The 57,671-nt window shown below is 70.9% G+C and carries 42 protein-coding genes and 5 tRNA genes (2 of these 47 cut by a window edge); 23 read left to right on the forward strand and 24 right to left on the reverse strand.

Annotation, left to right across the window (positions count from 1 at the left end; translation table 11 throughout):
• The 5 genes from WMF34_RS02100 to WMF34_RS02120 form a co-directional block, all read right to left on the reverse strand.
• On the reverse strand, positions 1–952 hold the 5' portion of the coding sequence (locus WMF34_RS02100) for an ATP-binding protein (protein WP_437992259.1). It extends 653 nt beyond the left edge of the window; the window shows 952 of its 1,605 coding nt (coding positions 1–952); it begins with the start codon at positions 950–952; the stop codon falls past the left edge of the window.
• Positions 949–1,677, reverse strand: a complete 729-nt coding sequence (locus WMF34_RS02105) for a GTP-binding protein (RefSeq protein WP_012233021.1) — start codon at positions 1,675–1,677, stop codon at positions 949–951. Before WMF34_RS02105 ends, WMF34_RS02100 begins: the two co-directional genes overlap by 4 nt.
• A gap of 118 nt (positions 1,678–1,795) precedes the next feature.
• A complete protein-coding gene (locus WMF34_RS02110; RefSeq protein WP_012233022.1) occupies positions 1,796–3,613 on the reverse strand; it encodes a dynamin family protein in 1,818 nt (605 codons plus the stop codon).
• 44 nt (positions 3,614–3,657) lie between these two features.
• Positions 3,658–4,551: a M48 family metallopeptidase gene (locus WMF34_RS02115; RefSeq protein WP_012233023.1), complete on the reverse strand. Its 894-nt coding sequence runs from the start codon at positions 4,549–4,551 to the stop codon at positions 3,658–3,660.
• A 242-nt stretch (positions 4,552–4,793) separates the two neighbouring features.
• The gene (locus WMF34_RS02120) at positions 4,794–5,831 is read right to left on the reverse strand and encodes a homoserine kinase (RefSeq protein ID WP_044963734.1); all 1,038 of its coding nucleotides are present in this window, start codon (positions 5,829–5,831) and stop codon (positions 4,794–4,796) included.
• 220 nt (positions 5,832–6,051) lie between these two features.
• Here WMF34_RS02120 and hflX point away from each other — a divergent pair, with 220 nt between their 5' ends.
• A complete protein-coding gene (gene hflX / locus WMF34_RS02125; protein ID WP_437992260.1) occupies positions 6,052–7,920 on the forward strand; it encodes a GTPase HflX in 1,869 nt (622 codons plus the stop codon).
• A gap of 45 nt (positions 7,921–7,965) precedes the next feature.
• On the opposite strand, the gene WMF34_RS02130 is transcribed toward hflX, so the two are convergent.
• The 8 genes from WMF34_RS02130 to WMF34_RS02165 all read right to left on the reverse strand — a co-directional run bounded on the left by WMF34_RS02130 (position 7,966) and on the right by WMF34_RS02165 (position 16,975).
• On the reverse strand, positions 7,966–8,916 hold the full coding sequence (locus tag WMF34_RS02130) for a hypothetical protein (protein ID WP_012233026.1): 951 nt from the start codon (positions 8,914–8,916) through the stop codon (positions 7,966–7,968).
• Positions 8,917–8,926: 10 nt separating this feature from the next.
• On the reverse strand, positions 8,927–10,201 hold the full coding sequence (locus WMF34_RS02135; protein ID WP_437992261.1) for a PEGA domain-containing protein: 1,275 nt from the start codon (positions 10,199–10,201) through the stop codon (positions 8,927–8,929).
• A 186-nt stretch (positions 10,202–10,387) separates the two neighbouring features.
• Positions 10,388–10,996 carry a precorrin-2 dehydrogenase/sirohydrochlorin ferrochelatase family protein gene (locus WMF34_RS02140; RefSeq protein ID WP_012233028.1) on the reverse strand — a complete coding sequence of 203 codons (609 nt, stop codon included), beginning with the start codon at positions 10,994–10,996 and terminating at the stop codon, positions 10,388–10,390.
• Positions 10,997–11,099: 103 nt separating this feature from the next.
• Positions 11,100–11,861: a hypothetical protein gene (locus tag WMF34_RS02145; protein ID WP_437992262.1), complete on the reverse strand. Its 762-nt coding sequence runs from the start codon at positions 11,859–11,861 to the stop codon at positions 11,100–11,102.
• A gap of 119 nt (positions 11,862–11,980) precedes the next feature.
• A complete protein-coding gene (locus WMF34_RS02150; protein WP_012233030.1) occupies positions 11,981–13,600 on the reverse strand; it encodes a BamA/TamA family outer membrane protein in 1,620 nt (539 codons plus the stop codon).
• A gap of 51 nt (positions 13,601–13,651) precedes the next feature.
• The gene (locus WMF34_RS02155; protein WP_437992263.1) at positions 13,652–14,554 is read right to left on the reverse strand and encodes a hypothetical protein; all 903 of its coding nucleotides are present in this window, start codon (positions 14,552–14,554) and stop codon (positions 13,652–13,654) included.
• A 267-nt stretch (positions 14,555–14,821) separates the two neighbouring features.
• Positions 14,822–15,511 carry a bifunctional phosphoribosyl-AMP cyclohydrolase/phosphoribosyl-ATP diphosphatase HisIE gene (gene hisIE / locus WMF34_RS02160; RefSeq protein ID WP_012233032.1) on the reverse strand — a complete coding sequence of 230 codons (690 nt, stop codon included), beginning with the start codon at positions 15,509–15,511 and terminating at the stop codon, positions 14,822–14,824.
• 3 nt (positions 15,512–15,514) lie between these two features.
• Positions 15,515–16,975, reverse strand: a complete 1,461-nt coding sequence (locus WMF34_RS02165) for a prolipoprotein diacylglyceryl transferase (RefSeq protein WP_437992264.1) — start codon at positions 16,973–16,975, stop codon at positions 15,515–15,517.
• A gap of 53 nt (positions 16,976–17,028) precedes the next feature.
• Here WMF34_RS02165 and WMF34_RS02170 point away from each other — a divergent pair, with 53 nt between their 5' ends.
• Both WMF34_RS02170 and WMF34_RS02175 read left to right on the forward strand, forming a co-directional pair.
• Positions 17,029–17,943: a hypothetical protein gene (locus WMF34_RS02170; RefSeq protein WP_231864656.1), complete on the forward strand. Its 915-nt coding sequence runs from the start codon at positions 17,029–17,031 to the stop codon at positions 17,941–17,943.
• Between the two features lie 5 nt (positions 17,944–17,948).
• Positions 17,949–19,499, forward strand: a complete 1,551-nt coding sequence (locus WMF34_RS02175; protein WP_012233035.1) for an MXAN_5187 C-terminal domain-containing protein — start codon at positions 17,949–17,951, stop codon at positions 19,497–19,499.
• Between the two features lie 313 nt (positions 19,500–19,812).
• Here the strand turns inward: WMF34_RS02175 and WMF34_RS02180 are convergent, their stop codons facing one another.
• Together WMF34_RS02180 and WMF34_RS02185 are read right to left on the reverse strand one after the other, a co-directional pair.
• Positions 19,813–20,106 (reverse strand): hypothetical protein, encoded by a 294-nt coding sequence (locus tag WMF34_RS02180; RefSeq protein ID WP_157906390.1) that lies wholly within the window; start codon positions 20,104–20,106, stop codon positions 19,813–19,815.
• Between the two features lie 187 nt (positions 20,107–20,293).
• Positions 20,294–22,105, reverse strand: a complete 1,812-nt coding sequence (locus WMF34_RS02185) for a serine/threonine-protein kinase (protein WP_437992265.1) — start codon at positions 22,103–22,105, stop codon at positions 20,294–20,296.
• Positions 22,106–22,870: 765 nt separating this feature from the next.
• Here WMF34_RS02185 and WMF34_RS02190 point away from each other — a divergent pair.
• The 18 genes from WMF34_RS02190 (at position 22,871) to panB (ending at position 42,007) form a co-directional block, all read left to right on the forward strand.
• Positions 22,871–22,943, forward strand: a tRNA-Thr gene (locus WMF34_RS02190).
• Between the two features lie 91 nt (positions 22,944–23,034).
• Positions 23,035–23,116: transfer RNA gene (locus tag WMF34_RS02195), tRNA-Tyr, on the forward strand.
• 74 nt (positions 23,117–23,190) lie between these two features.
• Positions 23,191–23,263 (forward strand) — tRNA-Gly (locus tag WMF34_RS02200).
• A 16-nt stretch (positions 23,264–23,279) separates the two neighbouring features.
• Positions 23,280–23,355 (forward strand) — tRNA-Thr (locus WMF34_RS02205).
• Positions 23,356–23,407: 52 nt separating this feature from the next.
• Positions 23,408–24,598 (forward strand): elongation factor Tu, encoded by a 1,191-nt coding sequence (tuf, locus tag WMF34_RS02210; RefSeq protein ID WP_012233037.1) that lies wholly within the window; start codon positions 23,408–23,410, stop codon positions 24,596–24,598.
• A gap of 9 nt (positions 24,599–24,607) precedes the next feature.
• The gene (rpmG, locus tag WMF34_RS02215) at positions 24,608–24,778 is read left to right on the forward strand and encodes a 50S ribosomal protein L33 (protein WP_012233038.1); all 171 of its coding nucleotides are present in this window, start codon (positions 24,608–24,610) and stop codon (positions 24,776–24,778) included.
• A gap of 29 nt (positions 24,779–24,807) precedes the next feature.
• Positions 24,808–24,880 (forward strand) — tRNA-Trp (locus WMF34_RS02220).
• Between the two features lie 87 nt (positions 24,881–24,967).
• Positions 24,968–25,597, forward strand: coding sequence for a preprotein translocase subunit SecE (gene secE / locus WMF34_RS02225; protein WP_231864657.1), 630 nt, complete (start codon positions 24,968–24,970; stop codon positions 25,595–25,597).
• 30 nt (positions 25,598–25,627) lie between these two features.
• Complete coding sequence (gene nusG / locus WMF34_RS02230; RefSeq protein ID WP_012233040.1) at positions 25,628–26,158, forward strand: transcription termination/antitermination protein NusG; 531 nt, start codon at positions 25,628–25,630, stop codon at positions 26,156–26,158.
• Positions 26,159–26,275: 117 nt separating this feature from the next.
• Complete coding sequence (gene rplK, locus WMF34_RS02235) at positions 26,276–26,719, forward strand: 50S ribosomal protein L11 (protein WP_012233041.1); 444 nt, start codon at positions 26,276–26,278, stop codon at positions 26,717–26,719.
• Between the two features lie 145 nt (positions 26,720–26,864).
• On the forward strand, positions 26,865–27,575 hold the full coding sequence (gene rplA, locus WMF34_RS02240; RefSeq protein WP_012233042.1) for a 50S ribosomal protein L1: 711 nt from the start codon (positions 26,865–26,867) through the stop codon (positions 27,573–27,575).
• A 3-nt stretch (positions 27,576–27,578) separates the two neighbouring features.
• Entirely contained in the window at positions 27,579–28,109 is a 531-nt protein-coding gene (gene rplJ / locus WMF34_RS02245; RefSeq protein WP_012233043.1) for a 50S ribosomal protein L10, read from the forward strand.
• Positions 28,110–28,207: 98 nt separating this feature from the next.
• Entirely contained in the window at positions 28,208–28,594 is a 387-nt protein-coding gene (rplL, locus tag WMF34_RS02250) for a 50S ribosomal protein L7/L12 (RefSeq protein ID WP_012233044.1), read from the forward strand.
• Positions 28,595–28,960: 366 nt separating this feature from the next.
• Positions 28,961–33,097, forward strand: a complete 4,137-nt coding sequence (rpoB, locus tag WMF34_RS02255; RefSeq protein WP_012233045.1) for a DNA-directed RNA polymerase subunit beta — start codon at positions 28,961–28,963, stop codon at positions 33,095–33,097.
• Positions 33,098–33,238: 141 nt separating this feature from the next.
• Complete coding sequence (rpoC, locus tag WMF34_RS02260) at positions 33,239–37,522, forward strand: DNA-directed RNA polymerase subunit beta' (RefSeq protein ID WP_012233046.1); 4,284 nt, start codon at positions 33,239–33,241, stop codon at positions 37,520–37,522.
• Between the two features lie 396 nt (positions 37,523–37,918).
• A complete protein-coding gene (locus tag WMF34_RS02265) occupies positions 37,919–40,201 on the forward strand; it encodes an HD domain-containing phosphohydrolase (RefSeq protein ID WP_437992266.1) in 2,283 nt (760 codons plus the stop codon).
• A 21-nt stretch (positions 40,202–40,222) separates the two neighbouring features.
• Positions 40,223–40,852 (forward strand): GNAT family N-acetyltransferase, encoded by a 630-nt coding sequence (locus tag WMF34_RS02270; RefSeq protein WP_012233048.1) that lies wholly within the window; start codon positions 40,223–40,225, stop codon positions 40,850–40,852.
• A gap of 207 nt (positions 40,853–41,059) precedes the next feature.
• A complete protein-coding gene (gene panB / locus WMF34_RS02275) occupies positions 41,060–42,007 on the forward strand; it encodes a 3-methyl-2-oxobutanoate hydroxymethyltransferase (RefSeq protein ID WP_012233049.1) in 948 nt (315 codons plus the stop codon).
• A gap of 112 nt (positions 42,008–42,119) precedes the next feature.
• Here the strand turns inward: panB and WMF34_RS02280 are convergent, their stop codons facing one another.
• Positions 42,120–44,249 carry a vWA domain-containing protein gene (locus WMF34_RS02280; protein ID WP_012233050.1) on the reverse strand — a complete coding sequence of 710 codons (2,130 nt, stop codon included), beginning with the start codon at positions 44,247–44,249 and terminating at the stop codon, positions 42,120–42,122.
• Positions 44,246–45,205, reverse strand: coding sequence for a DUF58 domain-containing protein (locus WMF34_RS02285; protein ID WP_012233051.1), 960 nt, complete (start codon positions 45,203–45,205; stop codon positions 44,246–44,248). Before WMF34_RS02285 ends, WMF34_RS02280 begins: the two co-directional genes overlap by 4 nt.
• A 255-nt stretch (positions 45,206–45,460) precedes the next feature.
• Between WMF34_RS02285 and ftsH the strand changes: the two genes are divergently transcribed.
• A complete protein-coding gene (gene ftsH, locus WMF34_RS02290; RefSeq protein WP_012233052.1) occupies positions 45,461–47,320 on the forward strand; it encodes an ATP-dependent zinc metalloprotease FtsH in 1,860 nt (619 codons plus the stop codon).
• Positions 47,321–47,323: 3 nt separating this feature from the next.
• Here the strand turns inward: ftsH and WMF34_RS02295 are convergent, their stop codons facing one another.
• The 3 genes from WMF34_RS02295 to WMF34_RS02305 form a co-directional block, all read right to left on the reverse strand.
• Positions 47,324–48,769: a choice-of-anchor D domain-containing protein gene (locus WMF34_RS02295; protein WP_437992267.1), complete on the reverse strand. Its 1,446-nt coding sequence runs from the start codon at positions 48,767–48,769 to the stop codon at positions 47,324–47,326.
• A 105-nt stretch (positions 48,770–48,874) separates the two neighbouring features.
• Positions 48,875–50,131, reverse strand: coding sequence for a serine/threonine-protein kinase (locus tag WMF34_RS02300; protein WP_437992268.1), 1,257 nt, complete (start codon positions 50,129–50,131; stop codon positions 48,875–48,877).
• Entirely contained in the window at positions 50,128–51,081 is a 954-nt protein-coding gene (locus WMF34_RS02305) for a LysM peptidoglycan-binding domain-containing protein (RefSeq protein WP_437992269.1), read from the reverse strand. Before WMF34_RS02305 ends, WMF34_RS02300 begins: the two co-directional genes overlap by 4 nt.
• Positions 51,082–51,234: 153 nt before the next feature.
• Between WMF34_RS02305 and WMF34_RS02310 the strand changes: the two genes are divergently transcribed.
• Positions 51,235–52,269 carry an OmpA family protein gene (locus WMF34_RS02310; RefSeq protein ID WP_437992270.1) on the forward strand — a complete coding sequence of 345 codons (1,035 nt, stop codon included), beginning with the start codon at positions 51,235–51,237 and terminating at the stop codon, positions 52,267–52,269.
• Between the two features lie 42 nt (positions 52,270–52,311).
• On the opposite strand, the gene WMF34_RS02315 is transcribed toward WMF34_RS02310, so the two are convergent.
• From WMF34_RS02315 to WMF34_RS02330, 4 genes are all read right to left on the reverse strand, one after another.
• On the reverse strand, positions 52,312–53,049 hold the full coding sequence (locus tag WMF34_RS02315; protein ID WP_437992271.1) for a hypothetical protein: 738 nt from the start codon (positions 53,047–53,049) through the stop codon (positions 52,312–52,314).
• Between the two features lie 506 nt (positions 53,050–53,555).
• The gene (locus tag WMF34_RS02320; RefSeq protein WP_437992272.1) at positions 53,556–55,016 is read right to left on the reverse strand and encodes an ArnT family glycosyltransferase; all 1,461 of its coding nucleotides are present in this window, start codon (positions 55,014–55,016) and stop codon (positions 53,556–53,558) included.
• Between the two features lie 76 nt (positions 55,017–55,092).
• Positions 55,093–56,751: a helix-turn-helix domain-containing protein gene (locus WMF34_RS02325; RefSeq protein ID WP_012233059.1), complete on the reverse strand. Its 1,659-nt coding sequence runs from the start codon at positions 56,749–56,751 to the stop codon at positions 55,093–55,095.
• A gap of 202 nt (positions 56,752–56,953) precedes the next feature.
• Positions 56,954–57,671: the 3' portion of a hypothetical protein gene (locus WMF34_RS02330; protein ID WP_437992273.1), read on the reverse strand. The gene runs 65 nt beyond the window's last position; only the last 718 of its 783 coding nucleotides appear in the window; its start codon lies off the right edge, out of view; its stop codon occupies positions 56,954–56,956.

Genomic DNA, 57,671 nt, shown 5'->3' on the forward strand with positions numbered 1-57,671 from the left:
GCTGCTCATCGGTCAGAGGCCCGCCGATGCCCTCGGCGAGCATCTCGCTGTAGCCCATGATCGACGTGAGCGGGGTCCGGAGCTCGTGCGACACCGTGGCCAGGAAGTTCGACTTGAGCCGGTCGAGCTCCTTCAGCCGCTCGTACGCCTGCTCCAGCTCCGCGTTCTTCTGCGACAGCTCACGGAAGCTCTCGCGGATCGACGCGACGTGCATCGTCGAGGTGAGGAGCGATTTGTGCCCGCTGAACAGGATCAGATCGAGGACCGAGCGGAGGTGGTCCACGATCGCGCCGAGCCGCTCCGGCCGGAGCCGCGGCATCCGCAGCCGCCCCTCCGCCGCAGGCGCGAGATCGAGCTGGGACGCCGCCTCGGTCGGCGCGGCAGGGGTATCGTCGAGGCCGTCGGGGAGGTAGGGGCCCAGGATCGACCGGCCGATCGCACGCCCGTCGTACTCGATCGGGAACACCTGGTAGAGCGCGCCCTCGAAGCAGGGATCCGCGACCTCGCTGCCGGCCGGCGCGCCTTGTCTTGCCGCCCGATCCGCCGGCGCCACGCTCGCCCGCCGGCCTTCCTGCTCGCCGGTCAGGCCGCCGAGCGGCGGGAGCGGCGCGAGCGTGCCCGACTCCGCGAGCGTGGCGCCGTTGATCGACTGGATCCGGATCGGCAAGCCGAACAGCTTGTGGAATGACGCCGCCATCTCCCCGAGGGCCTGGCGATCCACGAGATCCTCGAGCGAGAGGGGGCCGATGCCGACCAGGTCGACCACCGGCGCCGCCGCGGGGGGAGGCAGCGTCGAGGGCTCGGGCGCGCTGGACGCGCCGTCGCGCTTCGAGGAGCTGGGCCCGTCCGCGACGCGCGCCGACGGCATCGGCGCGGAGCCCGGCATGCTGAGGAGATCCTCGTCGTCGAGACCGAAATCCGCCGGCGTCCCCTTGTGGGCGTCGGGCCTCATGGAACGATCCGGGAGCTCTTCTCGAGGCTGCCGCCCATTCGTCTCGCCAGGAGGTCATTCACCGAGCTCGTCACCCCGAGCTGGCGCGCCGCGCTGTTCAGGAGCTCCTCGCCGCTGATCGACAGCCGCTTCGAGAGCTGATGCGTCTGATCGAGCGTCTCCCACGTGAGGTGGAGCAGACCCATGAGCGTCTCCACCGTGCCCACCCCGCGGGTCGCGACGGCCTTGTACACCGGCTCCTTGCCCCGCGCGGCGAGCCGCGCCAGCTCCTCGTCGCTCCGGATGTCGGGCAGGTCGCGCTTGTTGAACTGGATGACCAGCGGCATCCTCGCGAGATCGAGGCCGTTCTCCCGCAGGTTCTGGCGGAGGTCGAAGAACGCCTCGGCGTTGCGCTGCGTCTCGGAGATCTGCGAGTCGGCGATCAGCGCGACCCCGTCCGCGCCCTGGAGCACGAGCCGCCGCGTGGCGGCGTGCATCGGCTGGCCGGGCACGGTGAACAGCTTGATGCGGAGCGAGACGTCGCCGTCCTTCGCGCGGAAGGTGAGCGGCAGGAGATCGAAGAACAGCGTGCGATCGTCCTGCGTCTCGAGCGTCATCAGCCGTCCGCGAGCGTCTGACCCGGCGAGGCCGTGCAGCGAGACGAGGTTCGTCGTCTTGCCGCTGAGCGCCGGGCCGTAATAGACGAGCTTGATCGTCACTTCACGGGCTGCGAAGTCGAGCTGCACGGCCGCATTCTCGCATGAGCGCCCGACGATTGGATATGGCCACGGCGCATGGCGGAGGAGGCCGGGCTGGGCCGGGTCTCCTCCCTTGTCAGGAGGCGTGCGCTCGCTGAAGCCGAGTTCAGGCCGAGCCGCCCGGCGCGTTGGGCACGCTGGACACGGGCGGGGGGATCGGCCTGCTCTCGCCGTTCTCGACGGTCCAGAGCGCGCTCCGCAGCCCCTCCAGGCGCGACGTCAGCGCCTGGAGCGCCTCGGCCTGGGCGTCGCACGCCTTGAGCTGGCTCTCGCTGCTCGGCTCGGCCTGGACCCGCTCCTCGCGCGCCGCCTTGAGGACCTCGATGACCTCCCGGTGCAGCTCCTGGCCGGCCGTGACCACCCACGCGTCGAGCCGGCTCGCGAACTCCTGGATCATCTCGTCGAGCTTCGGCCCGATCCGGGTGGCGGCCTCGCGCAGCGCGATCGGCGCCATCTCCTTCGCCTTCTTGCGGGTCTCGGCCTCGACCTTCTCCTTCACGTACACGGCCAGGACGGGCGCCGCGAGCGCCAGGATCCCGCCGAGCAGGGCGTTCGTGAACATCACGCCGAGGCCGATGGTGAAGAGCGCGAAGACGCCGACGTCGTAGCCGAACGTGTCGACCTCGACGTTCGGCGTCTTCACGTCGCCGCCGAGCGCCTCGCTGACCCGCTTCGCCACGTCGTGCGCGTCCTCGCGCACGAGCGCGATCGTCTTCTCGGCGAGCGCCTCGAGCGCCGTGGCGATCTCCTTCGTCTCGGCCTGCGCCCACTCGGCGAACGTGCGCTCCAGGAACGCCCCGAGGTAGACCTTGATCTCGTCGGTGTGGGCCTCGTCGATGATCGCCGGGAGCTGCCGGAGCACGTCGTCGACGAAGCGATCGAGGTCGCGGTGCACCCACGCCCGGATGGCGCTCACCTCCTCGCGGATGCCGGCGCGCCGCTCCTCGATGGTGCGCGACTGGCCGGCCAGATCCTTCTCGATCATCTCGATGCGGCGGCTGAGCTCGTCGCGCGACATCGCGGTCGCCCGCCGCCGCGCGTCCACGCCCTTGCCGAGCAGGCGCGCGGACTCGATGCCCTCGCCGAGGGCGTTGTCGAGCAGGATGCGCCCGCGCTCCTCGGCGAGGAACCGCGTCAGGTGATCGAGCAGCTCCGGCATCCCGCTGCCGGGCCGATCACCCTCCAGCGCCCGCTCGCTCGAGATCGGGAAGACCACGGGCGATTTCACGAGCTTCCCGAGCTCGCTCCGGATGTAGGCGAGCGCCTCGACCTCCTCGTCCTGGCTCCAGATATCGCGCTTCGTCACGACGAACAGGATCTTGTCGCGCGACTGCCCGAGCAGCTTCTCCTGGAGGAAGACCCGCTCGCTCTCCTTGAGCGGCTGGCCGGCGTCGATGAGGAACAGCACGGCGTCCGACCGCGGGATGTAGCTGTAGGTGATGTCCGCCCGCTGGAGCGAGAGGTCGTTCACCCCGGGGGTGTCGACGAGGACGACGCGCTCGCGCAGGAGCTCGGCCGGGTACCCCACCTCGAGGAATTTCACCTCGCCGGCGCTCGACGAGCGCTCGCCGCCGACGGTGAAGGCCCGCACGTCCTCGAACGGCAGGCCGGTGCGCTCGCCCGACGCGTAGACCACCTCGGCGCGCGGATCGGCCGCGTACTCGAGGTGGTGGATCACCGCCGTCGTGGGCGTCACGCCGACGGGGAGGATCGAGGCGCCGAGCAGCGCGTTCACGAACGTCGTCTTGCCGTGGTTGAACTCGCCGACGACGACGAGGTGGAACCGATCGGCGTCGAGCTTCTTCACGAGATCGTTCGTGATGCGCGCGGCGACGCTCTTGGCGCCGAGGGACTCGGCGAACGTCACGAGATCCCTGAGCGCCCCGGTCACGTCGTCTTTGCGGCTGTGGAAGGATTCGAGCATGTGCGTCTACCTCGGCCTTGCGCCTTGCCAGGAGCGGGAGCTCCTCAGCCCCAGATCTTGATGACTTCGTGCACCTTCTCGTCGACCTCCTCCATGGAGAGGCCGCCCGCGCCGAGCCCGGCGTGGCGCTTGTAGAGCTCGCTCTCGGCGAAGGCCCGGAGCGCGAGGACGCGCTTCGGCAGCCACGGGTGGCTGGCCGTGAACTCGGCGAACCTGCCGACGCCGCCCTTGCCCTCCTCGTGCTGGGCGATGAACGCCTCGAGGTTGAGCTCCTCGTACAGCTTGGTCGAGCCGAGCGCGAGCTTGGTGAGCGCGCGCGTCGAGACGTCGAGGCTCTTCGCGCAGAGCAGGCCGGCGCGGTCGCAGGTGACCTCGGCCCGGCGCGACCAGCCGGAGAGCGCGAGCATCGCCGGGCCGACGATCCACTTCACGAAGACCGACGCCATCCGCGTCAGGTAGTGCATGGCGGTCAGGTAGACCACGTGGCTGTTGTGGATGTGGCCGCACTCATGGCCGATGACGCTGAGCAGCTCGTCGTCGGTGAAATGATCGACCAGCGCCGAGTGCACCATGATGAACGAATCGTCGTTCGTCCCGTAGGTGGCCGCGTTGAGGGTGGGGCTGTTGACGATGTAGATCGTCGGGGTCGCGATCCCGAGCGTCTCGGCGCAGTGGACCGCGAGGTTGTGGACGCGCGGGAACTGCGCGGGGCCGACCTTGACGGCGTGGCCGAGCAGCTCGTTCTTGCCGACCGTCTTGAACAGCCTGACCGCGGCGGTCACGGCGAGCTCGACCGGACGCATCTTCTCGAAGGCGAGCCGCGTGTTCTTGTCGGACACGTAGGCATACGCGTTGCCCGCGCCGTCCCCGCCGCCCGCGCGCTGGCCCTTCCGTCTCTCGATGAAGCCCTTGAAATCGAGCGTTCCGACCTGTGCCATTCGGCGAAGGTAACGGCCTGGCCGGGACCGCGCAACGCCGCCAGCGCCAGGCGCAGCGAAGTTAACGCAAAATCACAGACGACCTCCGCTCACATCTGAATCGGACCTGTATCAGACGGTGAAGACGGTGAAGACGGCGAAGGCGCCAAGCAGACGGCAAGCAAACGGCAAGCACACGCTGATCGGACAGCGGAAGACGTCATGCGCGGGCCCGATGTGGACCGGGCGCGAGTCGACGCGGATCAGACGCCGAGCAGCGCGAGGAGCCCCTCCGGGCCGAGGCGCTCGAGCGTCCGCTGCCGCGCAAGGAAGCGCCGGAAGTCCTTGTAGACACCGCTGCCCTTCGGGCGGAGCTCGAAATCGGTGATGCGCGTGATGGAGAACCTCAGCGCCGCGATCACGCTCTCGTGGAACAAACGGTCGCGCTCCTCGGTTGAGAGCGGCCGCACCGCCGTGTAGCCGGCGGCGAGCGCGGAGACGAGATCCGGGTCGAGATCGTCGCCGAAGCACCACGCGAGCATCGTGACGGCGAGGTCGAACGCGGCGCTCCCGCGCGAGGCGCTCTCGAAATCGAGCAGCGCGGAGATCTCGCCGGCCTCCCAGAGCACGTTGTCGCGGAAGAGGTCGCCATGGATCAGCGTCTGGGGGCCGGGTGTCCGCGGCGCCGCGGCGCGGATCCGTTCGAGCCGGCCGGTGAGCTCGTCGACGGCGGCGGCCACGTCGGGCGGGAGGGCCGGGGCGGGCGCCGTCGACCTCGCGCCCGCAGGGGAACGGAGCCCCCGGAGCCGCTGGTCGAGGCCGTCGAGGTCGAACCGGCTGGCGTTCGCCCCCTCGAACGAGGCGCCGACGAGGTGCACCCGCGCCAGGGCCGCGCCGACGCGGCGGGTCGCGTCCGGCGTGACGCGCGCCTGGCAGAGCGACGCTCCCCCGACCCACGGGAACAGCGCGACCGGCTTTCCAGCGTGCTCCGCGACGAACGCGGCGCCGTCCGACGCGGCGTCCGTATCGGACGGCGCCGCGTCGCGGCGCCGGAGCGGCTGCGGGGTGGCGACGCCCCCGGCCGCGAGGTGCTCGAGCATGCGCGCTTCGCGTGACGCCGCGCCGAGCTGCTGCTCCTCGTAGACCCGCAGGAACACCTGTCCGCGGCCGTCGGCGAGCGTCAACGCGAAGTTGGAGTTGACGCTCCCGGCGAGCAGGCCGCGCACGTCGGCGATCTCCAGGCCGTAGAGCGCGCCGATGCGGCGGGCATCCGCGAGCGAGAGGGGGGTCAGGATGGCCATCGCGGCGCAGGGTAGCCTCGTCTCGCGCGCGGCCTCCACAGGAACCTGGAGGAGCGCGCCGAGCGGGAGGCGAGGAGGGACGGGGAGGCGACGGAAGGGGGACGAGCGATGAGAAAATGCGCGCTCCGTACGAAGATCCGCGGTGCCCGTGGTCGCGGACCGGCCCCGCGTGCGTTATGAAATCGAGTGAGCGGGAGCAACATCCCCCTTCGATTACCGAATGCCCACCCTCTACGGAAACACCACCGGACTCAGCCCCCAGGCCACCAAAACCCTCGAGCGCATCTACCGCCGCAAGGTCCCGCTCGCCAGCATCGCCACGCCCGAGCTCATCAAGGCGCTCGCCGAGGCGTCGCATGAGACGGGGCGCCAGGTCGGCGCGCTGGTGCACCGCTCGGGCGAGATCGACTACGTCATCGTCGGCGACGCGACCCGGCTGATGCTGCCGGACATCGGGCGCCTCCGCGCCGCGCAGGGCCGCTTCAGGGCGCTGCGGCTCGTCCACACGCACCTCTTCAACGAGCCGCTCACCCGGGACGATCTCGTGGATCTCGTCCGTCTCCGGCTCGACCTGGTCGCGGCCGTGCAGCTCACCCCGCAGGGCGAGCCGCGGACCCTCCAGTACGCGTACAACGTGCCGGTCCACGGGAAGGAAGCGGTCACGGTGACCGTGGACGAGGCCGAGGGGCGCGGCGGCAGCCGCGGGGAGGCGGCGCTTCCGTATCGGACCGTGGGCCCCGTCGCGATCGGCCGCGCCGACGTCGATTTCGGCGCGCTCATCCAGGCGCTCGAGGACGAGTTCACGAAGCGGTCGCGCACGCGGTCGGTCGCGGCGAAGGACGGCCGCGCGATCCTCGTCCACGTCGCCGAGAAATCCAAGGCGGGCGCGCTCGCCCGGGCCGAGGAGAGCCTGCGCGAGCTGACCGAGCTCGCCGGCACCGCGGGCGTCGACGTCGCGGACACGGTCCTCCAGCTGCGCGATCGGCTCGACCCGCGGCTCGTGCTCGGCAAGGGCAAGCTGGACGAGGTCGTGCTGCGCGCCTCGGAGCTCGACGCGGAGACGCTGGTCTTCGACCGGGATCTGACCCCCTCCCAGGCCTCGGCGATCGCGAAGCACACGGATCTCAAGGTGCTCGACCGGACGCAGCTCATCCTCGACATCTTCGCCCAGCGGGCCGAGTCGTCGGACGGCAAGCTCCAGGTCGAGCTGGCCCAGCTGAAGTACACGCTCCCTCGCCTCGGGCAGAAGGACGACTCCCTGTCCCGCCTGACGGGCGGCATCGGCGGGCGCGGTCCGGGCGAGACGAAGCTCGAGATCGGGCGCCGCCGCGCGAAGGAGCGCGTCAGCTTCCTGGAGGCGCAGCTGAAGCGGCTCTCCCGCCAGCGCGAGCAGCGCCGCCGCCGCCGCGCCCGGCTCGGCGTGCCGGTGGTCTCGATCGTCGGGTACACGAACGCCGGCAAGAGCACGCTGCTGAACACGCTGACCGGCGCCGACGTGCTCGCCGAGAACAAGCTGTTCGCGACCCTCGACACCCGCTCGAGGCGGCTGCGCTTCCCCGAGGAGCGGGAGGTGGTGATCACCGACACCGTCGGCTTCATCCGGGAGCTGCCGAAGGACCTGTTCGCGGCCTTCCGGGCGACGTTCGAGGAGGCCGCCGACGCCGACCTCCTGCTCCACGTCGTGGACGCGAGCGATCCCGCGCGCGACCAGCACATCGAGACGACCGAGGCGCTGCTGACCGAGCTCGATCTCATCGGCATCCCCCGCATCGTGGTGTTCAACAAGGCGGACCTGATCGCCCCGGCGGAGGGGCGGCGGCTGCTCCTCGGGCACCCGGATGCGGTGGTCCTGTCCGCCACGGACCGGGAGACGACGCGGGAGCTGCTCGCGAAGCTCGCGGAGCGGCTCAAGAGCCGCTGGGAAGAGGCCGCGATGGTGCCCGCCTACGAGGCGGAAGCCGCGGAGGACGAGCTCGGGGACGGCGGACTGTTCGAGGGAGAAGCCGAGTCGATGACGGTGCTGGGCCCGCCTTCGAGCTCCGGGGCAGGAGAGATCAGCGCGCGTGTGAGAGGGACGTTCGAGGCGTGAGCTCCGCCGGGCTCCCTGGGGAGCCCGGCGGGAGCCGGAGAGAGCTCAAGGCGTCTCCGGGATCTCCTCGCACCTGAAGAGGGGGCTGGGGAGGCACTTGCCGCTCGCGCACTGCTCGTTGGTGGTGCACTCCTCGCCACCCACCAGCTTGCAAGCGCCCTTGCCATCACACGCGTTGATGCCGCTGCAGTCCGCCGCGTCCTCGCCGCCGAGCGGGATGTTCGAGCACGTGCCCGCCAGGTCCTTCACATTGCAGGCCATGCACGCCGTGTCGCAGGCGGTGTCGCAGCAGACGCCGTCGACGCAGAGCCCGGTGGCGCACTCGCTCGCTTCCGTGCACTCGACCCCGTTCGCGGGCTTGCACTCGCCCGCGGCGTCGCACGCCTGGCCCTCGTCGCAGCCCAGGTCCTCCGTACCGGCCGCGGCCAGCACGCAGGCGCCGTCTGCGCACTCGTGGCACTTCGAGCAATGCGCGTCCTCCATGCACTCGGTGAGGCAGGCGCTGGCCGCCTCATTGCACGCGAACTCCTCGCACGCTTTCTCCTCGCCGGGCCCGCACTCCACGCTCTCCCCGTCGCAGGTGCCGCGGCTCGTCTCGACGCCCTCGGAGCACGTCGGCTCGCCGCACTCGGTCTCGGCCTTCGAGGGGCCGCACTCGCCGTCGTCGCCCGACGCCTTGAGCGCGGCGGTGCAGGCGTCGCACTCCGCGTCGCAGGCCTCGTCGCAGCAGACGTCGTCGGCGCAGAAGCCGCTCGCGCAGTCGGTGGCTGCGGTGCACGCCTTGGCGGCGTCGCACTTCGGGCAGATGGAACCGCCGCAGTCGACATCGGTCTCTTCGTTGTTCTTCGTGCCGTCAGAACATCCGTCGCTGGGGACGTCCTCGTCCCCCGGGATGCGCGAGCGATCGACCGAGGCGATGAGCTCGCAGCCCATCCCGAGAGTCGAGAGCGCGCCAGCGCAGAGCGCCATCGCGAGAAGGTGCTGTTTCTTCCACATGGTAGTCCCCTTAGAAGGTAAACCGCGCGGCGGCGCCGCCGCCTGTCGGGCTGACGAACGGAGTGACGAACGCCTTCTTCGTGGCGTTCGACGCTGCGGCCTTCGCCTGGGCCGAGTCGTCGCTGAGGAGCAGGACCGCGCCGGTGACGCCGAACGTGAGCGCCACCGCGAAGGACATGTCCGCGATGAGCGCGAAGCGATCGACCTTGTCCGCGGTCTTGGTCGTCGGGGCGTCATCGAAGTCGCTCTTCGCGCCGAGCGCCTGGATGCCGAAGATCGTCCCGACCACCACACCGGCGCCGGCGAGCCCGAGGGTGACGTAGGCCGGCACCGGAGAGCGCGGCTCGATCGGCGCCGCCGGCGGCGGCGGCTGCGCGGGCGGCACGTCGGCGGGCGGCGGCGGGGTGGGGGGCTGGGCCGGCGTCGCAGCGACCGGCGCCGGCGCCTGCGGCGTCAGCGTGACGTTGACCTCGCGCGCCTCGGCGAAGGTGACCTCGAGCTCCTGGCTCGCGTCGGCGAACCCCTCGGCGGAGACGGTGAGGGTGTGCTTGCCGGGCGGGACCGAGAGCTCCTTGCCGGTCTGGGCCACGCCGTCGACCGCGACCTTGAGGCCAGGCGGCGCCTCCGGGACGGTCGCGACCTTCACCTTCGCCGGCGTCTTCTTCAGGGCCTCGACGCGCGCCTGACCCTCGGCGATCTTCTCCTTGAACTTCTCGGCGTCCGGCTTCGAATCGAGGAACGCCTGCCAGGCCGCGACGGCCTCGGTGACGAGGCCCTGCTTGTCGAGCGCGAGGGCGAGCTTGTACTTCGGTGCGGCGCCGGGCACGTGCTCGTCCGCCTGGCGGTACAGGTCGGCCGCGACGGCGTACTCGCCCTTGTCGAACCTGGCCTCGGCCTCCTTGTAGAGCTTCTTCGCCTCGTCCTTCTTCTGCTTCTCGGTCAGCGCCTTCTTCGGCTTGGTGGTGGTCACCTTCGTCGTGGGCTCACCGGCCTTCGCGGGAGCCGCGGCGGGCGTCCCGGTCGCGGGCGGCGTCGCGCCGGCCGGGGGAGGTGTCGCGCCGGCCGCGGGCGGCGTCGCAGCGGGGGTGGGCGCTTGCGCCGCAAGTGCGGCTGGCTTCGCAGGAGCCGCCGCAGGGGCGGCCGCGGCGGCCGGCTTACCTGCCGGGGGCGCTGCCGGCTTGGCATCCGTCTGCGCAGATGCCGGACTGACGCTCGTCATCGTCAGGAGCCCAGAGACCATCGCCGCCGAGGTCAACATCGTCAGCCGGCCCGATCGTGAACGCATACCGTAAGCCCTCCTCCGCAGATAGTGTCGCGTGGGCGCCCACTTAAGCCTTGAAGGCCGCTCTACACAAGGGGTTTCGCGTTCATCCGGGGGCGCGCGCGCTCTAGCCGAGGCCCGCGCCGAGCCCGCGCCGAGGCTCGCGCCCCCCGCGGCGCCCCCGCCGCTCTGGCGCGGCCTCTTCGGTCATCAAGGCTCGCCGCCTCGCTCCAGCCATGCAGGGAACCGAAGCCTCGCCTCCAGCCCGAAGCCCAGGGTCGCCCGGCGCATGCGCGCGGCCCGCTCGGGGCCCCGAGGGAGGCTCTCGCGGAGCCTGCGCAGCGCCTCGATGTAGCGGGCGAAGCGAGGATCCGAGAAGAGGGCGCCGAGGTCCTCCCGGATGCGCCGTATCGTTCCAGGGCTGACGCCATGGCTGCTGAAGCTCATCGTCAGCCCGGAGGCAGAGACCACCGAAGGATTGACGAAGTTCGACACCTCCGGGCGATCCAGCGTGCAGACGAGGCGCCCGGCGCCCGCGAGCTCTCCGTGGAGGCGCCGCGAGAGCGCCTCGTCGCCCGGCACGAGGAACACGATGGCGGCCCCGGCGAGGTCGCCCTCGAGGAATGCTCGCCGGTGCAGATCGAGCCGCCCCTCCCGGCTGGCTTGCTCGATGGACCCGTCGACCTGCCCTGGCGCGACGACGGAGACGCGAGCGCCCGCCGAGAGGAGGCGCTCCACCGTGTACGGCGCGTCGCCGTCCGCGCCGATGACGAGCGCCCGCTGGCCGTTGAGATCGAGCGCGATGGGAAAAAGGCGCATGGGGTGGAACCGACACGAACAGAGCGTCCGCGATGAGTGTAGACCGACGCGCCGCCCGGTGGGCGAGGGGCGTGACGTCGAGCGAGGCCGCCGCGCGCGTGGCTCAGCGGCCGGGAGACCTCTGGGGAGGGGGAGGCGGGCTGGGCGGTGGCACCGGCGGCAAAAAGGGCTGCGTGCGGAAGGCGAGCCTCCGGTCGGCGTTGCCGATGCGCGTCACGAACAGGCCGACGAAGGAGCCGAACAGCGAGTCGCCCGGCCCGATCGCCGTCGAGCCGGGCGGCCGGGTCACCCACCGCTTGATGCGATCGAGCATCTCGGCGCTCATGGGGTTCACCTCGACCAGCACGGCGACGAAATAGCGGCTGCCGTCGCGGATGAGCGACCGCTCCACGAGCGGCAGCCGCCGGGCCTCGGCGCAGTTGCGGAGCACGCCCTCGACGTTGATCGCGACCGTGCTCGACTGACCTCCGGCCTGGATCAGCTGGATCCGGAACACCTCATCCCAGAGGTCGTAGACGATCCGGCAGCTCTTGGCGGCGAGCGCGACAGGGTTGCCTCCGCTCTCGTGAAAGAGGTAGCCGCGCATCGTGATGACGGTGGGGAGCCCGCTGAGCAGCTTCTTCGAGATCTCGCCGTCGACGACGTCGCGGAAGCCCACGGTCAGCTGCACGATCGTCTTGTCGAGCGTCAAGCTCGCCACCCGGGTGGGCAGCGCGGCCGGCGCGCCGAGCGCCTGCTCCGCGTCCGCGTCCGCGATCTCCCTGGGCCCCGGCCCCTCCTGGGCCAGCGACCAGCTCGCTCGGAGGGCGAGCGTCGCGAGCAGCGCGATCCCGAGCCAGCGCGCCGCTCCGCGGCCGAGCGCCACGAGCGCTCGCCGCGCCTCTCGGAGGTGCCAGGCACGGCGGCCACCGCCCGCGCGCGTCGCGCGCTCCGGTCCGCGATGTGCATTGGATGCATTGGATGCATTGGAGCAGATCGAGCAGATCATTTCCGCGCACCGCGCCGCGCCGGGATCAGCCCGAGCAGGTTCGAGAACGCGAGCGTCACCCCGCCGACCGCCGTGTCGACCCGCAGACCGAGGTTGTAGGTGACGTCCACGGGCACGCGGGCGAAGCCCTTGTATCCGGTCGGCGCATCGGTGAACTCGCGGCGCGTCGCGAGGCCGTACAGGCCCGCGGCGCCGAAGAGATCGACGCCGTAGATGGAGCCGCGGCCGGCGTAGACCGGGATCCGGTACTCCGCCTCCAGCTTCGCGGCGAAGTCTCCGTACCGGACCTCGATGATGTCCGTGCTGAGGAAGTTCGGCGGTTGCCTCCGATCGGGCGCGAGGTCGAGCAGCCGATCCGGAAGGAGGTCGGTGAGATCGCCGACGTAGAATTTCTCGAAGAACGGCGCGTCCCCGGCTATCGCGCCGGCGAACGCCTCGACGCGGAGCACGTGCCGCAGCGGCAGGCGGAACCAGCGCTGCGCGCCGAACTCGAACTTCTGGTAGCCGTAGTCGCTGCCGAACGGCGGTACGCCCACCGTGACCGAGACCGACGCGAGCGTGCCCTGCGTCGCAAGGAAGGGCGCGTCGCGCGTGTCGTGATCGATCGCGGCGTGCAGCGACGAGAGCACCGTCTTGCCGCCCAGGATGTCGAATTCGATGGGCTCGCGGCTGTCGCCGCGCATGTGCGAGGCGACCGTGGGCACGGTCGCGTCGATCTGCTCCAGGTGGTAGTCGAGCGACAGCCGCGAGGAGGAGGAGACGTCGTGACCTGTGCCGAGCGTCGCGCCGAACCGCTTGTAGGCGACGACGGCGTAGCCCGTGACCTCGCGCTGCTCGAGCAACGGGGACTCGAAGACGACGTCCCGGTTGCCGAAGAAGTCACGGGCGTCGTTGTAGAGCACCGTCACCGCGGCCGACCAGCGGGTCCCCACGAACGCGGGGTCGACGAAGCGGGTCCTCAGCGCGAGCTGGTCGGCCGCGAGCCCGACGCCGGCGCCGAGCGTGATCCCCGTGCCGGCGAGGTTGGTCTCGGCGACCTGCACGCCAGTGAACGCGGAGAGCGGCTTCGCGTTGCCCGCGGTGTCCTCGTCGGCCGCGATGCCGAGCCAGAGGTCCTGCACGACGAACGTGTTGCGCTCGACGACGTCGATCACGAGCGTCGCGCTCCCGCGCTCGACCCCTTTGCGGAGCGAGAACCCGACCGAGGCGAAGAACCCGGTCCCGAGGAGGCGGTAGCGCGTGAGCTCGATCTCCGGATCCTCGACGTCGAGCACGTCCCCCGCGCGGAACCTGACGTAGCGGAGGATCACGCGCGCGGCGGTCCGCACGTTGCCTCGGATCTCGATGCCGTCGAGGGTGTACCGGACGCGATGCCTCTCCTGGAGCGCCGCGCCGGGCGACAGCGCGGCCGCGTGGGGGGGCGCAGCGGCGCGCGGCGCTCGCTCCTGCGCCGTCGCGTCTGCGTCGGCGGCGGCCACCGCGCCTTGCCCGAGCGCGCGCCTCGGGCACGTCCCCAGGAGCAACGCGCACCAGAGCGCGAGGTGGGCGCGGCCGAGCGCAGGGGGCAGGGGGATGGCCCGGGAGCGTGAAGAGCTCCGGAATCGAGGTGGATTCACGGGGTTCCTGCAACGCCGCCGACGCCTCCCGAGGCGTCGGCGACGCGCCCTTCAGCAGCGCACCCTAGCACGATCGATCGCCTCGCCGGAGGAATCGGTCGCGTCGAGATCGACCCCCGCCGCGGCGTCCTCGGCGACGGCGTCGGAGGGGACAGGGGGCGACGGCGCCCTGCAGCGAAGCTGCGCCGCAGCGGTCACGCGCTGTGGCCAACGTGCACCGGGCGGCGTCGGGGCGGGCTCGGTGTGCTCTGCCAGCACGAGCAGGTCCAGCCGGGCCGGCGTCGGCTCGATCAGGTGATCGGCCGCGGCGAGCAGCAGCGCCCGGACCTCGGTACGGACGCTGGCCTCGCGCGCCCAGCGCGCGCCGACGCTCGCGGCGATGGCGCGGGCGAGGAGGAGCTCGGCGCGGCCGCGCACGTCCGCGGGGATCCAGTCCGCGATGAGCGGATCCGCGAGCATGGATAACGTCTTGCGCAGCGCGGTGACGCGGCGAGGGCCGAACCTGTCCGGCGCGCGCTCCGCGTGGCGCGCGAGGCGCCCTGCCCTGCGGAGCGCGCGCCTCGCCGCCCTGCCGACGACCGCGCCGTGCACGGTGAGCCGTTCGCGCGGCGCATCGATGGCGCGCAGCACCGCGGCCAGCGAGACCCCGCCCGCGATCACCAGCGCGACCGTCACCGCCGTGGCCTCGAGGCCGTGCAGCTTCCAGCCGCCGGTCGCCGCGACGAAGGCGCAGGCCGACGCCAGCAAGAGCCCCAGGGAGCCCAGCGCGCCCGCGGTGTGCGAGCGGCCGCGCCAGGAGCCGCCTTCGCCGCGGAGGGCCCGCGCGTAGCCGTCCGGCGCGATGAGCCGTCCTCCGCTCGGGATGAGGCCCACCATCGCCCGCCGCGCCGCGCGCCCGAGGCCGACCTCCAGCGGGCCGAGCTCGATGCCGGGCGGCTCACGGAACGGGCTCATCCATCCAGAATAGCCCATCCGCCGCCCTCACGGCGGGCGGGGGCCGGCGCGCAGCTGCGGCGGCGAAGCCTCGCCGTCTGCCGCCTCGCTCTCGCGGGCGCCGCCGCCCTCGGGGTGATCCTGAGCGGCAACCCGGTTGCGGTGACAGGGCTTCGTCCGTCTACAACGGGCTCTGCGGTTGCTGACAGCGCAGCGCCGCCGGCAGCGCTGCGCGGCGGATCGCGAAGCGTGAGCCGCCGCCGCATCGAGGCGGCGGCGCGCGGCGGATCACGGCTTCCCCGGGCTGTCCTTCTGTGCCCGCGACGCCTTCTCGACGAGGCCGCTCGTGCCCATGCGTGACGCGAGCGCCGAGAGCACCGCGCGCAGCGGGACGCCGCGCGACGCGAGGCCGACCAGCAGGTGGTAGATGACGTCCGCCGCTTCGGACGCGACGCGCTCGTCGCTCTCCCCGGCGATCGCCTGGGCCAGCTCGCCGGCCTCCTCGCGGAGCTTTGCGCCGATGAGCGGCGCGCCTCCGTCGAGCAGCTTCCGGGTGTAGCTCTTCGTCGCCGACGACGCCTTGCGCGCCTCGAGCTCGCGCTCGAGCGACTCGAGCAGCGCGGACGCGTCCTGCCCCTCGTCGGCGGCCTCGGGCTCCCCGTCGCCGCGGGCATCGACCTGCCGGAAGAAGCAGCTCGCGCTCCCGGTGTGGCACGTCGGGCCGCGGGGCTCCGCGAGGATCAGGAGCGCGTCCCCATCGCAGTCGGCGTGGACGCTCGTCACCGCGAGCGTGTTGCCGCTCGTCGCCCCCTTCTCCCAGAGCTCGCCGCGCGATCGGCTGAAGAAGGTGGCGCGCCCCGTCTCGAGCGTCCTGGCGAGCGACTCCCGCGTCATGTACGCGAGCATCCGGACCTGCCCGGTCAGCCGATCCTGCACGACGGCCGGTACGAGCTTGCCCTCTCCGAATGCGATCTTCACGGTCTATGCCTCTCCGGTGGTGTCGGGCGCCTCGGCGGCGCCGGTTTCGCGGGCCGTCGCCCGGCCTTCGTCCTTTGCGCTGCCGCGCGTGGCCCGCGGCGGCGCGTCGCCGGCCTTCGGCGGCGCGCTCCGCTTCTTTCTCGGCGCGTCGTCCTCGTCGTCCTCGTCCTCGTCGTCGTCGCCATCTGCTTGCCTGTCGGCGGCCGCGGCGGGGCTGTCCGGGAGGCTGAGCGCCATCGCCTGCTCCGGGTGGTCCAGGGCGGCCTTGTGATAGACCGCGAACGCGATCGACGCGGCGAGCCCGGTCGCCAGCGCGACGGCCTGGGAGGTCGAGTACTGGAGGGTCGCGGAGGCGGCGAACGTCTCGGGCCTGAGGGCCAGGTACAGGGCGACCGCGGGGACGAAGGAGAGCACCTGCGTCACCTTGCGCACCATGTTGTCGCGGAGGAGGTGGGAGAACCCGATCGTGTATCCCACGGCGAAGATCACGAGGCCGGCCGGGAGCAACACGTGCTCCGGGAGCGACGGCGGGATCGAGCCGCGCTCCGCGTCGTCGCGGAGGAGCTCGAGCAGGTAGCGGCAGACGCCGTAGGAGAACGTGAAGATGAGGAAGATCTCGCCCCGGAACTTCTGCCGGCGGCGCGCGAGGAGCAGGAGCGCGAGCAGCCCTGCGCCGACGAGCGCCTCGTAGATCTGCGTCGGATGCACGGCGAGCGACGCCTCCGAGCTCGGATCCAGCCCGCGCTCCTTGACGTGCTGCACCCACGCCGGGGACCCGCTGCCGTGGTCCAGCGTGCCCTCGGCCCAGCGCGGGAACGTGCCGAGCTTCTTCAGCCAGGCGGGCGCCGTCTCGCCGAGCGGCCGGCCGAAGTCGCAGCCGAAGAGGTAACACCCGATGCGCGTGATCATCAGGCCCGAGGCGAGGCTCGGGACGGCGACGTCGGCCCAGGGGAGCAGCGGGATGCGATGGGAGCGCAGGAACAGGTACGAGCCCAGGAAGCCGCCGAGGAAGCCGCCGTACGCCACCAGCCCGCCGCGGCGGATGTCGAACATCGCGCCGAACGAGTCGAACTCGTCGAGGTTCGTGAGGATGTAGAGCACGCGCGACCCGACGACCGCGGCGAGGGCGGTGACGACGTAGCAGTTGGCCATCGTCTCCTTCGGCAGGCCGTCGCGCTCCGCGAGCCCGAGCGTCAGGTACCAGCCGACCACGAGCGAGAGCCCGAGCATGACGCCGTAGCTGTAGATGGGCAGCGGACCCAGGGTGTAGGTCTGCTCCTTGACCTGGGAGGCGATCGCCGCGAGCGCGACGCCCGCGATGCCCGCGGCCGTCGCGCCTGGTTTGTTCTTTGCGAGGAGCAGCCCGATCGCGCCCGCGAAAGCGATGCCCGCAGCGATCAGGAAGACCCAGAGCAGGGGCACGGTCCAGGCGGGCAGCGGGACGCGGAACAGGATGGGATGCATGGCGCCTCTCCTTACGCCTGGGCTTGGGGACCATCAAGCATCGTCTCTCGCGCATGACGCAGCGAGCCAAGGCGTTCGCTGGCGCTGCTCCGACCGCGCCGGGCGATCTCGATGTGCCCGGGCCGTCAGCGCAGCGCGAGGTTCTCCCCCTCCTGTCGACGGCGCCCGCGAAGCGGCTCTCGAAGTCCGCGCGCGCCGCTGCTAGCATCGATTCCGTGCTCTCTGGCCGTGCCACCGTCGGGGTCTTCGCAGTGCCTGGGCTGCTCGTGAGCGCGGCGTGTGTTCCCGAAGGGCCGGCCACGGGGGACGCGAGCGCGCGGCCAGCCGGGACGGTCGCGTCGTCGGTCTCCTCGCCGAGCGCGGGCGCCGCTCCGGGAGCGCAGGGTACGGGTGTGTTCGAGGACGACTTCAACCGGCCCGCGCTCGGCCCCGACTGGAACGCCTTGAGCTCCAAGTGGGCCATCGACGACGGGCGGCTCTGCGCGCGCGCCGCGAGGAACCGCGGCGTGTGGTTGAAGCGGCCGCTGCCGGAGAACGCCCGGATCGAGTTCGACGCCATCGCCGAGGCCCCGGACGGCGATCTCAAGGCCGAGCTCTGGGGAGACGGTCGGAGCGGGGCGACGGCGGCGAGCTACACGAACGCGACGAGCTACCTCGTGATCCTCGGAGGATGGAAGAACACGAAGCACGTGCTCGCGCGCCTCGACGAGCACAGCGCCGAACGGCTGGAGATCGACGTGGATCCGGACAGCGACGACGACCGCGCGCGGCCGGTCGCGCCGGGGCAACCGTATCGCTTCCGGATAGAGCGTCGTGACGGCAGGACCCTCTCCTGGTCGGTGAACGACGTCGAGTACCTGGAGCTCAGCGACCCTGCTCCGCTCTCCGGTCCAGGGCACGAGCACATGGGCTTCAACGCATGGGATGCGCCGGTCTGCTTCGACAACCTGCGCATCACGCCCCTCTAGCCGCGATGGAATCGGGTGAGGTCGAGCGGGAGCTCGAGGAGCTGGAGACGCGCATCGAGCGGCTGCGCGCGCTCTACGAGCAGTATTTCATGGGGATCGAACGGCTGGAGCCGCTCATCCCGCGCAAGGACGTCGAGCGTCGCATCTGGGTGATGCGGCGGGAGCAGATCAGGAACACCGGGCTCCGGTTCAAGTTCCAGATGCTGATCCAGCGCTACAACACGTTCCAGCAGTACTGGGGCCGCATCTCGCGCGAGATCGAGAACGGCACGTACCGCCGCGACGTCATCCGCGCAGCGAAGCGGGTCGGCGCGAAGGAAGCGCTCACGATCGTCGGCCGCAAGCGGGCAGAGCGCTACGCGGAGCTCGCCGAGCAGCAGGAGACGGCGCGCGAGCCGGTCCACCGCGCCGATGGCAGCGGCGATCACGAGGAGATCGACGTCGACGACGAGGCGGTCACGCTGGCGCCCCCGCCCTTGCCCGCCGCGTCGCTCTTGGGAAAGCGATCGCTGGCCGCGCTGGCCGCCGAGGAGGCCGCGCCTCGCGCCGCGGTCGCGCCGCTGACCGCGCCGGAGGCGTCGAGCGCGGCGCCCGCCAGCGCGCCGGTGCGCCCTGCGCTCGCGCCGCTGACCGCGCCGGAGGCGTCGAGCGCGGCGCCCGCCAGCGCGCCGGTGCGCCCTGCGCTCGCGCCGCCTGCCATGCCGCAGGCGGCCGTGGCCGTGAAGCCCGCGCCGCTGGGAGGGCTGCCCCGGGGGCTCGGCCTGACCAGGCCCCAGCAGAAGCCGGCGGAGAGCAAGGCGGCAGAGGCGAAGCCGGCCGAGGCCTCGCCAGCAGGCGCGAAGTCGCCGGCGCGCCCTGCCGTCGACAAGGCCCAGCCTGCGGCGGGCGCGAACAGCCGTCAGCGGCTCGCCGAGCTCGCGGCGGAGATGCGCGCTCAGCGCACAAAGACCGGCGACGCGGCGAAGGCCGGGCCTCCAGAGGCGTTGACGGACGTCGCGTCCGAGCCGCCGCCTGCTCCGAAGCGACCGCCGCCCCCGAGCCCCGCCAAACCTTCTCCTGGCGCTCCGGCCGAAGCCCCAGCGGTCGCTGCCGCCGCCGCGGCGGGCGACGCGAAGGGCACCGGAGCGAGGCGGCAGGAGCGCGTCCACTCGGAGCGCCCGCCGTCGGCCCGGCGCCGCCGCTCCACCGCGCCGCCTGCCGCGGAGACCGGCGCGGCGAGCGGCGCTCGGCAGACGGCGCCGCGGACGCCGTCGCGCCCCCCGGAGGCCGCGCGCGCCGGCCTCGACGCCGCGGTGCGCGCGCGACCGGCGCCCCCGCAGCGATCTGCTGCGCGCGACGACGAGCTCCCGGAGCAGCGGCTGCGTCAGATCTACGCGAAGTACGTCGAGACGAAGCGCGCCGCGCGTGAGTCGACGGCCGGCGTCACCTACGAGCGCCTGGCCGAGAGCCTCCGCGCGCAGGCAGCGAAGCTGCGGGCGACGAACCCGGCCAAGTCCGTCGACTACGATGTCGTCGTCAAGGACGGCAAGACCCTGCTGAAGCCGATCCTCAAGTAGCCGAAGATCGGCTGGCGGCAGGGCGGACGCGACGTCCCGAGGCGGGGACCGACGCGCGACCGACGTTCGGCGCGGCGAACGGCAGGAGCGTGAGCGCTCCGAGCCACGCTCGGTCAGAGCGGGCGCATCTTCGTGCGCTACGAGCTCAGCCGCGTCGCTCGGCTCGCTGCGGCGTACTTTCGTACGCCTCACGCGCCTGCCTAGCGGCTGAGCCCGTATCCCACGAACCTGCACCCCGCTCTGGCGGAGACGCTCCCGAGGGCGCTCGCCTCGTCAGACGGCCGGACTGGGTGGGTGAGGATGTTCCGGCGGATCAGTGGTGCGCGACGCGGCGCCAAAGCTGCGGCAGTCGCTGGACCCGCGCAGGTACTCCGGCGTCGTCCTCGACGAAGAGGATCGCACACGCCGTGCGGTCGGCCTCGCGCATCCTCGCGCATAAGTCGGCCAGGTCATCGTCGGCGTCCACAACGTCGGCTTCGGCCGGCTGGGAACAGCCTTGAACGTATTTGACATTGTCAAGGGCGATCCATCGCCCAGCGAACTCTTTGGATCGACATATGTCGCGCCAGCTCATTCGAGGCGCGGCCAAACGAATCTTACTGCCCATTTCCCGTGAGCGACCTTCTCCCCCGTGTTCCAAAGTCAAGCGCCGACCAAACAAAGCCAGGGCGCGGCGTGCACTGAACTTTCAGAACTGTCGGGCAGGATCTAGCACCGGTCAAAATCGGGCGTCAAGGCAAGCCTGGAACAGCCCGGACCCGCTGAGCGTTGTGCCCGATCCGGCCCACCTCTCTTCATCGACATTGTGCTGGCAGCTGGGACATCGCCTCACCCGCCCCGATCCGCGCGGCGGCCAAGGCGTGGGACTTCGCCGCGCACCCCTTGGACGCGACCGCCCGCTTGGCGCTCGCGCTGATGGCGGCCCTCGCCTCGGCCTTCTTGGGGCCATCGCAGGACGCGAAGCGCTTCACCGCGAGATCCGTGTTGCCGCCGTTCGCCAGGTTGATCGCGGCCCTGCACTCCTGCTCCGCCTTCTCGTTGCCGGGCGGCGGGGCCTTGGGCCCGGTGGTCGCGGTCGGGGTCGTCGGAGTCGACGTGTTCTTCGGGGTGTCCGGCGGCGCCTTGTCCGGGCCGGTGGGCTCGGGCGGGGGAGGCTCCGGGGTCGTCGTGGGCGTGCTCGTGGGTGTGCCCACGGGATCCGACGCCACGGTGACCGACGGCGCGCCCGTGGGCAGCGGGATCGCGGTCGACGTGCTCTCCTCCGTCGTGCTCCCGCCGCTCCCCTTCGTCATCATGACGATGCCCACGACGCCGAGCACCGCGACGGCCGCGACCGCGGCGAGGATCGGAGCTGCCTTGCTCTTCTGCGGCGCCGGCGGCGGCGCGGGGAACACCTGGCCGCTGCCCGTGGGCACGGCCGGGTGCGCCGGCACGACAGCCTGATCCATGACCGTCGCGGCCTGATGGGCCTGATGGGCCTGATGGTTGACGACGGTCCTCACCGGCCCCGATCCCGTGGGCGGCCCCGCGACGAACAGCGGCTCCCCGAGCTGCGTCTGGCCCGAGCGCGACGGCATCAGCGCCGTCCCGCTGGTCGGCGCGTCGCTCCCGACGAGGGTGCGCGGTGCCGCCGCGAGCACCGAGAGGCGGGCGCCCGCGCCGATCGTGAGATCCTCGTAGAACTCCCGCGCCGACTGCTGCCGGTCCTCGCGCCTCTTACTGAGGGCCCTCATGACGGCCGCCTTCATCTTCGGCGGGGCCGCGGCGCCCATCGGCACCGCCTCGAACGGGAACGGCTGCGCCGTCATGTGCTGCGTCGCCCATGCCCACGGCGTGTCGGCGTCGAACGGCAGGCGCCCGGTGAGCATCTCGTAGGTCAGCACGCCGAGCGAGTAGATGTCGCTCCGCGCGTCGAGCTCGGTCCCCGTGAACTGCTCCGGGCTCATGTACGGTGGGGTGCCGAGCACCGTCCCCTGCTGGGTCAGCTTCTGCTCGGCCTTGGCGCTGCGCTCGTCGCGCTTCGCGATGCCGAAGTCGAGGACCTTGACGTAGTCCTCCTCGCCGGCGCGCTTGGTCAAGAAGATGTTGGCGGGCTTCAGGTCGCGGTGGACGATCCCCTTCTCATGGGCCTCCTGGAGCGACCCGCACGTCTGCGCGATGATGCGATCGACGCGCTCGGGAGAGAGCGCGCCGCCCCGCTCGAGCGCCGTCTCCAGCGACTGCCCGTTGAGGAGCTCCATCGCGATGTAGAGCTCCCCGGTGTTCGTCTGCCCGAAGTCGTAGACCTTGATGGTGTTCGGGTGCTCGAGCTCGCTGACCGTGCCGCACTCCCGCATGAAGCGCGCGACCACCTGCGGATCCTTCGCGTGCTGCGAGAGGAGCGTCTTGATGGCGACCTTCCGCACCGACGTGCCCATCGGCTGCTCGCCGTCGTAGACGCGGCCCATCCCGCCCTCGCCGAGCACGCCGATGATGCGGAACCGGCCGCCGACGATGGAGCCGATGAGCGGGTCCGCTTCCACCGGCGCGACAGGGAGGAGCGCGCCGCACGTGGCGCAGAAGCGCGCCCCATCGATGTTTGGCTGATGGCAAGCGGGACATTCCATGCGATCGAACCTCTACCCCCGAAGCATGACGGAACGCGATCGTCGCCTCGGGCCGCTCCGCGGCGCGCCCGGGCGAGCGTGCGCCGGGCAGGATCGCAGCAGCCGCGAGCGGAGCGCAAGGGACCTCTCGCTCGCCCGAGGCGCCGCCGGCGCGCGCCCTCGTCGTCCTCGTCGTCCTCGTCGTCCTCGTCGTCGCCCCCCCATCGTTCACGTTTCACGTTCGCTTGCGTTCGCGCTCACGCAGCTGCTCGCCCGAGGCGCGCCGTCGCTGCGCGCGGCGTTCGGCGCGAGCACGCGGTCCGGGCGAGCAGCTGCGTGAGCGCCTCGCCGCCGCGCTCCGCGCGCCGCGAGAGCGTGCTGCTCGACGTCCGCACTTGAAAACCGGGAGCGCTCGAGCGAGATCGGCGCCGTCGGAGGACGCCGGTGCTCTGGAGCGCCCAGCTCGACCGCGCGGCCAGACCGCGCTCTCGCAGCCGATTCCAGCGAAACGGACGAAAACGATGCACACCGCTTGACACGTCTCTTGCAGGGGGCTAAGAGCCTCCTCCCTTCGCGGGACTCGTCTACCTTCGGAGCGACGTGAGCGGCACCAACAGCTTCACCTCGCTGCGGTCCAGCCCGGTCGGGACACTCCGAACCGTGCAGGCAGGCGGTCCAGCAGGGCCGGGAGTTGATTGCTCGCACAGAAGTGATCGGTCTTGGGACATTTCGCTAGGTCAGCACGCACGTTTCCCGGAGCCCGGGGACGGGCAGCGGGTGGATGCCGCTGGCGTAGCTCAATCGGTAGAGCACCTGCCTTGTAAGCAGGGGGTTAGGGGTTCAAGTCCCCTCGTCAGCTCCGATGCAAGGCGATGCACGGCAACAGGTCGGTGGTTCGGGAGGTCAGGGCAGAGACAAAGCCGGTAAAATCGAATAAATAGAGAAAATCTGGAGGGTTGCCCGAGCGGCCAAAGGGAGCAGACTGTAAATCTGCCGGCAATGCCTACGATGGTTCGAATCCATCACCCTCCACCGGAGCGACGTCTCGCTCCGAAGGCGGTCCGACCAGGAACCAGATCCGCCGGGGTCTCCCCCGACGGAAGCCCGCGGGTGTAGCTCAGTTGGTAGAGCGTCAGCCTTCCAAGCTGAACGTCGCCGGTTCGAACCCGGTCGCCCGCTCCGTGGTCGGTCGTTTGCCCACCTAGCTCAGTTGGCAGAGCACGTCCTTGGTAAGGACGAGGTCGTCGGTTCAATCCCGATGGTGGGCTCCAGCGAGGACAGCGCAACGCAGTCGCGAACTTCATTTCGGCAGGAGACATCTCGATGGCCAAGGAGAAATTCACTCGTACGAAGCCGCACGTGAACGTGGGCACCATCGGCCACATCGACCACGGCAAGACCACGCTCACGGCGGCGCTCGTCAAGGTGCAGTCGAAGCGCAACCTGGCGAAGGCGATCTCGTACGCCGACATCGCGAAGGGCGGGACGGTCCGTGACGAGACCAAGACGGTGACCATCGCGGCGGCGCACGTCGAGTACGAGTCGGCGAACCGCCACTACGCGCACGTCGACTGCCCCGGGCACGCCGACTACATCAAGAACATGATCACCGGCGCGGCGCAGATGGACGGGGCGATCCTCGTCGTGTCGTCGCTCGACAGCGTGATGCCGCAGACGCGCGAGCACGTGCTGCTCGCCCGGCAGGTCGGCCTGAACCACATCGTCGTGTTCCTCAACAAGTGCGACGCGGTGGACGACCCGGAGATGCTCGACCTGGTCGAGATGGAGGTCCGCGAGCTCCTGTCGAAGTACAAGTTCGACGGGGACAACGCGCCGGTGGTCCGTGGCGCGTCGCTGCCCGCGCTTCAGGGCGACCCGAAGTGGGAGGAGACGATCCAGCAGCTGCTCAGCGCGCTGGACAGCTACATCCCCGAGCCGGTGCGCGACATCGACAAGCCGTTCCTGATGGCGATCGAGGACGTGTTCTCGATCAAGGGCCGCGGCACGGTGGCCACGGGCCGCATCGAGCGCGGCGTGATCAAGGTCGGCGACGAGGTGCAGATCATCGGCTTCAAGGACACGAAGAAGTCGGTCGTGACGGGCGTCGAGATGTTCCGCAAGCTGCTCGATCAGGGGCAGGCGGGCGACAACGTCGGGTGTCTGCTCCGCGGCGTGGAGAAGGAAGAGATCGAGCGCGGCCAGGTGCTGGCGAAGCCCGGGTCGATCACGCCGCACACGAAGTTCACCGGTGAGGTGTACGTCCTCAAGAAGGAGGAGGGCGGGCGCCACACGCCGTTCTTCACCAACTACCGGCCGCAGTTCTACATCCGGACGACGGACGTGACCGGCACGGTGAACCTCCCCGAGGGGGTGAAGATGGTGATGCCGGGCGACAACATCACGATGACGATCGAGCTCATCGCCCCGGTCGCGCTGGAGGAGCAGATGCGCTTCGCCATCCGCGAGGGCGGCAAGACGGTGGGCGCCGGCGTCGTCACCAAGATCCTCGCGTAGGAGGCCGACGTGGGCGAGCAGGCCGGTGGGTGGCGTGCGGCGCGCATCGCCGTCTCACTGGCCTGCCGCGAGTGCAAGTCGCGGAACTACAAGACCACGAAGGCGCCGGACCAGGTGGTGTCGCTCAAGAAGTTCTGCAAGCAGTGCAAGAAGCACACGGTTCACGACGAGACGAAGTGAACGCGTGCTCAGGAAGGCGCAGCGATTCTAGGGGTATAGCTCAGTTGGTAGAGCAGCGGATTCCAAATCCGCAGGTCGGGAGTTCGAGCCTCTCTGCCCCTGCCGGGGGATGTGGGCGCCTCAGGGCCGCCCCTGGATCCTCACCGAGCAGGCCTTTGTCTGCCGCGGGTCGGCGCGTTTGGTGTTGTTATGGCGAAGGGTCAAAAAGACAAGCCGCCGACGAAGGTCGCGGAGGACGAGGAGCCGGAAGAATCCGGACCGAGCTCGCCTGCCGAGGACTCGTCTCTCGTGACGCGGAGCGAGGGGACGGGGGCTGCTGACGCGAAGGACGCCGAGGCGCCGCGTGCCGATGAATCGAACGACGCCGATGAGGCCGAGGACGAGGAGGTCGCGGCCGCTCAGCTCGGCTCGGAGCGCTATGTGCTCGCCGGCTTCTTCGCCGCGGGGATGCTGCTCGCCTACCTGCTCGGCAAGGTCGTCCATGGCGTCTGGGCGACCCTCGCCAACAAGGACTGGTTCAGCCGGGCGCTGCCGGCGCTCTCCGCGGTGGGTGACGACGACAAGACGACGTACGGCATGGTCGTCGGCGGCGTCGTCGCGCTGGTCGTCGTGTTGCGCGCGTTCCGCAACCCCGAGCTCCGCGCCTGGAGCGACGACGTCGCCGCCGAGCTGGCGAAGGTGAAGTGGCCGACCAAGAAAGAGGTGACGAATGCGACGTTCGTCGTCATCGCGACGACCACCGTGGCGACCCTCTACCTGGCGCTGCTCGACCGCTTCTGGGCATTCGTGACCAACATCGTTTACGGCGATGGAAGCTGAAGCAGGGAGACCCTGAGGGAATCAAGCGCCATGGCCAAGAAGTGGTACGTCATCCATACCTACTCGGGATACGAGGCGAAGGTGCGCGACGCGCTCCAGCAGCGCGTGAAGCAGTACAGCCTGGAAGATCGGTTCGGCGAGATCCTCATCCCGAGCGAGACGGTCACGGAGAACCGTCCCGGCGGTAAGACCCGCGTTCGTCAGAAGCTCAGTCTGCCCGGCTACATCTTCGTGGAGATGGAGATGAACGAGCAGGTCTGGCACCTGGTCAAGGACACGCCCAAGGTGACCGGCTTCATCGGCAATCAGACGCCGCAGGAGGTCCCGATCGTTCAGATCGACAATCTCCGGCGGGGGATCGTCGAAGGGGCGGTCAAGCCGAAGCCGCGGCTCACGTTCGAGGTGGGTGAGGAGGTGCGGGTCCTCGACGGCGCCTTCGCGAACTTCACCGGCACGGTCGATGACGTGAAGATGGACAAGCAGAAGCTCAAGGTGAAGGTCAGCATCTTCGGCCGACCCACCAGCGTTGAGCTCGACTTCTCAGCCGTGGAGAAGCGCTAGCCAGGAACGGACGGCTGCAAACCTGCGGGCGAGCACCGCGCCTCCGCGGTGCTCCGCTGTTTCTCTGAATAGTAGACCGCCCGTCGGGCGGCGGTTCGATAGGGTGCGAGATTCATCATGGCGAAGAAAGTCACAGGGTACGTGAAGCTGCAGCTTCCGGCGGGCAAGGCCAACCCGTCGCCCCCCGTCGGTCCTGCGCTCGGCCAGCACGGCGTCAACATCATGGCGTTCTGCAAGGACTTCAACTCGCGGACGGCGGCGCAGGGGGACCTGATCATCCCGGTGGTGATCACGGTCTACTCGGACCGCTCGTTCACGTTCATCATGAAGACGCCGCCGGCCTCCGTGCTCCTCAAGAAGGCGGCGGGGCTCGAGACGAAGAAGAAGCCGGGCGCGGGCTCCAAGGAGCCCAACAAGGTCAAGGTGGGCAAGGTCACGCAGAAGCAGCTGAAGGAGCTTGCCCAGCTCAAGATGCAGGACATGAACACGACGAACCTCGAGTCCGCGATGCGCAGCATGGCGGGCACGGCGCGCTCGATGGGCATCGACGTCGTCGACTGAGGTGGTCGTGGCGATCCCCGCCGTCGGGGATGCGCCCCGCCGCGCCGGGCGCCCCGAGAGCGGCGCCCAGCGGGCCAGAAGCAAGACTTACCACGGTAGTTTGAGGCGCACCGTGGGAGGCGAGAGCCGTTAAGAAGGAGGGCATGTGCCGAAAGTCGCCAAGAAAAAAGTCGCAGCGCGGGCAGTCGTCGACCGCGCTCGAAAGTACACATTGCAGGAGGCGTGCGCGCTCGTGAAGCAAGCGGCGCCCGCCAAGTTCGACGAGACGGTGGACCTCGCGGTCCGGCTGGGTGTCAACCCGCGGCACGCGGACCAGATGGTCCGTGGCGCCGTCGTGCTCCCGCATGGGACGGGGCAGTCGCTCCGGGTCCTGGTCTTCGCCAAGGGCGAGAAGGCCAAGGAGGCCGAGGCGGCCGGCGCCGACTTCGTCGGCGAGGCGGATCTCGTGAACAAGGTCCAGGAAGGCTTCATGGACTTCGATCGCGTGATCGCCACGCCCGACATGATGGGTCTGGTGGGCAAGCTCGGCCGTATCCTCGGTCCGCGCGGCCTGATGCCGAACCCGAAGGTCGGGACCGTGACGTTCGACGTGAAGACGGCCGTCTCGGAGGCGAAGGCCGGCAAGGTGGAGTACCGTGTCGAGAAGGCGGGCATCGTGCACGCGCGGATCGGCAAGGTCTCCTTCGCGGAGAACGCGCTCCACGTGAACGCGGACGCGCTGATCCAGGCGCTCGTCCGGGCCAAGCCGGCGACGGCCAAGGGCATCTACCTCCGGAGCATCACGATGTCTTCGACGATGGGCCCCGGGGTTCGTATCGACCCGGTCCACTTCATCGGCAAGACGGAGGAGGCGTAGCCCATGGAACGGTCCCAGAAGGAAGTGCTGATCGGCTCCGTCCGGCAGAAGTTCGAGCGGATGTCTTCCGCGGTCTTCCTGGACTTCAAGGGGATGAACGTCGAGGCGGTCACCAAGCTTCGCGATGAGTTCCGGAAGTCCGGCGTGGAGTATCGGGTCGTGAAGAACACGCTCGTCCGCCACGCCATCAAGGAGCACCCCTGGGCGAAGACCCTCTCGAAGAGCCTGACCGGCATGACCGGCGTGGCCTGGAGCTACGAGGATCCGAGCGCAGCAGCCAAGGTCGTCAAGGCGTTCCGCAAGGACAACCAGAAGCTGCAGATCAAGGCGGGGCTCATCGAGGGGCAGATCCTCTCGGGGGACGCCGTCGAGACGCAACTCGCGACGATGCCCGGCAAGGATGAGCTTCGTGCCACGCTGCTCGCGACGCTGCAGGCGCCGCTCCAGCAGTTCGTGCAGCAGCTCAACGCGCCTCTCCAGAATTTCGCCTATCTCCTGAAGGCGAAGGAAGAGGAAGCGGGCAAGCAGGCCTGAGAGGGTGCTTTCGTATCAATTGGGCCTTGCGCCCGTCTGGTTTTGGTTTACATGGCCCCCTCCCCGGGGCGCGCAGAAGAGTTTGAAGGAGTCTTGCAATGGCTGAGATCACGCGCGAGCAGGTCGTCGATTACCTCTCCAACCTCCCTGTCATCCAGATCGCCGAGCTCATCAAGGACCTCGAGAACAAGTGGGGCGTCAAGGCTGCCCCCGCGGCCGTCGCCGTCGCGGCCGGCCCCGCGGCCGCCGCTCCGGCCGAGAAGGCCCCGGAGCAGACCGAGTTCGACGTCGTCCTCGCGAACGCTGGCAGCAACAAGATCGGCGTCATCAAGGCGATCCGCGAGATCACCGGTCTGGGCCTGAAGGAGGCGAAGGACCTGGTCGAGGCCGCGCCGAAGACCGTCAAGGAGCAGGTTTCCAAGGCGGACGCGGAGGAGATGAAGAAGAAGCTCGTCGAGGCAGGTGCTACCGTCGAGCTCAAGTAACGATCACCGCTCCCTGCAAGGGAAATCGGGATCCGCCGGCGGACGGCGGCAGGGGCGGTCGTCCCTGCCGCACGTCCCGCTTTTGTCTGATGAACGGGACCGCGTTTGCGGGCCCTCGCGCAACGCTGAAGAGGGCCGCGAGTACGGGTCCTCGGTCAATCCTGAAGAGGACCGCGGGTGCGGGTCCTCGGCCAACGTCGGAGCTCAATGGGTCGCCACGCGGTCCGCTCTGCCCCCACAACCAAGATGTTTTGGGTCCTCATTCCCTGGGGACGCTCGCTCGCCATTCGTGCGTAGCTTCGTGTTCGTTGCTCGGTTCGAGCCGTGCGCCCGCCCCGCACTGCTCGTGTGAGCCGGAGGAAATCGATGCCGTCGGTCGTCCAATCCAACTTCCGCGTCCGTAAGAACCTGGGTCGCGTTCGTCGCATCATCGACGTCCCCAACCTGATCGACATCCAGAAGTCGAGCTACGACAAATTCCTCCAGATGAGCGTTCCGCCGAACGAGCGGGAGGAGGTCGGGCTGCAGGCGGTGTTCCGCTCGGTCTTCCCGATCAAAGACTTCAACGGCACGAGCGAGCTCGTCTTCGTCTCGTACAACCTCGAGCCGCCGAAGTACGACGTCGATGAGTGCCGCCAGCGCGGCATGACCTACTCGGCGCCGATCAAGGTCACGAACCAGCTGATGATCTACGACACCCGCGACGGCGGGGAGCGGATCGTGCGCGACATCAAGGAGCAGGAGGTCTACTTCGGCGAGCTCCCGCTGATGACCGAGACGGGCACGTTCATCATCAACGGCACCGAGCGCGTCGTCGTCAGCCAGCTGCACCGGAGCCCCGGCGTCTTCTTCGATCACGACAAGGGCAAGACGCACTCGAGCGGCAAGCTGCTCTACTCCGCGCGCGTCATCCCGTACCGCGGCTCGTGGCTCGACTTCGAGTTCGACCCGAAGGACATCATCTATGTTCGCATCGATCGCCGGCGGAAGATGCACGCGACGGTGCTGCTGCGCGCGCTCGGGTACTCGACGCAGGACCTGCTGAACTACTTCTACTCGACCGAGACGGTGTACCTCGAGAAGGGTGGCAAGTACGCGAAGAGCATCGAGTACGATCTCCTGGCCGGCCAGCGGACGACGCGCGACATCAAGATCGGCAACGACGTCATCGTCAAGAAGAACACCAAGTTCACCCGCGCCGCCATCCGGAAGATGAAGGAGGCGAAGCTCGAGCGGCTCAGCCTCGAGCCGGAGGAGCTCGTCGGGAAGGTCGCGGCGCACGACATCGTCGACCCGGAGACCGGCGAGGTCGTGGTCGAGGTCAACGAGGAGCTCACCGAGGCGAAGCTCGAGCGGCTGCGCGACGCGAACATCGAGCAGTTCCGCATCCTCTTCATCGACGGCCTGAACGTCGGCTCGTACCTCCGCGACACGCTGCTCACCGACAAGGTGAAGACGATGGAGGACTCGATCCTGGAGATCTACCGGCGGCTGCGGCCGGGCGATCCGCCGACGCTCGAGACCGCCAAGACCCTGTTCCACAACCTGTTCTTCAACGCCGAGCGTTATGACCTGTCGAAGGTCGGCCGGCTGAAGCTGAACTACAAGTTCTACCGGGATGTCCCCGAGGACGAGCGGCCGGGGCTCGACCTCACGGTGCTCACGCCGCAGGACATCCTGGAGACCGTGCGTCACCTGATCGAGCTCAAGAACGGGCGCGGCTCGGTCGACGACATCGACCACCTCGGCAACCGCCGCGTGCGCGCGGTCGGCGAGCTGATGGAGAACCAGTACCGCATCGGCCTCGTCCGCATGGAGCGCGCGATCAAGGAGCGCATGAGCATGTCGCAGGAGATCGACACGCTCATGCCCCACGATCTGATCAACGCGAAGCCGGTCAGCGCGGTCGTGAAGGAGTACTTCGGGAGCTCCCAGCTCTCGCAGTTCATGGACCAGACCAACCCGCTCTCGGAGGTCACCCACAAGCGCCGCCTCTCGGCGCTCGGCCCGGGCGGCCTGACCCGCGAGCGCGCCGGGTTCGAGGTGCGCGACGTCCACGCGACCCACTACGGCCGTATCTGCCCCATCGAGACGCCGGAAGGTCCGAACATCGGCCTCATCGCCTCGCTGTCGACGTTCGCCCGCGTGAACGAGTTCGGGTTCGTCGAGACGCCGTACCGGAAGGTCGAGAACGGCCGGGTGACGGAGGACGTGATCTGGCTCTCCGCGCTCGAAGAGGAGGGCAAGTACATCGCGCAGGCGACCGTGAACCTCGACGAGGGCGGTCGCTTCAAGGAGTCGCTGGTCTCGGCCCGCTACAACGGCGAGTTCAAGATCGTCACGCCCGAGATGGTCGAGCTGATGGACGTCGCGCCGAACCAGATGGTGTCGGTCGCCGCCGCGCTCGTGCCCTTCCTCGAGCACGACGACGCGAACCGCGCGCTCATGGGCGCCAACATGCAGCGTCAGGCCGTGCCCCTCGTCCAGTCGCACGCGCCCCTCGTCGGCACCGGCATGGAGGAGCGGCTCGCCCGGGACTCCGGCGTCTGCGTCATCGCGCGGCGCCCCGGGGTCGTCGAGAGCGTCGACGCGACGCGCATCGTCGTCCGCGCCGAGGGCGAGGGCGCCGAGGTGCCCGATATCTACCACCTCATGAAGTTCCAGCGCTCGAACCAGTCGACCTGCTACACGCAGAAGCCGGTCGTCAGGACGGGCGAGGTGGTGAAGAAGGGCGACGTGCTCGCCGACGGCCCGTCGACGGACATGGGCGAGCTCGCGCTCGGCCAGAACGTGCTCGTCGCGTTCATGCCGTGGCAGGGCTACAACTTCGAGGACTCGATCCTGGTCTCGGAGCGCATCGCCAAGGACGACGTGTTCACCTCGATCCACATCGAGGAGTTCGAGTGCGTCGCCCGCGACACGAAGCTCGGCAAGGAGGAGATCACCCGCGACATCCCGAACGTCGGCGAGGAGGCGCTCAAGGACCTCGACGACTCCGGCATCGTGCGCATCGGGGCCGAGGTGCGGCCGGGCGACATCCTTGTCGGCAAGATCACGCCGAAGGGCGAGACCCAGCTCTCGCCCGAGGAGAAGCTGCTCCGGGCGATCTTCGGCGAGAAGGCCGGCGACGTCCGCGACAGCTCGCTCAAGGTGCCGCCCGGCGTCGGCGGGATCGTCATCAACGCCCGCGTGTTCTCGCGCAAGGGGACCGAGAAGGACGACCGCGCGCGGGACATCGAGGATCAGGAGCGGGCCAGGATCGAGCGGACGCGCGACGAGGAGATCAAGATCCTCCGCGACTCGTTCTTCCGCCGCATCCGCGAGCTCCTCCTCGGCAAGGAGGCGACAGGCAAGCTCGTCGACGACAAGGGCAAGGTGCTCTTCCAGAAGGGCGCCATCATCGACGAGCCCTCGCTCGCCGAGATCCCCCGCAAGTACTGGGGGGAGATCCCCGTGGACGACGCCGAGCGGGTCCAGCAGATCCTGCGCGACCTCGAGGAGCTCGTCCGCACGCGCGAGGAGCACTTCCGCGACAAGATCGATCGCCTCTCCAAGGGCGACGAGCTGCCGCCGGGCGTCATCAAGATGGTGAAGGTCTATATCGCCATCAAGCGCAAGCTCCAGGTCGGCGACAAGATGGCGGGCCGCCACGGCAACAAGGGTGTCATCAGCCGCATCCTCCCCGAGGAGGACATGCCGTATCTGCAGGACGGCAGGCCGGTCGACCTCGTGCTGAACCCGCTCGGCGTGCCGAGCCGCATGAACGTCGGTCAGATCCTCGAGATCCACCTCGGGTGGGGCGCGTTCGAGCTCGGCAACCAGCTGCAGCGGATGATCGAGCAGCAGCGGGCGAGCGCCGAGATCAAGGAGCACCTGAAGGCCATCTACGCGGGCGACGAGACGATGAACGGCTTCTTCGACAACCTCGACGACGGCGACGTCAAGCGCTTCGTCAAGACGGTCGATGAGGGCGTGTTCATGGGATCGCCGGTGTTCGACGGCGCGCACGAGTCGGACATCAAGGGCGCCCTCGATCTCGCGGGTCTCCCGACCTCGGGCCAGGCGATCCTCTTCGACGGGCGCACGGGCGACGCGTTCGATCAGAACGTCACGGTGGGCATCATGTACATGCTGAAGCTCCACCACCTGGTCGACGACAAGATCCACGCGCGCTCGATCGGGCCCTACTCGCTCGTCACGCAGCAGCCCCTCGGTGGCAAGGCGCAGTTCGGCGGGCAGCGGCTCGGCGAGATGGAGGTCTGGGCGATGGAGGCCTACGGCGCGGCCTACGCGCTGCAGGAGTTCCTCACCGTGAAGAGCGACGACGTGATGGGCCGCACCCGGATGTACGAGGCCATCGTGAAGGGGGACTACACCCTGGAGGCGGGGCTGCCGGAGAGCTTCAACGTGCTCATCAAGGAGCTCCAGTCGCTGTGCCTCAACGTCGAGCTGGTCGAGACGAGCGCAGGGGTGGAGGCGTCGGCCGCGGAGGAAGAGGAGTGATGCAGTTCGTCACGTCACGAGCGCCGCGCGCCTTCGCGGTGACGGCAGGGGAGGCGCGCCGCGCGGGCGGCGCGCTCCCGAGCGCTCAAGCAGTGGGCGCGGACAGGTTCATCGGTTTCGTTTCGGTCTCCGGAGGTCTCCATGCGTGACATCTTCAGCTTCTTCGAGAAGCCCAAGGACCCGCTGTCGTTCAGCGCCATCCGCATCTCGCTCGCGAGCCCGGAGAAGATCCGCGAGTGGTCGCACGGCGAGGTGAAGAAGCCGGAGACCATCAACTACCGGACGTTCAAGCCGGAGCGCGATGGTCTGTTCTGCGCCAAGATCTTCGGGCCTGTGAAGGACTACGAGTGCAACTGCGGCAAGTACAAGCGCATGAAGCACCGTGGCATTGTGTGCGAGAAGTGCGGCGTCGAGGTCATCCAGTCGAAGGTCCGGCGCGAGCGGCTCGGGCACATCTCGCTGGCCACGCCGGTCGCCCACATCTGGTTCCTGAAGAGCCTGCCGTCGCGCATCGGCAACATGCTCGACATCACGCTCAAGGACCTGGAGAAGGTGCTTTATTGCGAGGCGTACATCGTCATCGATCCCAAGGAGACTGGCCTCATGCGGGGCGATCTCCTGAGCGAGGAGCGGTATCTGCAGCTCCTCGACGAGTACGGTGACGACAAGTTCAGCGCCGGCATGGGCGGCGAGGCGATCCTCGAGATGCTCAAGCAGGTCGACGTCCACGGCCTGGCGGAGCTGCTCAGGACGGAGATGCGCGCCGCGACCAGCGAGGCCAAGCGGAAGAAGCTCGCGAAGCGGCTCAAGGTCGTCGAGGCGTTCCGCGAGAGCGGCAACCGGCCCGAGTGGATGATGCTGACCGTGATCCCGGTGCTCCCGCCGGATCTGCGCCCGCTCGTCCCCCTGGACGGCGGCCGCTTCGCGACCAGCGATCTCAACGACCTCTACCGCCGCGTCATCAACCGCAACAACCGCCTGAAGCGGCTCCTCGAGCTGAACGCGCCGGAGATCATCATCCGGAACGAGCGCCGGATGCTGCAGGAGGCGGTCGACGCGCTGTTCGACAACGGCCGCCGCGGCAAGACGATCACCGGCCCGAACAAGCGCCCGCTCAAGTCGCTCTCCGACATGCTGAAGGGCAAGCAGGGCCGGTTCCGCCAGAACCTGCTCGGCAAGCGCGTCGACTACTCGGGCCGCTCCGTCATCGTCGTGGGCCCGACGCTGCGCCTGCACCAGTGCGGCCTGCCCAAGAAGATGGCGCTCGAGCTCTTCAAGCCGTTCATCTACAACAAGCTGGAAGAGCGCGGCTACGTCAACACCATCAAGAGCGCCAAGAAGATGGTGGAGAAGGAGCGCCCGGAGGTCTGGGACATCCTCGAGGAGGTCATCAGCGAGCACCCGGTGCTCCTGAACCGCGCCCCGACGCTCCACCGCCTCGGTATCCAGGCGTTCGAGCCCGTCCTCATCGAGGGCAAGGCGATCCAGCTGCACCCGCTGGTCTGCGCGGCGTTCAACGCCGACTTCGACGGCGACCAGATGGCGGTCCACGTGCCGCTGTCGGTCGAGGCGCAGATGGAGGCGCGCGTGCTCATGATGAGCACGAACAACATCCTCTCGCCCGCGAGCGGCAAGCCGATCATCAACCCGACGCAGGACATCGTGCTCGGGCTCTACTACGCGACCCGCGAGCGCAAGTTCGAGAAGGGGTCGTACCGCGCGGACACCCTCGCCTTCGGCGAGGACGGCGTGGCGCAGGGTTACCTGCGCGGCATCTACGCCTCCCTCGAGGAGGTGCGGATGGCGTACGACAACGGCGAGGTCGCGCTGCACGCCGGCATCCGCGTCCGCGTCCCGATCATCGACGACGACGGCAACCCGCAGCTCGACGAGTTCGGCCACGTGAAGCGCCGCATCGTCGAGACGACGGTGGGCCGCGTCATCATCTCCGAGGTCCTCCCGAAGGGGGTCGCGTTCGAGTACGCGAACAAGACCCTCGACAAGAAGGCGCTCTCGGCGCTCATCGACGTCTGCTACCGCATCCACCGCAACAAGGAGACCGTCCTCCTCGCGGACCGGCTCCGCACGCTCGGCTTCGACCACGCGATGCGGGCGGGTATCTCGATCTGCATGGATCACATGGTGATCCCGCCGGCCAAGAAGGTCCTCCTCGGGGAGGCGCAGAAGGAGGTCGAGCGCGTCGTCGAGCAGTACCAGGAGGGGCTCATCACCGACGGCGAGCGGTACAACAAGATCGTCGATATCTGGGCGAGCATCGCCGACCAGGTCACGACCGAGATGATGGCCGGCATCGGCAAGGAGACGGTCGTCGACCACGAGACGGGCAAGGAGTCGATCGAGCCGAGCTTCAACCCGATCTACATCATGGCCGACTCCGGCGCGCGCGGCTCCACGCAGCAGATCCGGCAGCTGGCCGCGATGCGCGGCCTGATGGCCAAGCCGTCCGGCGAGATCATCGAGACGCCGATCACCGCGAACTTCCGCGAGGGTCTCAGCGTGCTCCAGTACTTCATCTCGACGCACGGCGCCCGGAAGGGGCTCGCCGACACGGCGCTCAAGACGGCGAACTCGGGGTACCTCACCCGGCGGCTCGTCGACGTGGCGCAGGACGCGGTCATCTCCGAGTTCGACTGCGGCACGCTCGACGGCATCCGCGTGGCGAAGCTCGAGGAGGCTGGCGAGGTCATCCAGCCGCTCGGCGACCGCATCCTCGGCCGCGTCGCGCTGGAGGACGTCGTCGACCCGCTCACCGGCGAGGTGCTCATCACGGCGAACACCGAGCTCGACGAGCAGGCGGTGCGGTCCATCGAGGACGCCGGCATCGAGGAGGTCGTCATCCGCTCGGTGCTCACGTGCCAGCTCCGCCGCGGCGTCTGCGCGCTGTGCTACGGGCGCGACCTCGCGCGCGGCTACCGGGTCAACATCGGCGAGGCGGTGGGCATCATCGCCGCCCAGTCGATCGGCGAGCCGGGCACGCAGCTCACGATGCGCACCTTCCACATCGGCGGCACCGCGGCGCGCGGCAAGATCGAGGCGAGCTACCTCGAGGCCCGCACCGAGGGCACCGTCCGCCTCCGCCGCGCGGTCGTCCAGAAGAAGAAGGACGGCACCATGGTGGTCATGAACCGCCACGGCGAGATCGTGGTCGTCGACGAGACGGGGCGCGAGCGCGAGCACAACCGCCTCGTCTACGGCGCGATCCTCAAGAAGGCCGACGGCGAGCGGACCAAGCCCGGCGAGCTGCTCGCCGAGTGGGACCAGTTCGCGACGCCGATCCTCACCGAGGTCTCCGGCGTGGTGAAGTTCGGCGACCTCATCGAGGGCGTCAGCGTGCAGGATCGCCTCGACGAGGTGACGGGCCTCTCGCGAAAGGTCGTCATCGAGTCGAAGGCGGCCGACGTCCGCCCGCGCATCTCGCTGAAGGACCCGGAGTCGGGCAAGACGCTGAAGCTCCCGAACAGCGAGCTCGAGGCGCGCTACCTGCTCCCTGTCGGCGCCCACATCGTCGCGCAGGAGGGGGATCTCATCGAGGCCGGCGAGGTCATCGCCAAGATCCCGCGCGACACGACGAAGGTGCAGGACATCACCGGCGGTCTGCCCCGCGTCGCCGAGCTGTTCGAGGCCCGAAAGCCGAAGGATCACGCGATCATCAGCGAGATCGACGGCGAGGTCACGTTCGGCAAGGACACGAAGGGCAAGCGGAAGGTCATCATCACGCCGTACTCGCCGGACGGGCACGCGCTCGGCGATCAGGCGCGCGAGTACCTGATCCCGAAGGGCAAGCACATCCAGGTGCAGCCGGGTGACCGGGTGCGCGCGGGCGACCCCCTCCAGGACGGCCCGCCGAACCCGCACGACATCCTCCGGGTGAAGGGCGAGAAGGAGCTGTCGGCCTGGCTCGTGAACGAGATCCAGCAGGTCTACCGGCTCCAGGGCGTCGGCATCAACGACAAGCACATCGAGGTCATCGTCCGGCAGATGCTCCGGCGGGTCCGGGTGCGCGAGGTCGGCGATACGAACTTCCTGGTGGACGAGCAGGTCGAGAAGCACATCTTCGAGAAGGAGAACGAGACCGTGCTCGAGCGCGGCGGCAAGCCCGCCATCGCCGAGGCGCTCCTCCTCGGCATCACCAAGGCCAGCCTGTCGACCGAGTCGTTCATCAGTGCCTCGTCGTTCCAGGAGACGACCAAGGTGCTCACCGAGGCCGCGATCAACGGCAAGACGGACGATCTCCGCGGTCTCAAGGAGAACGTCATCATGGGCCGCCTGATCCCGGCCGGGACGGGGCTGCCCGCCTACAAGCGCCTCCAGGTCGTGGTCGAGGGCGAGCCGGTGGCGCAAGCGCCGTACGTCGCCCCCCGGCCGCGTCCCGAGGAGACGCTCACGGCCGTGAACGAGGAGTAGCCGGCCTGCCGGCGCGCCCAGGGCGGGATCCAACCCCGACCCCGGGCGCGCCGCCCATCTCCCGAAGCGCGCTCGCGGCGCTCGAGAGTCGTTTTGCCCTTCGCCCCAGGCTGACCAGCCTGGCGAGCCGCGCCGGACGTGGCGCGCGCGCCTACCCGGAGCCAGTCTTCACTTCCACGTCGCAGCGTATCGGGTCGAGCGGGCATCGCCAGCCAACCGGCGTCGGCTGGAATGCTCACGGGGCTCGCGCGCCGCGCCGAGCTCTGCTCTCATTCCTCGAGCGCACCCCATGGCTGCATACGCCGCGAGCGGCTGGCCAGCTCTCCCCGCGTGCTCCCGTTCCGCGAGGGTTCTTGGGCGCGCCACCTCCAATTTCTGGGTAGAATCAGGGTTTCGATGGCTTCCGTTCAAGGATTGAACCAGCGGATTGCCGATCGCCTCGTCCTCGAGGGGCGCATCACCCCGGACGATCACCGTCGTGCGGTGGAGTACGCGATGCGTACGCGCGGGCGTATCGAGGACGCCATCATCGAGCTCGACATCGTCAACGAGGCCGAGCTCCTGAAGTTCATCGCGACCGTCCACAACACCCGCTTCGTCTCGACCGAGAAGCTCTCGAAGGCGATCATCGAGCCCCGCGTGCTCGCCAAGGTCTCGGCGATCACCGCGACGTTGCACGGCGTCTTCCCGGTGCTGCTCGACGATCGGAACACGACGCTCTCGGTCGCCACGGCGGATCCCGACAACGACGTCGCGCTGCACGAGATCCGGCTCGCCGCGGGCGTGCGGGACGTACGCGCCATCGTCGCCCGGCCGGCGGCGGTCCGCGCGGCCATCGCGTACCACTACCGGGGCGACACGACCGCGTTCAGCTCGCTGCTGCGCCCGGTCAACTCGTTCGACGAGATCCTCTACACCAACAGCAATAACCCCTTCGAGCGCGCGTCGATGACGCACGAGCGCGCGTCGATCACGCACGAGCGCGCGTCGATGACGCACGTGCCGGCGGTGGTCCCGCAGCCGGCGCACGGGCAGACGATGCACGGGCAGACGATGCACGGGCAGACGATGCACGGGCAGACGATGCACGGGCTGCCGGCGCACGCGGCGCCCGCGCAGGCGGCGCCGATGCACCCGCAGGCGATGCACGTGCAGCCGGCGCACGCGGCGCCCGCGCAGGCGGCGCCGGTGCCCGCGGCGCTCGTCACGGCGCCGCAGGTGCCCGCGGTGATGCGGGCGCCCTCCGCGCCGCCCCGAGTCGCCCCGGCCGGGCCCCCGCCCACGCCGGTGCCCCCATCACCGCCCCCCCAGCAGCACGTCGCTCCCGCGCCGATCTCCGCGCCGGTCGCGGTGGCGCCGCCTCCGCCGCCGCCGCACCCGACGACGACCCACGCGTATGTCGAGACGCTCAACGTCCTCGTGAGCCTGCTCGAGAACGCGCGGCAGGACCTCCGAGGCCACTCCTCCACGGTCGCCCGCATCGTGCGCAAGCTCTGCGAGCGCATCGGCCTGCCGCCGACGACGGTCGCGAGCTACGTGGCCTCGGCCTACCTGCACGACCTCGGCAAGAACGGCCCGTACCACCTCACCGCGCTCAACGTCGCCGAGTACGAGGGGCACCGGCTCGCCGCGACGAAGAGCGTCGATCTTCCGGCGCACCTCATGGAGTCGGTGGGGCTGCCGCAGGAGGTCGTCTCGGCGATCAGCATGATGTACGAGCGCTACGACGGCAGCGGCTTCCCCGACGGCCTGTCCGGCAAGGAGATCCCGCTCGGCGCGCGCATCCTCGCGGTCGCGGACACCTACGCCGATCTCACGCAGAACCCGCGCAACCCGTACCGCAAGGCGCTCCGCCCGCCGGAGGCCTGCGACGTGCTCGCCCAGTACCGCGCCACCATCTTCGATCCGAACATCGTCGATCTCTTCCGCCAGGTCATGACGGGCGACGACATGCGCGCGAAGCTGCTCTCCGATCGGCACCAGGCGCTCATCGTCGACCCGGATCCCGAGGAGACGACGGTGCTCGAGCTGCGCCTGCTCGAGCAGGGCTTCGAGGTCTCGATCGCGCGCAACGTGGCGCAGGCGCGCCGCGAGCTGGAGACGAAGGACATCGAGGTGGTCGTCAGCGAGATCGATCTCGAGGAGCCCGACGCCGGCCTCGCGCTCCGCTCCGACGCGCTGAAGCTCGGCTTCGGCCGCGACAAGACGTGGGTCATCCTCACCGCGAAGACGGACCGGCAGACCGCCCAGCGCGCCTTCGATCTCGGCGTCGACGACTTCGTCTCGAAGCCGGCGTCGACCGACGTCATGGCCGCCAAGCTCCGCCAGCTCATCGAGCGGCGCTCCACGACCACCGTCCCCCGCGGCGTGTCCGGCTCGCTCGCCGAGATGGGCCTGCCGGACATGATCCAGATCCTCTGGCACGGCCGGAAGACGTGCGCGCTCAAGATCCAGGCGAACTCCATGGCCGGCGAGATCCACTTCGCCGATGGGCAGGTCGTGCATGCGCTCTGGGCCGGCGCGCAGGGCGAGGACGCGTTCTACCGGATGCTCACGCTCCGGGAGGGCGACTTCCGCCTCGACCCGAGCTTCTCGCCCAGCACCCGCAGCATCACCGCGTCACCCGAGGCGCTGCTCCTCGAAGGGATGCGACGCCTCGACGAGGGGACCTTGTCCTAGGCGCGTCGCGCTGGAGGCCCCTTGAAGAGCCCCGTCTGCATCGAGACCCCGCGGCTGCGCCTCTTCATCGCTCCCGTCGAGCTCGCTGGCCGCTACCTCGCCTATTTCGAGCGCAACCGCGACCACCTGGCGCGGTGGGATCCGCCGCGCCCCGAGGGCTTCTACACCGAGGCGTTCTGGCGCGAGCGCCTCCTCCGCGACCACGAGGACTTCGCCGCGGATCGCGCGCTCCGGCTCGCGCTGCAGTGGCGCGGCGCCCCCGGCGGCGAGGTGATCGGGGTCTGCAACTTCACGCAGTTCGTCCGCGGCGCCTTCCAGGCCGCGACCCTCGGCTACTCGCTCGACCAGCGCGCCGTGGGCTCGGGCCTGATGTTCGAGGCGATCGAGGCGGCGATCGCGTACATGTTCGACACGCTCGGCTTCCACCGGGTGATGGCGAACTACCTGCCGCACAACGAGCGCAGCGGCCGGCTGCTCCGGCGCCTCGGCTTCGCGGTCGAGGGGTACGCGCGCGATTACCTGTTCATCGATGGCGCGTGGCGCGATCACGTCCTCACCGCGCTGACCAACCCGAGGCCCGCGCCTCCGGGCGGCTCGCGAACGACGGGGGCGGCGCACCCCGTCCGCGGCGCCGGCCCCCGCCACGGTTGATCCGGCCGCTCCCGTGATTGCGCCGCCGCGCGGCGTCCTGGCCGCACGCGTCTGCCGGGCGGCGACCGGCCGGCAACCAGGCGAGAACGCTCAAGATTGCGGCTGACCAGCCCGCGACCGCGGCGCGCCGCGGCTTGCCCCGCAGCGGGCGCCGCCCTAGCTTGTCCCGAGGCGTGGACCGCGAGTGCGGCCGCGACCCGGAGGCACATGTACGGTCCGCAAGGCAACGGTGGCGGCAGCGCACGCAGGCCAGCGCAGCGCTCGACGAAGGTCACGGTCCCCGAGATCCGCTCCCGCAAAGGGGTCTCGCCGATCGCGATGGTGACGGCGTACGACTTCACGATGGCGCGGCTGCTCGACGAGGGCGGCGCCGATCTGCTGCTCGTCGGCGACTCGCTGGGGATGGTCGTGCAGGGGCACACGACGACGCTCCCCGTGACGGTCGAGGAGATCTGTTACCACGGGCGCGCGGTGGCGCGCGGCGCGCGGCGGGCCCACGTCGTGGGCGACATGCCGTTCATGAGCTTCCAGCTCTCTCCGATGCACGCGCTCGAGAACGCCGGGCGCATGATGAAGGAGGGCAGCTTCGAGAGCATCAAGCTCGAGGGGGGCGAGGAGATCGCCGAGCACGTGCGCCGGATCGTCGCGGCGGGCATCCCGGTGATGGGTCACCTCGGGCTCACGCCGCAGTCGGTGCACGCGATGGGCGGCTTCAAGGTGCAGGGCAAGGGCGACGAGGCGGCCGAGCGCCTCATCGCCGACGCGCGCGTCCTCGACGAGGCGGGCGCCTACGCGATCGTGCTCGAGGCCATCCCGCCGGATCTCGCGCAGGAGGTGACGGCCGCGGTCTCCGTCCCGACGATCGGGATCGGCGCCGGGGCCGGCTGCGACGGGCAGGTGCTCGTCTGTTACGACCTGCTCGGGATGTTCCGCGAGCTGACGCCGAAGTTCGCGAAGCGCTTCGCCGAGGTCGGCGATCAGATCGTGGAGGCGACGCGCGCCTACGTGGACGAGGTGCAGTCGCGCACGTTCCCCGCTGCGGAGCACAGCTTCAAGCCGAACGGGCCTCGCCGGGCCGCCACCGTGCCCGCGGCGCCGGCCAAGCCCGAGTTCGCGCCGGCGGACGAGATCCCCCCGCACTGGCAGACGCACTGAGCGCGGCAGCGCGGCGCGGCGCGCTGCGGTCGGTTGACTCGACGCGACGCCGGCTGCCCCGCGCTGGCAGGCGCGCGCTCCGCGCGGGCAAGCGCGCCGGAGGGGGCCGGCCTCAGCTCGCCTGGCCCTCCGCCGGCTCCTGCCGCCCTCCGATGGCGCGCAGCAAGAGCTCGACCGCGAGCAACAGGAGCAGCAGGAGCGCGACGTAGGGCGACCCGTCGATGGATGCGGCCATGCCGCCCAGCTCCGCCGCGCGGGCGCTCTCGGCGACGCGCCTCGGGCGGAGGTCGATCTCGCGCTCCGGGACCGACACGACGCGCGTCGAGCGCTCGCCGTCCAGGGTGAGCTCGTAGAGGCCGGCGAGCGGCGGGGACACGCGCAGGCGCCGCTCGACCTCGGCGACGGGGAGCGCCTCGCGCGACCGCGAGCCCTGCGAGGCCCCGTCGCGGTCGACCCGCACGCGCTCGACCTTGACGTCGTGGTAGCCGTCGAACGTCCACAGCTCGCCCGCGGCGAGGCGCCGCGCGCCGCCGCGGGCGCGCGCGGCGCCGACGAAGCCGTCGAGCAACGACAGGAACGCGGGCCGCAGCGCGACGTCGCTCTCCTCCGTGCCGAGGGGCAGCGTCATGAACAGCACGACGCCGCGCCCGAGCGGGCGGCGCACGAGGAACGGGGCGCCGTCCGCCCACCGGGCGAGCACCTCGGCGCCCTCCGAGGCCTCCGCGCCCAGCGTCGCCCGGCCGCGCGGGGCGACGTCGGCGAGGCCGGGCGCGGACGGGCCGAGCCAGCCCGCCGTCGCCGGATCCACGCCGGGCACCGGGGAGGCCGACCAGCGGACGACGCCCGGGACCAGCGGCTCGAACCCGGCGCCGAGCGGCGCCGCGGCCGCGCGCTGGCCGAGCGTCAGCAGCGCGACGCCGCCGCGCTCGACCCACGCGGCGAGCGAGCGGCGCACCTCCGGCGTGAAGCCGGGCGCGTCGTCGACGATGAGCCCCGCGTGCGCGGCCAGCTCGTCCGCGTGCTCCGGGACCGAGGGCAGCGGCCTGATCTGCGCGTCCAGGTCGAGCGCCGAGAGGGCCTGCTCGAGCGGCGGCGGGCCGCCCGTCTCGACGTGCGTGGTCGCGGGGTCGACCACGACCGCGATCGAGAGCGGGCCGCCGGCGGAGATGATCGGGGCGCGGTCGTCCTCGGCGATCGCGTCGCCGCCGGTGAGCGCGGCGATCAGGATCTCGGGCGCCCCGGCCGGGAGGTCGATCGAGAGATCCTCGGCGCGCAGGGCCGGATCGAGCGCGACCTTGCCGAGCACGGCGTCGCCGGCGCGCACCTCGAGGGATCGCCCCGCCGCGGCGGAGGCGCCTGTGGCGGCCGAGCCCGCGGCGGGCGGCGCGTCCGCGCCGCCGTCTCGCTGCGCGACGGCGACGTCGGGCCCGCGCGCCGCGGTCGACGCGGCGGTGCAGACGACGCGGACGCGCGCCTTCTGGCCGGATCGATCGGCGCGCACGATCCCGCAATCCTGGCCCGTCGCCTCGAGCTCCTGGAGCGGCACCCACGTGGCGATGTCGGGGGTGCCCGAGATGGGCGGGGCGCCGGGCGTGCCGTCCGCGAGGTCGCTGAGGAGCACGATGCGTTTGTCGCTCTGAGGCAGCCCGCGGAGCAGATCGCGGGCGAGCGCGAGGGCGCCGTCGATGTCGGTGGCGCGATCCGACGGCGTCACCGCGGCGAGCGCCTCGCCGACGGCGGCGAGGTTCGTGGTCGACGCGAGGGCGACGCGGGCCGGGGCGCCCGCGAGGACGAGCGCCGCGGCGTCGCCGGGAGCGAGGCCGCCGGCGAGCTCGCGCGCGGCCGTGAGCGCGCGCTCGAACCGCGAGGGCGCCTGGCTCGACCGCCCGTCGCGCGCGGCGCCCTCGGCGCCGTCCGGGCGCGCCCGCATGCTGAGCGAGTCGTCGACGACGATGGCGAGCGCGACCGACGCGCCGGCCCTGCGGCTGAGCGACAGGTGCGAGCAGCGCAGGAGCGGCGTCGCGCCGAGCACCGCGAGCGCGATCACCGAGACGGCCCGGGTGGCGAAGAGGGCGCGGTCCTCGAGGAGGCTCCGGCGCCGCGCCGTCGGCGGCGTGGGCGGGACCAGGCGCGCCGGCGGGAACGGCCGCTCCTCGGCGCGGCGACGGCGCAGGAGGTGCGCGGCGACCGGCGCGCCGACGAGCAGCGCGACCAGCAGCGCGCCGAGCGTGACGAAGCTCATCGGCGCACCTCGGCGATCGCCTGCACGAGCGCGCGGACGACGTCGGTCGGAGGATCGGCGCTCGTCGCGCGGAGCAGACGGCCGCCGCGCGACGCGAGCGCCCGCGACCAGGTTTCGGCCAGGGCGGCGAGGCGCGCCTGGTACTGCGCGCGGACCGCGCCCGCGTCGGCCTCCACGACCGCGCCGCCCTCCAGGGCGCGCAGGCGCACGTTGCCCTCGAAGTCGAGCGTCGCCTCGCTGGGATCGAGGACCTGGAGCGCGATCAGCGTGCGGCCGCCGGTGCTCAGCGACGTGAACGCCGAGAGCGCGCGATCGGCGCCCGACGGGGCCGCGCCGGATTCATGAGCAAGATCGATGAGATCCGAGATGAGGAGGACGACGGCGCCGCGGCGGGCCTTCTTCGCGATGGGCGCGAGCGCGCGCTCGACGGCGCCGCCGTCGCTGCTCCAGTCCTGGGCGGCGGAGGTGGCCTCGAGGGCGCCGACGATGCGCTCGAACGCCTCGCGCCCCGCCATCGCGGGCAGGCCGTGGGTGCCGGCGCCGCCGAGCCAGGCGAGCCCCACCGGGTCGCCGGTGGCGAGCGCGACGCGGGCCATGGCCGCGGCGATGAGCGCCGCGTAGGCCAGCTTGGCGCCGGGCGCGCGCCGGCCGCGGTAGGACATCGAGGCGGTCGCGTCGACGCACAGCCACAGGGCGCGATCGGTCTCGGTCTCGAACTCGCGCACCATGAGGCGATCGTGGCGGAGCAGGGCGCGGCGATCGAAGAAGCGGAGATCGTCGCCGGGCACATAGGGCCGCTGGCCGCCGAACTCGACGCCCGCGCCCTTGCGGACGCTCCGGTGCATGCCGGCGTAGACGCCCTCGGCGACGGCGCGCGACTTGAGGCGGAGCGGGGCGAGCCCGCCCCAGTCGATGGGGAACGCGGCGAGCGAGGCGCGGTCGGAGGCGAGCGGCACGGTGTCGCTTCTTAGCCTGGATCCACCGGGCGATCACCTCGGGGCAGCGGCGCGTCGGCGCTGCGGGGGGACGCGCGGCAGCCGTGCGTCGGCGCTGTCGGTGGACGCGCGGCGGCCGTGCGCCGGCGGCGCGCCGAGCCGCGCTCGGGGACGCTCCTGGGCTCCCTCCCTCGCGCGGCTTTCTCGTGGGCTTTCCCGTTCTTCCGGGGGCGAGGGCTTGCCGAGGCGACGCCCGCCGCGCATCAGCTCCGTGGAATGGCTGACGAGAAGAGGCCGGCGTCGCGCGCGTGGCTCGGGTACCTGCTGATCGCGGTCGGGATCCTGGTCCTTTCCGGGATCGTCAGGTCACGAGGGCGCCCGCTCGTGCCGTACGACGAGGCGGTCGCCGAGGTGCGGCGCGGGGAGATCTCCGCGGCGATCGTGAAGCCCGACGAGATCGAGCTGGTCCGCCGCGAGAGCCCGCAACGACCGGAGGAGCGCGTCCGCGTGACGCGGCTGCCCGGCGTCGAGGACGAGCCGCTCGTGAGGGCGCTGCTCGACAAGCAGGTCCGCATCGAGGCGAAGAGCCCCCAGACGTCGGTGTGGATGCAGGTGGCGATCTGGATGTTGCCGCTCGTCCTCATCAACGCGGCGTTCTTCATGATGCTGCGGCGGGCGGGGCAGGGGGCTGGCGGGCCGCTCGGGTTCCTGCGCAGCAAGGCGAAGATCTACGATCGATCCAGGCAGGATCCGGTGCGCTTCTCGGACGTGGCCGGCGTCGACGAGGCCAAGGACGAGCTCGTCGAGGTGGTCGACTTCCTCAAGGAGCCCTCGAGGTACCGCTCGCTGGGCGGGCGGATCCCGCGCGGCCTCCTGCTCATCGGGCCGCCGGGCACCGGCAAGACGCTGCTCGCGCGCGCGGTGGCGGGCGAGGCGAACGTGCCGTTCTTCTCCCTGAACGCGAGCGAGTTCGTCGAGATGTTCGTGGGGCTCGGGGCCGCGCGGGTCCGCGAGCTCTTCGAGGAGGCGCGCAAGAGCGCGCCCAGCATCGTGTTCATCGACGAGATCGACGCGGTGGGCAGGACCCGGGGCGGCCTCGGCGCCCTCGCGACCCACGACGAGCGAGAGCAGACGCTCCACCAGCTCCTCGCCGAGCTCGACGGCTTCGACGCGCGCACCACCGTGATCCTGATGGCCGCCACCAACCGCCCCGAGGTGCTCGATCCGGCCCTCCTGCGGCCCGGGCGCTTCGATCGCCAGGTCATCGTGGATCGGCCCGATCTGCGGGGCCGCGAGGCGATCCTTGCCGTCCACGCGCGGCGGGTGCCGCTCGCGAGCGGCGTCGATCTCGGGCTCGTGGCGCGCCGCACGCCGGGCATGGTCGGCGCCGATCTCGCGAAGATCGTCAACGAGGCCGCGCTGGCCGGGGCGCGGCGCGGCGCAAGGGAGATCGGACAGGCCGATTTCGACGAGGCGCTCGATCGCTCGCAGCTCGGGCTCCGGCGCCGCGGGCAGATCATGACCGCGGAGGAGCGGCGGCGCGTGGCTTACCACGAGGCCGGGCACGCCCTCGTCGCGCTCGCGCTGCCGGCCGCCGATCCGGTGGAGCGGGTGTCCATCGTGGCCCGCACGATCGGCGCTCTCGGCGTCACGATCCAGGTGCCCCGCGACGAGCGACAGCTGGTCACCGAGCAGGAGATCGAGTCGCGCGTCACGGTGATGCTCGGCGGCAGGGCGGCGGAGGAGCTCGCGCTGGGGCAGGTGTCGAGCGGCGCGCACGACGATCTCGGGCGCGCCACGGCGCTCGTCCGCGAGATGGTGACCCGCCTCGGGATGAGCCGGCGCCTCGGGCTGGCCGCGCTCGCGCGCACCGTCGGCGCGCCGATGCTCGGCGTGCTCCAGGAGGAGCGCACGTGCAGCGAGGCGACCGCCCGCGAGGTCGACGAGGAGGTGAGGGAGCGGCTCGGCGAGATGTACCTGAAGGCCAAGCAGCTGCTCGTCGATCGCCGCGAGGGCCTCGAGGCGGTCGCGGAGGCGCTCGTGCTCAAGGAGACGCTGCGCGGCGAGGAGCTGGAGGAGATCGCGGCCGTGTCGACGCGGCGGAAGATCGCCGTGGGCCCGCCGAGCGCGGCGTGAGCCTCAGGCCGCGCGCCGCCGGCGCCTGAGGCCGCCCGCGAGCGCGGCGAGCGACAGGCCGGCGGCCGCCCACGCCCGGCCGCCGGCGCTCCCGCGCGGCGCGCCCCCGGCCGAGCGGCAGGCGCAGCCGCCGTCCTCCTCCGCGAGCTCGCCGCCGCCTGCCGGGGCCTCCGGCTCGCCGACGCCGATCCCTCGCACCGCGATCCTCTGCACGGGCCGGTCGGGGTCGTTGGACTCGACGAGGACGGTCGCCGCGAATTCGCCGCTGGCCTTGGGCGCGAAGCGGATCGCGAAGTCGACCTCCGTTTCCGGGTCGATCCCGAGCGCCGCGTCCGCGAGCTCGAAGCTCTCCGCGTCGTCGGTCGTCACGACGGCGTCGAGCAGCGCCTCCCCCGCATTCGACAGCCGGACGAGCTCCACGTTGGCCTGCCCCACCTCCACGGCGCCGAAATCGATCTCCTGCTTGTCCAGCGCGAGGTCCGGGAGCGGCACATGGACGCGCTCGCTCTCGAAGACCCATTCGTGCTCGGTGTACGGGAAGGCGAGCGGGATGTCGGCGAGCGGGATCGACCATGAGCGGCCGAGCAGGCTGACGCTGAACGCGGGGACCAGGTGGAGCGTGCCGTCGTACCGTACCGAGCCCTCCGGACGAACGTTGAGCTCGACCGACGGGCCTCCCAGGTAGTCCACGGAGGAGGCTCCGGCTTCGGAGGTGATGTCGCCTCCGCTCACCGTCGCCTGATCGAGCGTCTCGATGGCCACGCGATGGGTCGTGTAGCGGGCCGCGACGTCCATCGCGATGTCGAGCTCGAACCTCCCGTCGATTCCGGGGATCGAGCCGCCGATGAGGTCGCCGAGCGATACGGACGCAACGCGCTGCAGCGCTGTGGATCTCTCCAGCGTGATGCCCGGCTCCCAGCCCCAGGCGTCGAACTGCTCTCCGGCGTGCACCTGGAAATCGACCTGGGGCACATAGGGAATATCGCCCGTCCAGTCGAAGTCCTGGCCCAGGACGGAAATGCTGATGTGTCCCTGTGCGCTGACGTCGAGTCCGACATCGCAGCTGAACGCGCCTCCATCCGGGGCGCCTGGTGCCTTGAGCGCGAGCGCCTCTGGCCAGGACGCCTCGAGCGCTCCGCTCAACGAGACCTGGGTGCTGGCGTAGACCGCGGCCCCGAGGCTGACTTGCAGCGGTGAGCCCGGCGGGACCCAGCCTGTATCGAAGTCGAGCCCGAGCGGGATGGCGACTTTGCGCTGGAACGTGAGCGGTCCCCGCGCGCACTGGAGCGGGTCGTCCGCGCACGGCACGGCGAGCGAGTCGTAGGCCGAAGCGGCCGCGGGGGCGAGGAGGGCGAGCGCGGCGGCGACGCAGGGGAGAGCGCGCCGCCGCCGGGGCCGAGCAGAGCGGAGTGCCGCGAGGGCAGCGCCGCCGGACAGCAAGGAACGCATGAGAACGATTACCACGATCCTCGCGCTCCACGCCATAGCCGCAGCCCCCCGATGGCGGCGCGCCAGGCACGTCCCAGCTGCGTTTCAGCTGCGTTCCAGCGCGCCCTAGCGCGCCCCGAACAGCGTGCCGACCACGATGCCGGCGGCCGCGCAGAGAATGGCCACCACGGTCCAGAGGATGAGCTCACGCGATGTGCCGCCCGCCGGCGGCGCAGGGCCAGCGGGCGTCTCGCGGACCGCCGCGGCCGCGCTTTCGGGCAGCGCTCTCCTCACCGTGCTCGCCACCGCGCTCTCCGGACGCGTGACCGGATCACCGACGTGGTCAACATGGCCGACGCCCGAGGCGGAAGCACCGTCCTGGAGGGGCGCGGCGTAATCCAGGCCGGTCCGCTCGAGCGCGAGATCGGTGATCGAGACGGCGTCCGCGAGGCTCGCGGGGGTGTGGTGCACGACGCGCCGTTCTTCTCGGCAGGCGCGCAGGGCGTCGGCGAATGCCCTGGCGCTCGGGTGCCGCTCGGAAGGGCTCTTGGCGAGGGCCCTCAGGATGACCGCCTCCAGGCCGGCCGAGATGAGCCCGGAGCGCTCGCTGGCGCGCGGCGGCAGGGGCTGCTCGGCGATCTGCGCCGTCATCACGGCGATGGGCGTCCGCTTGCTGAACGGCACGGCGCCGACCGCCATCTCGTAGAGGATGCAGCCGAGCGCGTAGATGTCGCTGCGCGGATCGACGTCCTCCCCGCGCACCTGCTCCGGCGCCATGTACTCCGGCGTCCCGAAGATCATGTCCTTCTCGGTGAGCCCGGTCGTCTGCTGTTCGCCGTGCACCACCTTCGCGAGCCCGAAATCGACAACGCGGACGCGGCCGGCGAAGGGAGACGGCGCGGCGCCCGCGCGCCCGTCCGGACGCTCGATGAGCACGTTGGCCGGCTTGAGATCGCGGTGCACCACGCCCGCCGCGTGCGCTGTCTCCAGCGCGGCGCAGATCTGCAGGGCGATCTCGATCGCCACGTCGATCTCGATCGGCGCGTGGTCCCGCAGGAGCTCCTCGAGCGAGCTGCCGTCGATGTGCTCCAGCGCGATCACGAGGAGCCCGCCCTCCTCGACGAAGTCGAGCATCCGGACGACGTGAGGGCCCTCGACGCGCTCCAGGATGGCGGCTTCCCGGTGATAGCGCCTGAAGATCTGGGGCGTGCCCGAGAGGTGCCTGTGGATCACCTTCAGCGCGACGCGCTGGCCGTCCTCGTCGCGGGTGGCGCGGTAGACGACGCCGGAGGCCCCCTCGCCGATGACGGACTCGACGGTGTACCGCGACGCGACGCCGTGCCCGGCGGGCAGGCGATCGGGCGCGGGCTGCTGCGAGGTCACCGCCCATCGCCCGCGTCCGCGGGGATCGGCGGCGCGGGGTCGGGCGAAGGCGCCCTGAGGTGCAGCTCCGTCGACGAGGTGCAGGCGCGCACGATCTTCGGGCTGAGCTCGATGGGATCGAGTCGCGCGGCGGGGTCGGCCTCGCGCCACGCGGCGCACGCGGTCTCGGCGAGCCCGGTGGCGTCGAGCGCGACGTAGGCCTCGAGCAGGTGCCGCTGCAGCGTGGCGATCTGCACCCGGGCGAGATCGCCGTAGCCGAGCAGGCGGCTCGCCCGCGCCACGGCGTCGATGTAGCGGCCGCTCCGCACGTCGCCGGCGAGCTGCGGCAGCTCGGCGTCGACCCGGCGCTGGGCGTCGCGCGCGCGGCCGGCCCCCTCGGAGCGCACCAGCGCGCCGGAGCTCGCGGCCTCGGCCTTGCCCTGGGCCGTGAGCGGCAGATCCGTGAGCGGGACGAGGATCACCATGCCGCGGCGCAGCGGGCGCTGCTTGAGGTGGTTGTACTTGTCGAGCATCCACGCGTGGTCCCGCTTGCCCAGGAAGCGATAGGCGATGGTGAGCAAGGTGTCGTGCTGGCCGACGACGTACCGCAGGTTGTACGGCACGATGATCTCCTGCCCGTCGGTCGGCTCGAGCCAGGGCCACGTGTCGTTCGAAATCGCGAGGACGTCGCTCCGGTCGGCGGTGCCGAGCAGCCGCTCCGCGAGGATCGCCCAGGTCTCGCCCGCGGTGACGCGGTGGTGGCCCAGCGCGGGCACCTCCAGCCGCAGGCCGGGCATGATCGGCACGCCGGCGCCCGCGTCGAGCGCGTTGGCGGCGACGAGCACCTGCTCCATCTGCACGCGCCCGTAGGTGCGCTCCGCGATCTGCGCGAGCGTCTCGCCCTCGCGGACGACGTGCGGGAACGCCGCCGCGGCGCTGCCGACCAGCGTCGTCGCCGCGAGGGCGCCCACGGAAAACCAAGCTCGCCGAGGCATCACGCCGCCGAGGGTACCAGGGGATCGCGCGCCGTGGGACGGCTCGCGACCGCTCGCGCGGCGGCGCGCGGGGAACGTTTGCCACGATTTCGTCGCGCCCGTGATTTCGTGCCAGAGTGCCCGCGACGCATGAAAGACACGACGACGTCCGGCAGGATCCCGACGTGGCTCTCGCGGCGCTCGCCTGCGGCGGCGCGGCTCCTCACGGCCGGCCTGCTCGGGCTGGCGACGCCGGGCTGCCTCGTCCGGCAGGGGCTGTACGATGAGGCGCGCGCGGAGATCCAGAGAGAGCGCGACGCGGGTGACAAGGCGCGGGCCGAGGCCCAGAGCGCCCGCGCCGAGGCCCAGAGCGCGCGTGCCGAGGCCGCGCAGCGGTCCGCGCAGGTCGCCGCCATCGAGGAGGAGCTGGCGCGCCTTTCGGACGACCTCCGGGCGCGCGATCTCAGGCTGTCCGAGGCGACGACGGCCGAGGCGGGGCTCGCGCGGCGGCTCGACGAGCTCATCGCCATGAACGAGGAGCTGTCGGCGCGGCTCCGGAGCGCCGGGCAGAGCGTGGGGCAGCTCGCCGGCGAGCGGGGCAGCCTGTCGGCGGAGCTCGCGGAGACGCGGGCCAAGCTCGACGATCTGCGCCGGAAGCAGGCGGCGGCCGAGGCGCGCGCGGCCGGGATCCGCGACGCCGTGGACCGGCTGAAGGGCGCGGCCTTCGCGGGGAAGGTCCGTGTCGGGCTCCGCGCCGGGCAGCTCGTGATCGAGGTGCCGAGCGACGCGCTGTTCAACGGCGCGAGGGCCGAGCTCACGCCGGGAGGGCGGGCGGCGCTGGACGACATCGCCGGCGTGCTCCGGACGATGCCGGCCTTTCGCTTTCAGGTCGCCGCGCACACGGACAACGACCGGAAGGCGATGAAGAGCGCGAGGTTTTCGTCGAGCTGGGATCTCTCGGCGGCGAGGGCAACGGCGGTGGTCAAGCGGCTCGTCGAGCGCGGGATGTCGCCGCGGGGCCTGTCGACGGTCGGCTATGGCGAGTTCAGCCCGGTCGGGCCGAACGACACGGAGGCAGGGCGGGCGAGGAACCGGAGGGTCGAGATCCTCGTTGTGGCGGAGCAAGAGACACCGGGCGAGGCGGAGAAGGCGACCGGCAAGGACGCGCAGGCCGGCGGCGGCTAGCGCGCCTGTGACTGCGGCGACGCGTCCGGAGCCCGTTCGTCCTCAGCTCGGCTCGTCGAGCACCTCGGTGAGTGCGGCCGCGGTGACAGCCTTCTCGATCCAGCGCTCGAGGCGTTCCGGGTCCTTCTGGGCGAGGATGCGCTCGCGTGCCGCCTCGGGCACGGCGATGCCGCGAGTCCGGAGCACGCTCAACAGGGCGCGCACCGCTTCCTCGATGCGCCCCTCGATGCGTCCTTCGTCACGGCCCTGCGCGACGTACTTCTTCGCGAAATCGCTCTGGTACTCGTAGCCCTTCATCATCGCCTCCAGCGCCCGGCGAGCCGCGTCGTTCAGGGAATTGTACAGGAGATCGTAGTAGAACCGGGCGCGTTCGTCATCGAGCCCCTGGATCGCGGGCAGCACAGCGCCTGCGATCGTCGCGCCTTGCTCCGTCTCGCCATGGGCCATCGCGGAGAGGACCCCCAGCTCCGGTCGACGGACCGCTTCCGCTGGGTCCGTCACGACCGGAACGCTGTCGCGACGGAGCACGGGCGGGCGCAGGATGAAGCCGGGCACGCCGATCTCGATCGGCTGTGCGCACCAGTCCGCGACGAGGGGGTCGGGCGCGACGACGAGCAGGCCCGCCTGGCAGCGGTGCTGGTCTCGCGAGACGGTCAGGTAGGCGGGCCAGCTGAACGGCTTGTCGTCGTCTTTCCTGAGCTGCACCTCGACGATGATGACCCGGACCGGCTTGTCCGCATCGAGGAGCAAGACGACGACATCGGCGCGGTACAAGGCCATGGTGTTCAGCCGCGAACCATGGCGCCGGGCGCAAACCGGCGACGAGCTGCATCGGCTGCAATGCCGGGTCGGGCCGCGTCATGCGTCAGCGCGAATGCACTTCCCAATCTCTCAGATTCCGGCTCGGCTCGGAAGCTGCCAATTTGTGAAGGGCGCCGAGCGGCACACGAGGGACATTCCTTCAGGCGTGACGTATCGGTAACATTCAATCGGCCACTGGTATCTGCGCGTGCTCTTTCCGAAGGCCGGGACATGTGGCGAGAAGCTCACGTTATCCGGAGCACCGATGGGTCGCAGTGCGGCCCTGCTTTCGGTAACGCAGTCAGCGCCGAGAGCAATGATCGCGCGCGGTCGGAATGTGCTGAGCGCCGTGTGCAGACGTTCGACAAACAGTTTGCGAACGGCGCTCCGGGCAGCGTTGGCAGTGCGGCAAGTGCCGTGTGCAATTGGCATGCTTAGCAGGAGATTTGGCAGGGAGACGGGGAGATTGGTGGGACTTTACTCCCTCAATCCTCCCGCGCTTCCGCCCGCGCCGCTTCTCTTCGCCGCAGCGCGCACGCGGCGAGGATGCACAGCGCCGGCGTCACGACCATGTGATACCGGTCCTCGCCGAAGAACACGGCGTGCGTCAGCGCCACCGACGCGACCGCGAACGCGAGATAGCCGACGACACCCCCGTTCGCGGGTCGGCCTGGCAGCGGCAGCGCGGCGATCAGCGGGATCGCCACCGCGAGCGGCCAGAACGCGTGCCCGTCGCCGAGCACGCCCCACGCGACGAGCCCGAGCACCGCCGCGAGCGCGAGGAGCTGCGCGACGAGCTCGCGCCGCGGCCTCCGCCGGGGCATCGCCACGACCCCGAGCGCCGCGGCGGACAGCAGGCCGAGGTGCGACGCCGTGAGCACGCGGCGCCCGGTCGCGCGCCGCTCCTCGGGCCACGCCGCAGGGTTCGCCTCGCCGAGATAGCCGATCGGGAACGACTCGTGATCGAAGGTGAAGCCCAGCTTCCTCGGGATCAGGGCCAGCCAGCGACCTGGATCATCCTTGATCCACCGAAGCCCCGCGGCCATCCAGCAGCGGTCCTGCGCCACCTGGCCGCGCGCGATCGGGCAGCCGTCGCCCGCGCGCAGCGTCTCGAAGCGGCCCGTTGCGCGCGGGAACGCGCCGATGGCGAGGTTCCAGCCGCCGTTCGTCGAGACGAGCGCGCAGCCGTCCATCACGCGGCAGTTGCGGATCGTCCACGGCGCCACCACCGCGAGGGCCGTCGCGGCCGCGAGCGCCGCCGCGAGCGCGCCGCGTTTCCACGCGGCCGCCCCTCCAGACGCCGTCGCCGCCGGTCCTCCAGACGCGGACGCCTCCGGGGCGCGCATGGCCAGCAGCGCGAGCGCCGGCGCGCAGAGCAGGCTCTGCGGCCGTACCAGCGCCGAGAGCCCGAGCGCCACGCCCGCGAGGACCGCGCCGCGGGCCGGGCGACCGCGCGCGGCGTCGCGCGCGAGCAGCCAGGGCGCCGTCACCAGGCCGAGCGCCGCGAGCGGCTCCGTCATGACGAGCGCCGCATAGACGATGAGACCCGGCGAGAGCGCCGCGAGGAGCGCCGCCACGCGGGCGCGCGCCGGCGTTGTCGCGTACCGGGCGAGGCGGTGGACCACGACGACGAGCAGCGCGCCGGTCACCGCGTTCGCGACGGTCGCCGCGTGCGGCCCGGCGCCGAACAGCCGGTAGACGAGGGCGAGGAACCCGCTGTAGCCGACAGGATAATGGCACCACGGGTGCCATACCGCCTGGCCCCCGACGATGAGATCGTCCGAGTAGCCGAGCCCGGCGGCGATGCGGCGCGCGCCGAAATCGTAGTAATGGCCGTCCCACACGGGCTCGCGCGCCCACGCGATCGCCACGTAGAGCCGCGGCAGCAGCGCGAGCGCGAACGCGAGCGCCGAGAACGCGAGATCCCCGCCGGCGCGCTCTGACATGCCGCACGTGCCGCACGTGCCGCGCCCGCCGCGCCCGCCTCCGATCCGCGCCGCCCCGTCGCTTCCGCGCGACGCCTCAGCCATGCGGCTTGGCGCGCGAGCCCGCGGAGATCTCGCGCAGGCGACGCATGTAGGTCTTCGCCACCTGCGCCGGATCGAGCCGCAGGTACTTGGCAATTTCCTGAACGAATCCCTGTACGTAGACGGTCGCGGGCAGGTCGCCTATCGCCTCGTTCTCGATCGCCTGGAGGTGCGCCAGCGAGATCTTGGTCCGCTGCGAGATGTCGGTGAGCTCGACCCCCTGCGACTCGCGCACCTTGCGGAGCAGCGCGCCGCTGAACTGCGTCTCGGCGTTGATCTCGCGCGCGAGCTCGGCCTGGAGCATGGCCAGCTCGGCCGCGGCGGCGGCGTTCTCGGCGCGCACCGGGCCGAGCTGCGTGCGCGGATCGTCCGGGTAGGTCGAGAGATCGTACGCGCGGCGGCGCACCGGATCGAGGAGGGTGTCGTGCGCCTCCTCGATGCGCGCCTGCTCCTTCTGGAGCACCGCGGGGCTCAGCACGCTGACCACGGGCAGGCTCCCCTCCCGGTAGGTGTCGCGCTGGCGCTTGTAGGCGCGCCGGATCTCGTCGTCCGCGGCCGTCCGCGCGAGGCCGAGCGCCTCGTAGAGCGTCGGCGGCGCGGCGCTCTTCGAGGCGGCGGCGAGGGCGCGGGCGTGCGCCTCGGCCGGGCGGGAGTCGCGCGCGGCGAGCAGCGCGAGGATGCGCCGGGCCACGCGCTCGAGGTTGCGCGCGCTCTTCGACGTCGGGCTGTCGATGAGGAGCGGCTGGCGCCGGCGCGCGGTCAGCCACACCGCGTCGTCGTGCTCGATGTGTCCGAGGTAGTCGAGGGAGATGCCGAGGAAGCGCTCCGAGACGGCGCTCATCGCGGGGCCGAGCTCCAGGTCCGAGCGGTGCCGGGTCTGGCTGACCACGAGGTGCGGCTTCACCCGCGGCAGCTGCGCGGCCGCGAGCGACGCGACCCCCTCGTCGAACCGCTTCACCTCCATGATGAAGTCGCGCGGCGTCGCGAGCGCCGGGAGCGACGCCGCCACCTTCTCCACGAGCCGGATCTTGAAGCGCTCCTTCATGAGCGCCCGGCGCAAGGTGCGCTGGTAGAGCGCGCGGCAGAAGCGGTAGGAGTGCTCGACCGCGAGCGGCTCGGGCGTGGTGGCGCAGATGCCGACGTCGGCGTGCAGGAAGAGGTCGAGCGTCGAGGAGCCGGTCGCCGCGCCGAGGCTGACGATCACGTAGTCGACGTCGTGCTCCTGGATCATCTTCATCCAGTAGGCGGCGCGGCTCGGCCGGTGCGGCGTGGCCGTCATCGGGTCGTACGCGGTCGGGACGAGCCGGAGCCCGGGCACGGTGGTCGCGATCGGCTCGGCCTTGCCCTCCTCGATGTCCTCGCGCGTGACGAGCGGCGGCGCCTCGATCCCCAGCGCGGCGTGCAGCCCCGGGCTGTAAGCGTCGGTGTCGATGATGATCACGTCGCGCCCGAGCTGCGCGAAGTACACCCCCAGGTTGACCGCGAGCGTCGCCTTGCCGACGCCCCCGCGGCCGCCCCCCACGGCGATCACGCGGCGGGATCGCGAGCTGGAGAACGAGGTGATCTCGCCTGGCAGGGGGAGATCGTCGTCCGCCGAGCCGGGAGGGAGGGTCGAATAGCGCGGCGGAGGGTAGGACTCACCGGAGCTGGACAAGGTTCCTCTTCGTGCGGCGCGCGGTCGTGCGCGGGCGGGGTGGTGCGGCGGCGAGCGGATGCGAGCGGCTCGCGGCGCGAGTCCCCTCCTAGCACGCGCCGCGTGCGGCCATGAGCGCCGCCGTCGCCGGGGCTCCGCGCCGGCGCGCGAGCACGCCGCAAGCGGAGCGGAAACCCTGGCAGATCGGCGCGAAAAAGGGGGATCAGCTATCCAGCGCCGCGGCGGCCCGCAGGGCTCCCGATGCGCGGAGGCGGGCTTCGAGCTCAGCGGCGACGGCCGGCGTTCGCCACACTGCCTGAAAGAAGTCGTCGCAGTTGTGGGCGGCGTACCAGCCGGCCATGTGAGACCAGGCGTGCTCCTTCGGGGTCGCCGGAGGTGGGTCGCGGCGGGACGCGAGCCACACACCGACGGCCGCGGCGCGATCGGGGTAGGCGGCACGCAGGGCAGCGCAGACGAGGCGTTCTAGGGTCTGCTGCGGCGGCAGCTCCGGGGTTGGGGGATCGCTCGCCGACCAGAGGACCAACGAGACGAGCGTCGCTCCGCCGTCGAGGCACAGGTCGCCGTCCGGGGTGCGCGACCAGCGCGGGTCCTCCTGCGCGACGATGCGCTCGACAGCGTCCCTGAGCGCCGCCTCGCGCTGCGGCGCGCCGTTCGTCTCCGCCGCGTCGGTGTCGACGTCGAGGTTGACGGCGAGCCGCCGGAGGCCGTTCGTCGTCCGCTCGCGGAGCCGGGTCTTCATGACAGCGAGCACTTGGCTGTCGCCGTGGCATGGACGGACGCGCAGAAAACGACCGAGAGGCGTGCGGTAGGCGAAATCCCCACGGGTCACAGGCTTGCCGAACGGATCCCGGGCGATGTCGTAGGTCCCGTTCTCGCGGCGCGGGCGCGCGTCCGTCCAACCGAGGCGCTCCACGAGCCAG

This window comes from Sorangium sp. So ce145 (genome assembly GCF_051525985.1).
Classification (GTDB): Bacteria; Myxococcota_A; Polyangia; order Polyangiales; family Polyangiaceae; genus Sorangium; species Sorangium cellulosum_B.

Coding starts and splice junctions, on each gene's coding strand:
- WMF34_RS02110 (WP_012233022.1), bottom strand. CDS start 3,613: ATGCTCGAATCCTTCCACAGCCGCAAAGACGACGTGACCGGGGCGCTC.
- WMF34_RS02115 (WP_012233023.1), bottom strand. CDS start 4,551: ATGGCACAGGTCGGAACGCTCGATTTCAAGGGCTTCATCGAGAGACGG.
- WMF34_RS02120 (WP_044963734.1), bottom strand. CDS start 5,831: ATGGCCATCCTGACCCCCCTCTCGCTCGCGGATGCCCGCCGCATCGGC.
- hflX (WP_437992260.1), top strand. CDS start 6,052: ATGCCCACCCTCTACGGAAACACCACCGGACTCAGCCCCCAGGCCACC.
- WMF34_RS02130 (WP_012233026.1), bottom strand. CDS start 8,916: ATGTGGAAGAAACAGCACCTTCTCGCGATGGCGCTCTGCGCTGGCGCG.
- WMF34_RS02135 (WP_437992261.1), bottom strand. CDS start 10,201: ATGCGTTCACGATCGGGCCGGCTGACGATGTTGACCTCGGCGGCGATG.
- WMF34_RS02140 (WP_012233028.1), bottom strand. CDS start 10,996: ATGCGCCTTTTTCCCATCGCGCTCGATCTCAACGGCCAGCGGGCGCTC.
- WMF34_RS02155 (WP_437992263.1), bottom strand. CDS start 14,554: ATGAGCCCGTTCCGTGAGCCGCCCGGCATCGAGCTCGGCCCGCTGGAG.
- WMF34_RS02165 (WP_437992264.1), bottom strand. CDS start 16,975: ATGCATCCCATCCTGTTCCGCGTCCCGCTGCCCGCCTGGACCGTGCCC.
- WMF34_RS02170 (WP_231864656.1), top strand. CDS start 17,029: ATGACGCAGCGAGCCAAGGCGTTCGCTGGCGCTGCTCCGACCGCGCCG.
- WMF34_RS02175 (WP_012233035.1), top strand. CDS start 17,949: ATGGAATCGGGTGAGGTCGAGCGGGAGCTCGAGGAGCTGGAGACGCGC.
- WMF34_RS02180 (WP_157906390.1), bottom strand. CDS start 20,106: ATGGGCAGTAAGATTCGTTTGGCCGCGCCTCGAATGAGCTGGCGCGAC.
- WMF34_RS02185 (WP_437992265.1), bottom strand. CDS start 22,105: ATGGAATGTCCCGCTTGCCATCAGCCAAACATCGATGGGGCGCGCTTC.
- tuf (WP_012233037.1), top strand. CDS start 23,408: ATGGCCAAGGAGAAATTCACTCGTACGAAGCCGCACGTGAACGTGGGC.
- secE (WP_231864657.1), top strand. CDS start 24,968: ATGGCGAAGGGTCAAAAAGACAAGCCGCCGACGAAGGTCGCGGAGGAC.
- nusG (WP_012233040.1), top strand. CDS start 25,628: ATGGCCAAGAAGTGGTACGTCATCCATACCTACTCGGGATACGAGGCG.
- rplK (WP_012233041.1), top strand. CDS start 26,276: ATGGCGAAGAAAGTCACAGGGTACGTGAAGCTGCAGCTTCCGGCGGGC.
- rplJ (WP_012233043.1), top strand. CDS start 27,579: ATGGAACGGTCCCAGAAGGAAGTGCTGATCGGCTCCGTCCGGCAGAAG.
- rplL (WP_012233044.1), top strand. CDS start 28,208: ATGGCTGAGATCACGCGCGAGCAGGTCGTCGATTACCTCTCCAACCTC.
- rpoB (WP_012233045.1), top strand. CDS start 28,961: ATGCCGTCGGTCGTCCAATCCAACTTCCGCGTCCGTAAGAACCTGGGT.
- rpoC (WP_012233046.1), top strand. CDS start 33,239: ATGCGTGACATCTTCAGCTTCTTCGAGAAGCCCAAGGACCCGCTGTCG.
- WMF34_RS02265 (WP_437992266.1), top strand. CDS start 37,919: ATGGCTTCCGTTCAAGGATTGAACCAGCGGATTGCCGATCGCCTCGTC.
- panB (WP_012233049.1), top strand. CDS start 41,060: ATGTACGGTCCGCAAGGCAACGGTGGCGGCAGCGCACGCAGGCCAGCG.
- WMF34_RS02280 (WP_012233050.1), bottom strand. CDS start 44,249: ATGAGCTTCGTCACGCTCGGCGCGCTGCTGGTCGCGCTGCTCGTCGGC.
- ftsH (WP_012233052.1), top strand. CDS start 45,461: ATGGCTGACGAGAAGAGGCCGGCGTCGCGCGCGTGGCTCGGGTACCTG.
- WMF34_RS02295 (WP_437992267.1), bottom strand. CDS start 48,769: ATGCGTTCCTTGCTGTCCGGCGGCGCTGCCCTCGCGGCACTCCGCTCT.
- WMF34_RS02310 (WP_437992270.1), top strand. CDS start 51,235: ATGAAAGACACGACGACGTCCGGCAGGATCCCGACGTGGCTCTCGCGG.
- WMF34_RS02315 (WP_437992271.1), bottom strand. CDS start 53,049: ATGGCCTTGTACCGCGCCGATGTCGTCGTCTTGCTCCTCGATGCGGAC.
- WMF34_RS02320 (WP_437992272.1), bottom strand. CDS start 55,016: ATGTCAGAGCGCGCCGGCGGGGATCTCGCGTTCTCGGCGCTCGCGTTC.